The organism is Arthrobacter sp. SPG23, from assembly GCF_000876655.1.
Taxonomy (GTDB): domain Bacteria; phylum Actinomycetota; class Actinomycetes; order Actinomycetales; family Micrococcaceae; genus Arthrobacter.
Genome location: NZ_JYCN01000008.1, coordinates 1 through 57,671, shown reverse-complemented (window position 1 = coordinate 57,671; position 57,671 = coordinate 1). Strand labels below are relative to the sequence as shown.

46 protein-coding genes, 3 tRNA genes and 1 pseudogene (1 of these 50 running past the window's edge) are annotated in these 57,671 nt (G+C 66.6%); 21 read left to right on the top strand and 29 right to left on the bottom strand.

Going from position 1 to position 57,671, the window contains the following annotated elements; all coding sequences use genetic code 11:
• Nucleotides 1-2,369, top strand: partial view of an alpha-glucan family phosphorylase gene (glgP, locus tag TV39_RS03330; protein WP_200890938.1) — the 3' portion only. Its footprint begins 250 nt before the window's first position; 2,369 of the gene's 2,619 nt are visible here — the last part of the coding sequence; the start codon falls outside the window, past its left edge; the stop codon is at nucleotides 2,367-2,369.
• Between the two features lie 74 nt (nucleotides 2,370-2,443).
• On the opposite strand, the gene TV39_RS03325 is transcribed toward glgP, so the two are convergent.
• The 3 genes and pseudogenes from TV39_RS03325 to glgX all read right to left on the bottom strand — a co-directional run bounded on the left by TV39_RS03325 (nucleotide 2,444) and on the right by glgX (nucleotide 5,407).
• Nucleotides 2,444-2,800, bottom strand: coding sequence for a barstar family protein (locus TV39_RS03325; RefSeq protein ID WP_043478356.1), 357 nt, complete (start codon nucleotides 2,798-2,800; stop codon nucleotides 2,444-2,446).
• An 8-nt stretch (nucleotides 2,801-2,808) separates the two neighbouring features.
• A complete protein-coding gene (locus TV39_RS03320; RefSeq protein WP_043478354.1) occupies nucleotides 2,809-3,270 on the bottom strand; it encodes a ribonuclease domain-containing protein in 462 nt (153 codons plus the stop codon).
• A gap of 21 nt (nucleotides 3,271-3,291) precedes the next feature.
• Nucleotides 3,292-5,407 (bottom strand): annotated as a pseudogene (gene glgX / locus TV39_RS03315) (glycogen debranching protein GlgX).
• 128 nt (nucleotides 5,408-5,535) lie between these two features.
• Between glgX and TV39_RS03310 the strand changes: the two are divergent.
• Nucleotides 5,536-6,366: a carbon-nitrogen hydrolase family protein gene (locus TV39_RS03310; RefSeq protein WP_043478351.1), complete on the top strand. Its 831-nt coding sequence runs from the start codon at nucleotides 5,536-5,538 to the stop codon at nucleotides 6,364-6,366.
• 24 nt (nucleotides 6,367-6,390) lie between these two features.
• On the opposite strand, the gene rlmB is transcribed toward TV39_RS03310, so the two are convergent.
• From rlmB to TV39_RS03280, 6 genes are all read right to left on the bottom strand, one after another.
• Entirely contained in the window at nucleotides 6,391-7,377 is a 987-nt protein-coding gene (gene rlmB, locus TV39_RS03305) for a 23S rRNA (guanosine(2251)-2'-O)-methyltransferase RlmB (RefSeq protein WP_011690597.1), read from the bottom strand.
• Between the two features lie 89 nt (nucleotides 7,378-7,466).
• A complete protein-coding gene (cysS, locus tag TV39_RS03300; protein WP_043478348.1) occupies nucleotides 7,467-8,936 on the bottom strand; it encodes a cysteine--tRNA ligase in 1,470 nt (489 codons plus the stop codon).
• Between the two features lie 44 nt (nucleotides 8,937-8,980).
• Nucleotides 8,981-9,307: a hypothetical protein gene (locus tag TV39_RS03295; RefSeq protein ID WP_043478345.1), complete on the bottom strand. Its 327-nt coding sequence runs from the start codon at nucleotides 9,305-9,307 to the stop codon at nucleotides 8,981-8,983.
• Between the two features lie 68 nt (nucleotides 9,308-9,375).
• Nucleotides 9,376-9,870, bottom strand: a complete 495-nt coding sequence (gene ispF / locus TV39_RS03290; RefSeq protein WP_144406295.1) for a 2-C-methyl-D-erythritol 2,4-cyclodiphosphate synthase — start codon at nucleotides 9,868-9,870, stop codon at nucleotides 9,376-9,378.
• Nucleotides 9,871-9,872: 2 nt separating this feature from the next.
• Entirely contained in the window at nucleotides 9,873-10,694 is an 822-nt protein-coding gene (gene ispD, locus TV39_RS03285; RefSeq protein WP_043478338.1) for a 2-C-methyl-D-erythritol 4-phosphate cytidylyltransferase, read from the bottom strand.
• Between the two features lie 112 nt (nucleotides 10,695-10,806).
• A complete protein-coding gene (locus TV39_RS03280) occupies nucleotides 10,807-11,289 on the bottom strand; it encodes a CarD family transcriptional regulator (RefSeq protein ID WP_011690592.1) in 483 nt (160 codons plus the stop codon).
• A gap of 351 nt (nucleotides 11,290-11,640) precedes the next feature.
• Between TV39_RS03280 and TV39_RS03275 the strand changes: the two genes are divergently transcribed.
• Complete coding sequence (locus TV39_RS03275; protein ID WP_043478335.1) at nucleotides 11,641-12,177, top strand: hypothetical protein; 537 nt, start codon at nucleotides 11,641-11,643, stop codon at nucleotides 12,175-12,177.
• Nucleotides 12,178-12,343: 166 nt separating this feature from the next.
• Here the strand turns inward: TV39_RS03275 and TV39_RS03270 are convergent, their stop codons facing one another.
• Nucleotides 12,344-13,024, bottom strand: a complete 681-nt coding sequence (locus TV39_RS03270) for a response regulator transcription factor (RefSeq protein WP_043478332.1) — start codon at nucleotides 13,022-13,024, stop codon at nucleotides 12,344-12,346.
• Complete coding sequence (locus tag TV39_RS03265; protein WP_043478329.1) at nucleotides 13,021-14,241, bottom strand: sensor histidine kinase; 1,221 nt, start codon at nucleotides 14,239-14,241, stop codon at nucleotides 13,021-13,023. The genes TV39_RS03270 and TV39_RS03265 overlap by 4 nt, the downstream gene beginning before the upstream one ends.
• Before the next feature lie 205 nt (nucleotides 14,242-14,446).
• Between TV39_RS03265 and phoU the strand changes: the two genes are divergently transcribed.
• The gene (phoU, locus tag TV39_RS03260; RefSeq protein WP_043478326.1) at nucleotides 14,447-15,109 is read left to right on the top strand and encodes a phosphate signaling complex protein PhoU; all 663 of its coding nucleotides are present in this window, start codon (nucleotides 14,447-14,449) and stop codon (nucleotides 15,107-15,109) included.
• Between the two features lie 76 nt (nucleotides 15,110-15,185).
• On the opposite strand, the gene TV39_RS03255 is transcribed toward phoU, so the two are convergent.
• The gene (locus TV39_RS03255) at nucleotides 15,186-15,932 is read right to left on the bottom strand and encodes a phosphoglyceromutase (protein WP_043478323.1); all 747 of its coding nucleotides are present in this window, start codon (nucleotides 15,930-15,932) and stop codon (nucleotides 15,186-15,188) included.
• 101 nt (nucleotides 15,933-16,033) lie between these two features.
• Between TV39_RS03255 and TV39_RS03250 the strand changes: the two genes are divergently transcribed.
• A complete protein-coding gene (locus TV39_RS03250) occupies nucleotides 16,034-16,891 on the top strand; it encodes a class I SAM-dependent methyltransferase (protein ID WP_200890937.1) in 858 nt (285 codons plus the stop codon).
• 12 nt (nucleotides 16,892-16,903) lie between these two features.
• Here TV39_RS03250 and TV39_RS03245 read toward each other — a convergent pair whose 3' ends face one another.
• Together TV39_RS03245 and TV39_RS03240 are read right to left on the bottom strand one after the other, a co-directional pair.
• Nucleotides 16,904-17,257, bottom strand: coding sequence for a DUF2516 family protein (locus TV39_RS03245; RefSeq protein ID WP_011690585.1), 354 nt, complete (start codon nucleotides 17,255-17,257; stop codon nucleotides 16,904-16,906).
• A 9-nt stretch (nucleotides 17,258-17,266) separates the two neighbouring features.
• On the bottom strand, nucleotides 17,267-18,451 hold the full coding sequence (locus tag TV39_RS03240) for a trans-sulfuration enzyme family protein (RefSeq protein ID WP_043478320.1): 1,185 nt from the start codon (nucleotides 18,449-18,451) through the stop codon (nucleotides 17,267-17,269).
• Nucleotides 18,452-18,540: 89 nt separating this feature from the next.
• On the opposite strand from TV39_RS03240, the gene tmk reads away from it, so the two are divergent.
• The 3 genes from tmk to TV39_RS03225 all read left to right on the top strand — a co-directional run bounded on the left by tmk (nucleotide 18,541) and on the right by TV39_RS03225 (nucleotide 21,997).
• Nucleotides 18,541-19,209, top strand: a complete 669-nt coding sequence (tmk, locus tag TV39_RS03235) for a dTMP kinase (RefSeq protein ID WP_043478316.1) — start codon at nucleotides 18,541-18,543, stop codon at nucleotides 19,207-19,209.
• Complete coding sequence (locus tag TV39_RS03230) at nucleotides 19,206-20,348, top strand: DNA polymerase III subunit delta' (RefSeq protein WP_043478313.1); 1,143 nt, start codon at nucleotides 19,206-19,208, stop codon at nucleotides 20,346-20,348. The genes tmk and TV39_RS03230 overlap by 4 nt, the downstream gene beginning before the upstream one ends.
• Nucleotides 20,349-20,422: 74 nt before the next feature.
• Nucleotides 20,423-21,997, top strand: coding sequence for an alpha/beta hydrolase (locus TV39_RS03225; RefSeq protein WP_043478310.1), 1,575 nt, complete (start codon nucleotides 20,423-20,425; stop codon nucleotides 21,995-21,997).
• Nucleotides 21,998-22,042: 45 nt separating this feature from the next.
• On the opposite strand, the gene TV39_RS03220 is transcribed toward TV39_RS03225, so the two are convergent.
• Nucleotides 22,043-22,819 carry an HAD family hydrolase gene (locus TV39_RS03220; protein ID WP_082049461.1) on the bottom strand — a complete coding sequence of 259 codons (777 nt, stop codon included), beginning with the start codon at nucleotides 22,817-22,819 and terminating at the stop codon, nucleotides 22,043-22,045.
• A gap of 237 nt (nucleotides 22,820-23,056) precedes the next feature.
• Here TV39_RS03220 and TV39_RS03215 point away from each other — a divergent pair.
• Nucleotides 23,057-23,129, top strand: a tRNA-Thr gene (locus TV39_RS03215).
• Nucleotides 23,130-23,344: 215 nt separating this feature from the next.
• Here the strand turns inward: TV39_RS03215 and TV39_RS03210 are convergent.
• Nucleotides 23,345-23,806, bottom strand: a complete 462-nt coding sequence (locus tag TV39_RS03210; protein WP_043478307.1) for a hypothetical protein — start codon at nucleotides 23,804-23,806, stop codon at nucleotides 23,345-23,347.
• A gap of 110 nt (nucleotides 23,807-23,916) precedes the next feature.
• Nucleotides 23,917-24,324, bottom strand: coding sequence for a hypothetical protein (locus TV39_RS03205; RefSeq protein WP_052500473.1), 408 nt, complete (start codon nucleotides 24,322-24,324; stop codon nucleotides 23,917-23,919).
• A gap of 88 nt (nucleotides 24,325-24,412) precedes the next feature.
• Here TV39_RS03205 and TV39_RS03200 point away from each other — a divergent pair, with 88 nt between their 5' ends.
• Nucleotides 24,413-25,741, top strand: coding sequence for an MFS transporter (locus TV39_RS03200; protein ID WP_235347260.1), 1,329 nt, complete (start codon nucleotides 24,413-24,415; stop codon nucleotides 25,739-25,741).
• Here TV39_RS03200 and TV39_RS03195 read toward each other — a convergent pair.
• Together TV39_RS03195 and TV39_RS03190 are read right to left on the bottom strand one after the other, a co-directional pair.
• The gene (locus TV39_RS03195) at nucleotides 25,691-28,534 is read right to left on the bottom strand and encodes a cation-translocating P-type ATPase (protein ID WP_043478367.1); all 2,844 of its coding nucleotides are present in this window, start codon (nucleotides 28,532-28,534) and stop codon (nucleotides 25,691-25,693) included. The two genes, TV39_RS03200 and TV39_RS03195, sit on opposite strands and share 51 nt — an antisense overlap.
• A gap of 82 nt (nucleotides 28,535-28,616) precedes the next feature.
• Complete coding sequence (locus TV39_RS03190; protein ID WP_043478304.1) at nucleotides 28,617-29,111, bottom strand: hypothetical protein; 495 nt, start codon at nucleotides 29,109-29,111, stop codon at nucleotides 28,617-28,619.
• Between the two features lie 87 nt (nucleotides 29,112-29,198).
• On the opposite strand from TV39_RS03190, the gene TV39_RS03185 reads away from it, so the two are divergent.
• Nucleotides 29,199-30,161 (top strand): hypothetical protein, encoded by a 963-nt coding sequence (locus tag TV39_RS03185; protein WP_043478301.1) that lies wholly within the window; start codon nucleotides 29,199-29,201, stop codon nucleotides 30,159-30,161.
• A 353-nt stretch (nucleotides 30,162-30,514) separates the two neighbouring features.
• On the opposite strand, the gene TV39_RS03175 is transcribed toward TV39_RS03185, so the two are convergent.
• The 7 genes from TV39_RS03175 to TV39_RS03145 all read right to left on the bottom strand — a co-directional run bounded on the left by TV39_RS03175 (nucleotide 30,515) and on the right by TV39_RS03145 (nucleotide 37,071).
• Entirely contained in the window at nucleotides 30,515-31,360 is an 846-nt protein-coding gene (locus tag TV39_RS03175) for an aldo/keto reductase (protein ID WP_043478298.1), read from the bottom strand.
• 117 nt (nucleotides 31,361-31,477) lie between these two features.
• Nucleotides 31,478-31,933, bottom strand: a complete 456-nt coding sequence (locus TV39_RS03170; protein ID WP_043478295.1) for a hypothetical protein — start codon at nucleotides 31,931-31,933, stop codon at nucleotides 31,478-31,480.
• Nucleotides 31,934-31,940: 7 nt separating this feature from the next.
• Nucleotides 31,941-32,564, bottom strand: coding sequence for a bacterial proteasome activator family protein (locus tag TV39_RS03165; protein WP_043478292.1), 624 nt, complete (start codon nucleotides 32,562-32,564; stop codon nucleotides 31,941-31,943).
• 191 nt (nucleotides 32,565-32,755) lie between these two features.
• Nucleotides 32,756-32,947 carry a YbdD/YjiX family protein gene (locus TV39_RS03160; RefSeq protein WP_043478289.1) on the bottom strand — a complete coding sequence of 64 codons (192 nt, stop codon included), beginning with the start codon at nucleotides 32,945-32,947 and terminating at the stop codon, nucleotides 32,756-32,758.
• 13 nt (nucleotides 32,948-32,960) lie between these two features.
• The gene (locus TV39_RS03155) at nucleotides 32,961-35,261 is read right to left on the bottom strand and encodes a carbon starvation CstA family protein (protein ID WP_043478286.1); all 2,301 of its coding nucleotides are present in this window, start codon (nucleotides 35,259-35,261) and stop codon (nucleotides 32,961-32,963) included.
• A 151-nt stretch (nucleotides 35,262-35,412) separates the two neighbouring features.
• Nucleotides 35,413-35,952, bottom strand: coding sequence for a PadR family transcriptional regulator (locus TV39_RS03150; protein WP_043478283.1), 540 nt, complete (start codon nucleotides 35,950-35,952; stop codon nucleotides 35,413-35,415).
• A 135-nt stretch (nucleotides 35,953-36,087) separates the two neighbouring features.
• Nucleotides 36,088-37,071 (bottom strand): NAD(P)H-quinone oxidoreductase, encoded by a 984-nt coding sequence (locus tag TV39_RS03145; RefSeq protein WP_043478280.1) that lies wholly within the window; start codon nucleotides 37,069-37,071, stop codon nucleotides 36,088-36,090.
• Nucleotides 37,072-37,193: 122 nt separating this feature from the next.
• Between TV39_RS03145 and TV39_RS03140 the strand changes: the two genes are divergently transcribed.
• From TV39_RS03140 to TV39_RS03130, 3 genes are all read left to right on the top strand, one after another.
• Nucleotides 37,194-37,281, top strand: a tRNA-Ser gene (locus TV39_RS03140).
• Nucleotides 37,282-37,449: 168 nt separating this feature from the next.
• The gene (locus tag TV39_RS03135) at nucleotides 37,450-38,271 is read left to right on the top strand and encodes a VOC family protein (protein ID WP_043478277.1); all 822 of its coding nucleotides are present in this window, start codon (nucleotides 37,450-37,452) and stop codon (nucleotides 38,269-38,271) included.
• Between the two features lie 362 nt (nucleotides 38,272-38,633).
• Nucleotides 38,634-43,208: an ExeM/NucH family extracellular endonuclease gene (locus tag TV39_RS03130; RefSeq protein WP_043478274.1), complete on the top strand. Its 4,575-nt coding sequence runs from the start codon at nucleotides 38,634-38,636 to the stop codon at nucleotides 43,206-43,208.
• Nucleotides 43,209-43,394: 186 nt separating this feature from the next.
• Here TV39_RS03130 and TV39_RS03125 read toward each other — a convergent pair whose 3' ends face one another.
• Nucleotides 43,395-45,383, bottom strand: coding sequence for an FAD/NAD(P)-binding protein (locus TV39_RS03125; protein ID WP_043478271.1), 1,989 nt, complete (start codon nucleotides 45,381-45,383; stop codon nucleotides 43,395-43,397).
• A 60-nt stretch (nucleotides 45,384-45,443) separates the two neighbouring features.
• Between TV39_RS03125 and TV39_RS03120 the strand changes: the two genes are divergently transcribed.
• From TV39_RS03120 to TV39_RS03110, 3 genes are all read left to right on the top strand, one after another.
• Complete coding sequence (locus tag TV39_RS03120; RefSeq protein WP_043478268.1) at nucleotides 45,444-47,777, top strand: prolyl oligopeptidase family serine peptidase; 2,334 nt, start codon at nucleotides 45,444-45,446, stop codon at nucleotides 47,775-47,777.
• Nucleotides 47,778-47,903: 126 nt separating this feature from the next.
• Nucleotides 47,904-47,991: transfer RNA gene (locus TV39_RS03115), tRNA-Ser, on the top strand.
• 92 nt (nucleotides 47,992-48,083) lie between these two features.
• Nucleotides 48,084-49,691: a phytoene desaturase family protein gene (locus TV39_RS03110; RefSeq protein WP_043478265.1), complete on the top strand. Its 1,608-nt coding sequence runs from the start codon at nucleotides 48,084-48,086 to the stop codon at nucleotides 49,689-49,691.
• 30 nt (nucleotides 49,692-49,721) lie between these two features.
• Here the strand turns inward: TV39_RS03110 and TV39_RS03105 are convergent, their stop codons facing one another.
• Complete coding sequence (locus tag TV39_RS03105; protein ID WP_043478261.1) at nucleotides 49,722-51,167, bottom strand: MFS transporter; 1,446 nt, start codon at nucleotides 51,165-51,167, stop codon at nucleotides 49,722-49,724.
• Nucleotides 51,168-51,261: 94 nt separating this feature from the next.
• Complete coding sequence (locus TV39_RS03100; RefSeq protein WP_043478258.1) at nucleotides 51,262-53,451, bottom strand: RecQ family ATP-dependent DNA helicase; 2,190 nt, start codon at nucleotides 53,449-53,451, stop codon at nucleotides 51,262-51,264.
• A gap of 197 nt (nucleotides 53,452-53,648) precedes the next feature.
• Here TV39_RS03100 and TV39_RS03095 point away from each other — a divergent pair, with 197 nt between their 5' ends.
• The 4 genes from TV39_RS03095 to TV39_RS03080 all read left to right on the top strand — a co-directional run bounded on the left by TV39_RS03095 (nucleotide 53,649) and on the right by TV39_RS03080 (nucleotide 57,373).
• Nucleotides 53,649-55,067 carry a phosphomannomutase/phosphoglucomutase gene (locus TV39_RS03095; RefSeq protein WP_043478255.1) on the top strand — a complete coding sequence of 473 codons (1,419 nt, stop codon included), beginning with the start codon at nucleotides 53,649-53,651 and terminating at the stop codon, nucleotides 55,065-55,067.
• 9 nt (nucleotides 55,068-55,076) lie between these two features.
• The gene (locus tag TV39_RS03090; protein WP_043478252.1) at nucleotides 55,077-55,547 is read left to right on the top strand and encodes a hypothetical protein; all 471 of its coding nucleotides are present in this window, start codon (nucleotides 55,077-55,079) and stop codon (nucleotides 55,545-55,547) included.
• 20 nt (nucleotides 55,548-55,567) lie between these two features.
• Complete coding sequence (locus tag TV39_RS03085; RefSeq protein ID WP_043478249.1) at nucleotides 55,568-56,017, top strand: RrF2 family transcriptional regulator; 450 nt, start codon at nucleotides 55,568-55,570, stop codon at nucleotides 56,015-56,017.
• Nucleotides 56,018-56,212: 195 nt separating this feature from the next.
• Nucleotides 56,213-57,373: a globin domain-containing protein gene (locus TV39_RS03080; RefSeq protein WP_043478246.1), complete on the top strand. Its 1,161-nt coding sequence runs from the start codon at nucleotides 56,213-56,215 to the stop codon at nucleotides 57,371-57,373.
• Nucleotides 57,374-57,671: the final 298 nt, after the last annotated feature.

Genomic DNA, 57,671 nt, shown 5'->3' with positions numbered 1-57,671 from the left:
AAGACCTGGACCGGTACCTGGAACAGCCCCGCTGGTACCAGAGCCTCGGCGACGATGCACCGTCCTGCATCGCGTACTTCTCACCGGAATTCGGGATCACCGAAGTTTTGCCGCAGTATTCGGGCGGTTTGGGAATTCTGGCCGGAGACCACCTTAAGGCGGCATCGGACCTGGGCGTACCGCTCATCGGCGTCGGCCTTCTTTACCAGGCCGGCTATTTCAAGCAGTCCCTCTCCAGGGATGCCTGGCAGCAGGAAACCTACCCGGTCCTTGATCCGGACGGGCTCCCGCTGACCCTCCTCCGCGAGGAAACCCCCGACGGCAACGGCAAGCCCATCCAAATTTCTCTGCCGCTCCCCCACGGGCGCCGGTTGCTGGCACACATCTGGCGTGCCGACGTCGGGCGCGTTCCCTTGCTGCTGCTCGATTCAAACGTTCCGGGCAACGACGACGCCGCCCGCGGCATCACGGACCGCCTGTACGGCGGCGGCGGCGACCACCGTCTCCAGCAGGAACTGCTGCTGGGTATGGGCGGAGTCAAGGCCCTGCGCGTTTACCAGCGCCTCACCGGGTGCGCAGCGCCGGAGGTCTTCCACACCAACGAGGGCCATGCTGGCTTCCTCGGCGTGGAGCGCATCCAGGAGCTCATGTCCTCGGACAGCCCGCTCACCTGGGAGGAAGCCCTCGCGGCGGGGCGCGCCTCCACCGTCTTCACCACGCACACCCCGGTCCCGGCGGGCATCGACCGGTTCGAGGTCTCCCAGATCCAGCACTTCTTCGAGGCCGGCCTGGCTCCCGACGTGCCGGTGTCCCGGATCCTGGACCTGGGACGCGAAAACTTTGCCGACGGCAATCCTTCGGTCTTCAACATGGCCGTGATGGGGTTGCGCCTGGCGCAGCGGGCCAACGGCGTGGCCAAGCTCCACGGAGTAGTGTCCCGCGGAATGTTCTCGGCCCTGTGGCCGGGATTCGACCACTCTGAAGTTCCCATCACCTCCGTAACCAACGGAGTCCATGTCCCGACGTGGGTGGACAGCCGCGTTTCCAAGCTGGCCCGTGAGCAGTTCGGCGCCGAGGCGGAAGCCATGGGACGCTGGGACCTTGCCTACAACGTCAGCGACGAGGACGTCTGGGCCCTTCGCCGCGAAATGCGTGTCTCGCTCGTAGAGGACGTCCGTAAGCGGCTGCGTGCGGCCTGGAAGAAGCGCGGGGCGGCAGACGCCGAACTCGGCTGGACTGATTCCGTGCTGGACCCGGACGTCCTCACCATCGGTTTCGCCCGCCGGGTGCCCACGTACAAGCGGCTCACCCTGATGCTCCGGGAACCCGCCCGGCTCAAGGCCCTGCTGCTGCACGAGACACACCCCATCCAACTGGTGATCGCGGGCAAGTCGCACCCGGCGGATGACGCCGGCAAGAAGATGATCCAGGACCTGGTCCGGTTCACCGACGACCCCGAAGTGCGCCACCGGATCGCGTTCCTGCCCAACTACGACATCGCCATGGCGCGCACGCTCTTCCCCGGCTGTGACGTCTGGCTGAACAACCCGCTGCGTCCGCTTGAGGCCTGCGGTACGTCCGGAATGAAGGCAGCCATCAACGGTTCACTGAACCTTTCGGTGCTGGACGGCTGGTGGGATGAAATGTACGACGGCGAAAACGGCTGGGCCATCCCCACGGCCAACAACAACGCCTCGCCCGAGGAACGGGACGACATCGAAGCGGCGGCGCTGTACGAGCTTCTCGAGACGCAGGTGGCGCCCCGGTTCTACGGACTCACCGTGTCCGACGGCGCCGGAGCCGCAGGGCCGTCGGAGTCCGGCCCGCAGAAGGTGCCCACCCACTGGGTATCGATGATCAAGCACACCATGGCGCACCTGGGCCCGGCCGTGTCCGCTGAGAGGATGCTGCAGGACTACGTGAACATCCTCTACCGCCCCGCTGCCATCGCCGGCCGGCGTGCCGTCGCGGATAACTTCGCCCAGTCCAAGTCCCTGGCAGCCTGGACGTCACGGATCCGTGCTGCGTGGCCCCAGATCCAGGTGGAGCACGTCGACTCGGTGGGCGTGTCCGAGGACCCGCAGATCGGCGACACCCTCCAGGTGAACGCCTACATCGCGCTGCACGACCTCGATCCGGACGACGTGGCTGTGGAGGTCGCCTTCGGCCGCGCCGAGGAAAGCGACGAACTGGCCGACATCACTGTCGCCGACCTGGTGCCCAAGGAGGACCTCGGCAAGGGACGCTACCTCTTCAGCGGCTCGCTGCTGATCGACCGGTCCGGGTCCTTCGGCTACACCGTGCGCGTGCTGCCCAAGCATTCAGCCCTCGCCTCACGGGCCGAACTCGGGCTGATCGTCAACGCCTGACCCGCCGTCAAACGCAACGCTCCCTCAGTGAGGGAGCGTTGCGTTTTTGACGGTGAAAGGTAACGAGCGTCCGGTTAGAGGCAGACGGTGATGACGGACAGGCTCTTGCCCGCGTAGCTCTCGGCATCCTGCAGGATCTCGCAGATAATGCCGAAGGACCGGTCCGAACGGAAAACGGCCGGGACCTGCCAGATAAACGTCAGAGGCTCCTTGCCGTCGTCCGTGACCGTGTCCGCGAAGTCGTGCAGCGAGTCGTTGAGGGCATCAAGGTTCACTCCATAGTGCGCCGGGAAATCCAGTACTTCCCCGAATGTCTGGAGCACCTCCTTTTTGGTATCGGCGGCCGGGATCACCAGGACCCGGCGTCCGGCGTCCGACGCCTGCTCGCGAAGCTCTTCTATGGTCCAGGTGTCTGCGGAGTAAATCTTCATTCGTGCCTCTATTTGCCTTCCAGAATTAGCAGAAAAGATTCATAGTGGTCGGGCGTGTAGTACTTTTCGCCGGCCCCGCCCACGACAATCCGGCGGGCTCCCCGGTCCGATTCGCCGGGAGTCCTGACCGTGAATTCCTTGTAATAGCCGCCCGGCTTCCGCGGCAGCAGACGCTCGAAATTGCTGAAGACGGCACCGTCACGCGAATAGGGGTACGGGCCGCCGCGGGCGATCAAGGCCAGGGCCTCCCGGGCCTCGGGCGGAAGGCCGGAGGCAGCGACAGCCTCCAGCCCCGAGGTGTTTTGCCCGTCGGGAACGGCAGGGACGGAACTTCCGACGGCGGGCGCGGACGCCGTCGTCGAACCCGCCGAAGTATCCGGGCTCCCCTGCGTGTTGGACAGCAGCATGCCCAGCCCGGCAACGAGCACCAGGACCGCGGCCAACAGCAGGAGCCTCGCGATACCCCTCATGCGTTCCCCATGTGCCGGGACCTACGTGCGGTAGATGCTGATGGTATTGGACTGCACCACGTCCCGTTCGCCGGCCGCCACCCGGACTCCCTGGCGGCGGTCTTGAAGCTCCGACGTGGTCAACCGGAGTTCGAACAGCCGCTTGCCCGTGCCTTCGTCGTTGCTGACGTCGGGCAGCGTGATCTTGATGTCGTGCGCGCTGCCGTTCACCACCACGAGTCCGTCCACCTGTCCGTCGTCCGAGCCCAGCAGCAGCTGGACCACCCGGTGCTGGGGATCGTTCCAGCGGTCCATGGACATGGGCTTGCCGTGTTCGTCGAACCAGTGCAGGTAGGCCTGTTTGTCCCGCGAAGGGTAGTGGTGCGGCTGGCCGGCCAGGAACTCCTTCCGGAGCCGGATGACGCGCTTGGTGCTCCTGAGCATGGCATGGGATTCGGGCGTGCTGGTCCAGTCGAGCCAGGTGATGTGGTTGTCCTGGCAGTAGGCGTTGTTGTTGCCCTGCTGGGTGCGGCCGATCTCGTCACCGGCGGTGATCATGGGGACGCCCATGGATACCATCAGGGTGGCCATCAGGTTGCGGCTGGTCTGCGCCCGGAGCGCCAGGATCTCTTCGTCTTCGGTGGGCCCCTCGAAGCCGTGGTTGTAGCTGCGGTTGTCCCCGTGGCCGTCCCGGTTCTGCTCGCCGTTGGCCTCGTTGTGCTTGCGGTCGTAGGACACGAGGTCGGCCAGCGTGAAGCCGTCATGCGCGGTGACGAGGTTAAGGGAGGCCATCCGGGACCGTCCCGAGTCCGCGAAAAGGCTTGCGGAGCCGGAGATGGAGTCGGCCAGGCGGGCGACGGAGCCGCCCTGGCCGCCGGCGTCTATCGCGGCCCGGTCTGCGAGCCAGAACGAGCGCAGGGCATCACGGTAGTGGTCGTTCCAGTCCACCCAGCCGGGCGGGAAGCGTCCGGTCTGCCAGCCGCCGTAGCCCACGTCCCAAGGCTCGGCGATCAGCTTGACGGAGGAGAGCACCGGGTCGGCGGCGACAGCCACGAGGAAGGGGTGGTGCGGATCGAAGTCGTTCGCGGCGTTGCGGCACAACGTGACCGCGAGATCGAAACGGAAGCCGTCAATGTGGAACTCGTCCACCCAGTACCTCAGCGAGTCAAGGACCAACTGAACCACGCGGGGGTGGCCGAAGTTCAGGCTGTTGCCGCACCCGGTGGTATCCACGTACCTGCCGTGGCCGTCGTTCCGGTAGTACTGCATCTCGCCGAGGCCGCGGAAGCTGAGCGTCTGGCCGTCCCGGCCGCCCTCGGCCGTGTGGTTATACACGACGTCCAGGATCACTTCCAGGCCGGCTGCGTGCAGGAGCTTGACCATGCCCTTGAATTCGTCCTGCACAGCCTGAGGGCCCGCAGCCTGGGCGGCACGGGTGGCGTAGGCCGGATGGGGCGCAAAAAAACGCCGCCGTGTTGTAGCCCCAGTAATTGGTCATGCCCAGGTTCTGCAGATGCGGCTCGTCCAAGTGGAAGTGGACAGGCAACAACTGGACAGAGGTAATGCCCAGGCCGACGAGATGCTCGATCATTGCCGGGTGGGCCATGCCGGCGTACGTGCCCCGGAGGTCCTCGGGAATGTCCGGATGCAGCATGCTCTGGCCACGGACGTGGGCTTCGTAAATGATGGTGTTGCGCCACGAGACGTGGGGATTGCGGTCCTCGCCCCAGTCGAATCCGCCGGACATGCGCACATTGGTGAGGAATCCGTCGCGCTGATCCACGGCGCGGCCGTACGGGTCCAGCAGCAGCGGCTGCTCGCCGTCGTCGTCGAACGCCACGGTTGGCACCGATACGGGCAAGGCGTCGTCCTCGGGCGAGGAGCGGAAACCGTAGCGGGATCCCGCGGGGAAGCCGTCCACAATGCCGTGGTGGACGTCGTTGGTGATGTTGGGCAGGGTCTTCAGCTGCCATGTGCCGCCGGGCGCGCAGTAGGCGATTTCCAGCGTCGCCACCCCGGGGGCGTAGACCGCGACATTGGCGCAGGCACTCTGAGGATCGTCCGTTGCCGGAGAACCCGTGCGCGGAACGCTGATACCCAGTGGAAACGGCCGGGAGGCGTCCACGGTGGAGGCTGTGTCTAGGAGTGGCATGACCATTGCTTAAATATTAGCTGTGCCACACAAATGTCCGATATTCCGCCCTATGTGTCGGGAAATGGGCTGGCCTTGTTCAGCGCTGCATACTGCGTTGCATACTGAAGTGAGACGCCAAGTTGGAGGTAATTGTGCGAGTTGCACTTGCTCAGGTAGTTACGGGCCGCGATATTTCCGGGAATCTGGACATCGTGGAAAAATTCGCCCGCAAAGCGAAAGAAGGCGGGGCCGAATTGGTGGTCTTCCCGGAGGCCACCATGCGCGCTTTCGGTAATTCGCTCATTGACATTGCCGAACCGCTGGATGGCCCGTGGGCCACCCGGCTGCGCAGCATTGCCCGGAAAAGGGACATCGTGATCGTGGCGGGAATGTTCACCCCCGGGGAGTCCGGCGATGCCGCCGGCAGCGATTCCGGCAACCGTGGCCGGAAAGTTCGTAACACCCTCCTGGCCACCGGTCCCGGTGTTGACGCCAGCTACGACAAGATCCACCTGTTCGACGCATTTGGCTTCGCCGAATCAGACACGGTGGATGCCGGCACTCGCCCTGTCACGTTTGAACTCGGCGGCATCAGCTTCGGACTGGCCACCTGCTACGACATCCGGTTCCCGGCACTGTTCACGGCCAACGCCGACCTGGGCGCCGAGGCCAACATCGTGTGTGCCTCCTGGGGAGCCGGCCCGGGGAAGGTCGATCAGTGGCGCCTGCTGGCTCGCGCCCGCGCCGTGGATACCACCACCTACGTGCTGGCATGCGGCCAGGCCGATCCCGCTACCGAAGGCGTCGAAACGAAGGGATCGGCGCCCACCGGGGTGGGCCACTCCGCCGTCGTCTCCCCGCTGGGTGAGGTCCTGGACGAGCTCGACGCCGGGACCGGGCTGCTGTTCGCCGACCTGGACCCCGCGGTCGTCAAGGAAGCCCGGACCAAACTCCCGGTCCTGGCTAACCGCCGCACGTTCTGAGCCCGTCCCCGGTGAGACGGGATCCTACTTCGCGGCGCGCTGCCTGGAAATTTCGTACAGGGAAATGCCGACGGCCATGGAGGCGTTGAGCGATTCCATCGCCGAGTCGATCGGGATCGAGACGATCTGGTCGCAGTTTTCGCGGACCAGGCGGCTCAGGCCCTTGCCCTCGGAACCGACCACAATGCACACGGGTTCCTTGGCCAGGCTGAGGTCCGGCAGCGAGACGTCGCCGTCGCCGTCGAGGCCCAGCACGTAGATGCCCATGTTCTTGAACGCCTTGAGTGTGTTGTTCAAGTTGGCGGCGCGCGCCACCGGAACGCGGACGGCTGCGCCGGCGCTGGTCTTCCAGGCGGAGGCAGTGACGCCGACCGAGCGGCGCTCCGGCACGATGACGCCGTGGCCGCTGAAGGCCGACACGGACCGGATGATCGCGCCAAGGTTGCGCGGATCGGTGATGCCGTCCAGTGCGACGAAGAGCGGCGCGTTGGCAACGTGGCCCTTCTTCCAGCTCTCCACGGTTTCCTCGGCGAGCTCGTACGCGTCCTGGTATTCGTAGGGCGGGATCTGCAGCACGAGGCCCTGGTGGATGGCGTCGTCCGTCATCCGGTCCAGTTCCGGCTTGCCGGTTTCCAGCAGCGGAATGCCGCGTTCGGCCGCGAGCTTGAGGGACTCCTTGACACGGTCATCCATCTCAATGCGGATGGCAACGTGGAGGGCCTTGGCCGGGATCCCGGCGCGAAGCGCTTCAACCACCGAGTTGCGTCCGGTGACGACTTCCTCCGTGGCACGGCCCTTCGGACCTGAGCGCGCACCGGCGCCGCGGGCTGCGCCCGGACGCTTGGCGGCGGACCGCTCAGCAAGCTGCTTGTTCTTGTGGGCCTTGTGGTACGGGCGGTCCTCCGCCTTGGGAGTGGGGCCCTTGCCCTCGAGGGCCTTGCGGCCGTGGCCACCCGTTCCGATGGTGGGGCCCTTCTTTGCTTTGACCGACCGGCGACCGTTGTTGGCCATGAGTTTCACCCTTGCTTTGTTGAGTAAGTCTGACCTCCAGTCTACTTACTCAGGCTAAATCGCCGGTCCGGCGCCCGGTCCTGCGGAACTCAGCCGCGCTTGAGGCTCCAGCTGGCACCGTCCGGACCATCCTCGACGACGACGCCCGCCGCGGCCAAAGTGTCCCGGATGGCGTCCGACGCCGCCCAGTCCTTGGTGGCCCGCGCCTGTGCCCGGGCGCCCAGCTGGGCTTCGACGAGGACGCCCAGTGCCGTGTCCGCGTGGTCGTCCCGTGCGGGGGCTGCGACATCGTTCAGGCCCAGGACGCGGAGCATGTCGGTTACCGAGTGCAGGGCAGTCCGTGCCGCGGCGTTGTCGCCTGCGGTGAGGGCGGTGTTCCCGGCCCGCACGGTGTCATGCAGGGCGGCCAGCGCCTGCGGAACATTGAGGTCGTCGTCCATGGCCGCGGCGAAGGCGTCCGGAACCTCGCCGGACCTGCCGAACAGCAAGGAGCCTGCACCGGACAAGCCGTCGTCAGACAGCGTCCGCACGGCGCGGGCCACGAAGCCGTCGATCCGTTCCATCGCGGCGGCCGCCTCCTGCAGCGAGGTGGGCTGGTAGTCCAGCACGGAGCGGTACTGTGCCTGGCCAAGGTAGTAACGCACCACCCGCGGCGAAGCGAGTTCCAGCATTTCCGCCGGGCTGACGGTGTTGCCGATGGACTTGGACATCTTTTCGCCCTGGTACGTCACCATGCCGTTGTGCATCCAGAAGTTGGCGAAGGGGTGCCCTGCCGCCTGGGACTGGGCCATTTCGTTTTCATGGTGCGGGAACCGGAGGTCCAGGCCGCCGCCGTGGATGTCGAATTCGGTGCCGAGGTATTTGGTGACCATGGCCGAGCACTCCAGATGCCAGCCCGGACGGCCGGCTCCCCAGGGCGAAACCCAGCTGGCCGTCGTCGGCTCCCCCTCCTTGTGGCCCTTCCACAGCGCAAAGTCCCTCGGATCCTTCTTTCCCCGGGGGTCGGCGTCGGGAGCTCCCTGCATGTCATCGATCTTCTGGCGGGTGAGCGAACCGTAGCGGTTCCAGGAGCGGACATCGAAGTAGACGTCGCCGGAGTCGTCGAGGGCCGGGTAAGCGTGGCCGCGGTCGATCAGCCGCTGGATCAGGGCGTGCATTTCCGGAATGTGGCCGGTGGCGCGCGGCTCGTACGTGGGGCGGGAAACGCCGAGCGTGTCGTAGGCCTTGAGGAACGCCTGTTCGTAGCGGTAGGCCAGCGCCCACCATTCTTCCTCGCGGATGTCGTCCGGGCCTTCCTCGAAGTCCGGTTCAAAGGAGAGTGCGGACTTGGCGAGGATTTTGTCGTCGATGTCGGTGACGTTGCGGACCACTGTCACACGGAAGCCGCGGTACTCCAGCCACCGGGTGAGCTGGTCGAAGGCAATGGCCGACCGGATGTGCCCCACGTGCGGCAGGCCCTGCACCGTCGCGCCGCAGTAATACAGGCTCACCTTGCCCGGTATCAGAGGGACGAAGTCGCGGACTTCGGCGGATGCTGTGTCGTAAAAGCGCAGGGTCACCGCTCCAGATTAGCCGATGGCCTTTAGGGCGGTGCCCACCAGAGCTATTTGCAGACTTCGCCGATCTTGTTGTTCTGTTCGCTCAGCTGCTTTGTCTGTTCGGAGCTCTTGGTGCCCAGCGACGTTTCGGCCACCTTCTTCATGACGTCCGCCATTTTTTGGATGGGTCCGGCAACCTCAGGGGCCATCTTGTCCGCCACTTCCTGGTAATGCTTGGCGATCTGGTCAGCCTGCTGCTGCTGGTTTCCGGTGGGGACGAAAGTGTCCCCGTTGAGGAACTTGCAGCTTTCCTCAACGCTCATCTTCGGAGTGCCGCAGCCGGTCAGCAGCATCCCTGCAACGAGTACGACGGCGGCAAGCGGCTTCTTCACGAGGGGTCTCCTGGAGTGTTCGGCTGGGAAATGACTCCCTTAAGCCTAGGCGAAACGCCGGCCCTGCTTCAGCCCGTCCGGTACACCAACGCGGTAGCGAGGGCCGAGATGCCTTCCCCGCGGCCGGTGAAGCCGAGGCCGTCGCTGGTGGTGGCGCTGACGCTGACGGGGGCGTCCGCCGCAGCACTCAGGACCGTCTGGGATTCCTCCCGGCGCGGACCGAATTTGGGCCTGTTGCCGACAAACTGCACCGCGATGTTCCCTATCTCAAACCCTTCCGCCCGCACAATGCGGGCGGCCTCGGCTAGGAGGGTCACGCCGGAGGCGCCTGCGAATTCAGGGCGGTCCGTGCCGAAATGGGTGCCGAGATCCCCTATTCCGGCGGCCGAAAACAGTGCATCTGCAGCCGCGTGGGCCACGGGATCGCCATCGGAGTGCCCGGCCAGGCCCTGCTCGCCTTCCCACAGAAGTCCGCCCAGCCAGAGCGCCCGCGGGCTGTCCGGGGCGGCAAAAGCATGGACGTCGATGCCGATGCCGGTTCTGGGAATGATGGGAGGTGCCACGTTCAGCCCTCCACCCAGCGTGCGCCGAGCGGCCCTTCCAGCAGGCCCTCGGCAATGATGAGGTCCAAGGGAGTGGTGATCTTCAGTGACTGGCTGGCTCCGCGGACAGCATGGACCGGGACACCCAGCCGTTCCACCAGCATGGCGTCATCCGTTATGGCGGCGGCCTGGGCTTCGTCGAAGCCGGCAGCCTCCCGGTGCGCCTTCAATAGCGTGCCAAGGTCGAATCCCTGCGGGGTCTGCACGGCGCGCAGCTTCTCCCGCGGTGCCGTGCCCACCACCATCTCCGGCGCAATCCGTGCGTCCTCGTCGCTGGTTGCTTCAACGGTCTTGACGGTGTCCACCACGGGTATCACGGGGATGACCGCCAGGGCGCCAGCCGCCAGGGAGTCCACCACGCGATGGAAGACAGACTCCGGCGTCAGGGCGCGGGCGGCGTCGTGGACCAGCACAGCCTGGGTGCCCTCTTCCAGGGCTGCCAAGGCCGAACGGACCGATTCGGTACGCGTGGCACCGCCGTCGACGATCGTCAGCAGCGGCCCGCCGTCGGCGAGTTCGCCTGTGAAGTCATCGCACATCCGCCGGAGTGCTCCGTCGCCCGGCGGAAGCGCGACGCAGACCTGCTGCGCGACGCCTGAGGAAACGATCCCGCGCAGCGCGTGCATCAGGATGGGTTCCCCGCCGAGGGGGACCCTCGCCTTGGGCATACCATAACCGAGCCGCTGCCCGGACCCGGCCGCGACCAACACCACGGCTACCACGGGACGGGGGGCGTGTTCCCCGTCATCCGGCGCGGCTCCGGCGGAAATTTCTGTTGCAGTCATGGGCACAACACTACGTGGCCGGGCCCTTCCGGCGCCGGGCGAAATCCCGGATTTTGTCCAAAAAAGGGCAAAAAGAAACCCCGGCGGCTGGTGAGCCACCGGGGTTCAATTCTTAGGAAGCCAAGACTTCGTCGAGAACGCTTGCAGCCTTCTCTTCATCCGTCTTTTCAGCCAGTGCCAGTTCTGAAATCAGAATCTGGCGGGCCTTGGCCAGCATACGCTTCTCACCTGCGGAAAGGCCGCGGTCGTGATCCCGGCGCCACAGATCGCGAACGACCTCTGCCACCTTGATGACGTCCCCGGAAGCAAGCTTCTCCAGATTTGCCTTGTAACGACGCGACCAGTTGGTAGGCTCTTCAGTGAACTCGGCCCGCAGCACGTCAAAGACATGCTCCAAACCTTCTTTGCCCACTACGTCACGAACACCAACAAGGTCAACGTTCTCTGCTGGAACTTCAATGGTCAGATCACCCTGGGCCACCTTGAGCTTGAGATACATTTTCTCTTCGCCCTTGATGGTGCGCATCTTGATTTCTTCAATTTTTGCTGCACCGTGGTGAGGGTAAACTACTGTCTCGCCGACCTCAAAAACCATGTGGACTTTCCCCTTTCCCGCAGACCAGTTTATCACGATTAAGGCATACAACTGGCACGGATCGGGGCCTCGAACCCAGTAAATACAAGGAAAATGGGGCCAATCAACCCCCTTCAACCCCTTGACGGATGCGGATATTAGTGCATCGGGAGGGGCGTGCCAAGGGCAGACGGAGGCAGCCGGCGGCCAGGGTTGCGGCGCAGCCGACAGGGTACGGAGCGGTCAGGCGGGACGGGTTTCCGGACGTTAATGTGTACCGCCCGAATCCTTGTTTGAGACCGTTTGAGGATAGGCTATGGCTGAATAATGTTTCAAGACTCTCAAGGAGTGCGTGACGTGCGTTTCACTGCGATGAACCGGGGCCAGCGCGGCAAGCTGGCAATGGCAACGGCAGCACTTGCCATCGGCCTGCTGTCCGTGACCGGCTGCGGCTACATCAACCCGCAGCAAACTTCTGAGCAGTACTCGGCGTCTGACGGCACCAGGGAAGATCTGGGCCCCCTCCAGATCCGCAACTTCATGATCGTTTCCACCGGCGAGGACAAGCCGGGCCGCGTGGTCGGCGCTGTTTACAATTCCTCGTCCAGCGACGTCAAGCTGACCATCAACGGTGCGGGAGGCTCACAGACGCAGGTGCCTGTGAAGAAGAACTCCTACACCCTCCTCAACGAATCCGCGGATCCGGCGATCCTCAGCACCACGGGCGCCATCCCGGGCTCCCTGTCCGAGGTCACCATTTCCGAGGACGGCACCAACCAGACCGCCAAGGTCAAGGTGCCCGTGCTGGACGCCACGCTGCCCGAGTACAAGCAGTACCTGCCGGAAGGCAGCGAACCCACCCCGTCCGGGACCGCTACGCCGACTCCCACGAGCAGCGAAAGCCACTAGCTCGCAACACCAGAAAGGAGGGCTCCCGCCGCGCGGGAGCCCTCCTTTTGTGCTGTCCGGTTGTGTTGCGCCGGTTTCGCCCTGCCCGGCGCGCCGGGGGGCCGGTGTGCCGGGGGGGCCGGTGTGCCGGTGTGCCGGGGGGCCGGTGTGCCGGGGGCGGTGTTGCCTAGGGTTCGAACTTGTAGCCCAGGCCGCGGACCGTCACGAGGTACCGCGGTGCCGACGGGTCCGGCTCGATCTTGCTGCGCAGCCTTTTGACGTGGACATCAAGGGTCTTGGTGTCGCCAACGTAATCGGACCCCCAGACCCGGTCGATCAACTGGCCGCGGGTCAGCACCCGGCCTGAATTGCGGAGCAGCATCTCCAGCAGTTCGAATTCCTTCAGCGGCAGCGATACCTGCTCGCCGTCCACGCTCACCACGTGGCGTTCGACGTCCATCCGCACGGGACCGGCCTGGACCGTGTTGGTGATGAGCTCCTCGGGCTCGCCCTGCCGCCGCAGGACCGCCCTGACCCGGGCAACGAGTTCCCGGGATGAATACGGTTTGGTGACGTAGTCGTCAGCCCCGAGTTCCAGCCCCACGACCTTATCGATTTCAGCGTCCTTGGCTGTCAGCATGATGACAGGGACGGTGGAACGCTGGCGAAGCTGCCGGCACACTTCGGTGCCGGACTGGCCGGGCAGCTGGAGGTCCAGGAGCACCAGGTCAGCCCCGTTCCGGTCGAACTCCGTGATGGCGTCCAGGCCGTTATCCACGACCTCCACCTCGAATCCTTCCTTGCCCAGAAGGTAGGACAGCGGGTCGCTGAACGACTCCTCGTCCTCGACTATGAGAATCCTGCTCAAGCGCTGGCTCCTTGCTCATGGACGCCGGAGGCGTCGTTACTGTGTAGTGAGGTGCTGCGGGCGGCCGCTGCCGGCGCCGCGGAGGCGTCGCCGTCGTCCTGCCCCTCCATCTCTGGAAGCCTGATGGTGAAGGTGGACCCCTGGCCGGGCTGCGACCACAGCGTCACTTCCCCGCCGTGGTTGGAAATAACGTGCTTGACGATGCTCAGGCCCAGGCCGGTACCGCCGGTCTGCCGCGACCTGGCGGCGTCCACACGGTAAAAGCGTTCAAAGACGCGTTCCTGGTCCTCCGGGCTGAGGCCGTCCCCCTGGTCGGTGACAGAGATGGAGATCAGCCCTTCCTTGGCGCGAACGCCGACGCCCACCTTGGTGTTCTCCGGAGAATAGCGGATGGCGTTGTCGATCAGGTTCCGCAGCGCCGTCACGAGCAGGTCCTGGTCCCCGTAGACCATGGCGTCCACATGGCCGCCGACCACAATGGAGATGTTCTTGCTTTCGGCGGGAAGCTGCGAACGGTCCACGGCCTCGGTGATGACGGAGTTGATGTCCACCGCGTGCCCCTGCTGGGCAACGTTGGCGCCCTGCAGCCGGGAGAGTTCAATGATGTCCTGCACCAGCGCGGCCAGCCGGGTCGATTCCTTCTGCATCCGCTTGGCGAAGCGGCGGACGGCCTCTTCGTCATCCGCCGAGGACTCAAGCGCTTCCGCCAGCAGGGATATGGCGCCGACCGGGGTCTTGAGCTCGTGGGACACGTTGGCCACGAAGTCGTTGCGGATCTCCTCGGTGCGGGTGATCTCGGTCCGGTCGTCCGCCAGCAGCAGGATGTATTCCTCACCGAGCATGGCTGCCCGGACCTGGACGATGATGGTCCCCTGGCCCAGCGGACCCCGGGGCAGTTCGAACTGCTTCTCGAGGATGACGCCGTCGCGCCTCACCCGCGCCGTCATGTCCAGGAGCTGCTTGTGGACTACCGTGTGGCCGCGGACGAGGCCGAAGGCATACGCCGCCGGGCTTGCCCTCACCACGCCGTCGATCGCGTCGACCACGACGAAGGCACGGCCGACGACGGCGAGCACCTCCGCGGCGCCGGGCGGCAGCGCCGGTTCGTCGAATTCAACATCCACCAGCTTGCGCTGCTGTTCGCTGACCCGGAAGGCGAGCACGCCAAAGATGCCGAAGGACAGGCCGATGAGGCCCGCGATGACACCGATGAGCATAGGATCCACGGTTCCAGCTTATGCTCTGCCCCGGGCGCCCAAAGCGAATCTGATGCGATTCCCGGCCGGGTTCAGCTAACGTTCACCTATAGGTGCGTAACAGTTCACCGGACGCTGACAGAGTTATTAGTTGGACTGCAGAGCGGTGATACGAAATCCGGCTGCCACTTCGGTGGGGGACGGTTTTCCAAGGAAAGGACGCGTAGTGCGTAAGGTTTTTCAGGAGGAGCTCACACAGGTGGGCGAGCAGCTCGTCGAAATTTCAAAGCTGGTGAGCGAGGCCATCGCCAAGGCCACCACTGCTTTCGAGGGGGCGGACGTCGACCTCGCCCAGGATGTCATCGCCGCCGACGCCAGGATCGACTTCCTGCAGAACAGCCTGGACGAGCGGGCCATCGACATCCTGGCCCTCCAGGGGCCCGTGGCCAGCGACCTCCGGATGATCGTGGGTTCCCTGCGGATGAGTGCCTCGCTGGAGCGCATGGGAGACCTCGCCCGGCACATCGCCCAGCTGGCGCGGCTCCGCTACCCGGCCAACGTGATTCCGGCGCAGCTCGCCGAAACCTTCAAGAGCTTCGCCGAGCAGGACCAGCTGATCGCAGACAAGCTCACCGAGCTCCTGGAAACGCGTGACCTGGAAGTTGCCCGTGACATCCTCAAGGCGAATGCGACCGTCAACGACCTCCACCTGAGCGTCTTCAAGGCCATCGCCCGCAGCGACTGGAACGAGTCACCGGCCACCACCGTGGACGTCGCCCTGGCCAGCCGCTACTTTGAACGCTTCGCAGACCACGGCGTGTCCGTCGCCCAGAAAGTCACGTACCTGGTCACCGGCGCGTGGCACCCGCACAGCACCGAAATCAGCTGATCTCTTAGCCGGGATTCCATCCGGCATAACGACGGCGGGCCGGTCACCGAAAGGTGACCGGCCCGCCGTCGTTCGCTTACTTTTTGCCCTGGTTCGCGACTGCCTTGATGGATTCGGCAGCGGCCTCGGGGTCGAGGTAGGTGCCGCCGGGGTTGAGCGGCTTGAAGTCCTCGTCGAGGTCGTAGACCAGCGGGATGCCGGTGGGGATGTTCAGGCCGGCAATGGCTTCGTCGCTGATGCCGTCAAGGTGCTTGACCAAGGCGCGCAGGGAGTTGCCGTGGGCGGTGACCAGGACGGTCTTACCGGCTTTGAGGTCTTCCTTGATGTCCGATTCCCAGTAGGGCATCAGGCGGATGAGGACGTCCTTGAGGCACTCGGTGCGCGGGAGGGCGTCGCCCAGGTCGGCATAGCGGGGATCGTGCGCCTGGGAGAACTCGCTGCTGTCGTCCAGGGGCGGCGGCGGGGTGTCGTACGAACGGCGCCATTCCATGAACTGCTCTTCACCGTACTCGGCAAGCGTCTGTGCCTTGTCCTTGCCCTGCAGTGCACCGTAGTGGCGCTCGTTCAGGCGCCAGTCGCGCTTGACCGGGATCCAGCCGCGGTCGGCCTTGTCCAGGGCGATGTTGGCGGTGTTGATGGCACGCTTCAGGAGGGAGGTGTAGAGCACATCCGGGAGAACATTGTTCTCAACCAGAAGCTCCCCGCCGCGTGCCGCTTCCTCGCGGCCCTGGTCGTTAAGGTCAACATCCACCCAGCCGGTGAACAGGTTCTTGGCGTTCCATTCGCTGTGGCCGTGGCGCAGCAGAATCAGCTTGTAAGTCATGGTTTTCATCCTAGCCGAGCAGGCGGCGGCCCCGCCGAGCGTTACACCGGCCGGCCGTAATCGGGGCAGGACGCCGGGACCAGGACCGTTAAGCTTGTCCGGTGGTGCAGAAAGCTGAACGGGTGGCCGCCGCCCGGACCGGGAGCGGAACCAGGGGCGGGGCCGGCGGCGCCGGCAAAAACAGCCGGCCGGTGGGCAACGTGACCCGCGGCACCACCAACCCCAACCGGATGCGGCGCCTGGACCGGTGGCTCACGGGGACACAGGCCTGGCGGCTGCGCCGGGCAAGCGACCCGCTGGTCATTGACCTGGGCTACGGCGCCTCGCCGGCCACCGCCGTCGAACTGTTCGACCGTTTGTCCGCGGTGCGCACGGATGTCCGGGTGGCCGGGATAGAGATTGAGCCCGAGCGGGTCCGGGCGGCCAAACCCTTGGAGCGGTCCGGGCTGAGCTTCCATGTGGGCGGGTTCGAGATCCCCGTGCCCGGGCAGCCGGTGATAGTACGCGCGTTCAACGTCCTTCGGCAGTACGAGGAAGCGGACGTTGAGGCCATCTGGGCGCTGGTCCGGGGCCGGCTGGGCCCCAACGGGCTGTTCATCGACGGCACCTGCGACGAAATCGGACGCCGCGTGACCTGGGTGGCGCTGGACGCCGGCGGTCCGCTGAGCCTGAGCATCTCCATGCGCTTCGGCGGCTTCGCGCTGCCCTCCGAGATTGCCGAGCGCCTGCCGAAAGCCCTGATCCACCGGAACGTGCCCGGGGAGAGAATCCACGGCTTCCTGCAGGCACTGGACAAGGCCTGGCTGGACGCAGCGCCGCTGGCCGCGTTCGGGAACCGGCAACGGTGGACAGCCATGTGCCGCGCAATGCTCGACGGCGGCTGGCCCGTCCAGGACGGACCGTCACGCTGGCGGCTGGGCGAGTTAACTGTCGGTTGGGACGCTGTGGCGCCCGCCTGAGGTGTTGCCTGGTTACCAGGGCCCGTAGGGACCCATGTTGCGGCTGCCGCCGCGGCCGGCGTCTTTCACTGCGGGTCGCACGTCAGCGAGGTACACCGACGCAGCGGTGACCGCCGCGAGGCCGAACAGGCCGAGGGTGCCGAAACCGCCACCGCCGCCACCGTAAAGGGACAGGCCGCCGATGGCCACAGCGCCGCCGGTCAATGCCAGCCAGAACGTTTTGGTCCGCTTGGAAACAGCCTCAAAGGCGTTCGCCTTGTGGCGCAGGCAATCAAAGAACGCCCATGCTTCAAGACCAAAAGCCACGAGCGCAAGGATGAAATAGACCCAGGTCTCGACGAAGATAATCAACTGTTTTCCGTCCACGTCCCCAGCCTAGCCGCCCAAAGCGTCCAAGGCCTGCTCCAAATCGGCCCAGAGGTCTTCAACGTTTTCAATCCCGACGCTCAGGCGGACCAGGTTGTCCGGTACGCTGACCGGTTCGGCCGCGTGGCGGCGTCGTCGTTCAATCAGGGATTCAACCCCGCCCAGCGAGGTGGCGGGCAGCCACAGGTGCAGGGCACGGACCACCTTGTCCGCAGCCTCGGCCCCGTTGAGGCCGCCGGCCGGGGCGATCTGCACGCACAGGATGGAACCGAAGCCCTTCATCTGCGACTTGGCGCGCTCGTGGCCGGGATCCGTTTCCAGTCCCGGGAACCGGATGCTCTCGATCCGGGGATGGTTGCTCAGCCGCTCGGCAAGGACGGCCGCCGACGCCTGCGAACGCTCGATGCGCAGCGCCAGGGTCCGCAGCCCGCGCAGTGCAAGCCAGGCTTCGAACGGGCCTGCAATACCGCCGTGGATGATGCGGTGGTGCAGCAGCTTTGCGCGGATCGCAGCGTCGGAGGTCACCAGGGCGCCCAAAACGACGTCGGAATGTCCGGCCAGGTATTTGGTCACGGAATGGAGGACGACGTCGGACCCCAGGCTCAGCGGCTGCTGGACGAGTGGCGTGGAAAACGTGTTGTCGGTGACAACGATCGCGCCTGCCTCGTGGGCGGCAGCGGTCAGGGCACGGATGTCAGCGATGCCGAGCATCGGGTTGGTGGGGCTTTCCAGCCACAGCATGCTGGCGGGCTTGCCCTCCGCCGGAGCGAGCAGGGCCTTCACGGCATCGGTGTCCGCGATGTCCACGGTGCGAAGTTCGAACAGGCCCTTCTCCGCGAGTTCCGTTGCCATCACCAATGAACCGGCATAGCTGTGCGACGGCATCACCAGCACTCCCCCGGCCGGGATGAGGGACAGCGCCGAACTGACGGCGGCCAGCCCGGAGGCGTACAGCAGCCCTGGGAGGGACGACCCCTCCAGCTGGCCCAGGGCTTCTTCGAAGGGATCCCACGTGGGATTGGAGTAGCGCCCGTAGCCGCGGTCGCCGTCTGCGAGCGGTCCCGTCCCGAAATAGGTGGAGGACAGGACGATGGGCGGGTTGACGGGCGCATCGCGTTTGCGGGCCGGGCGGCCGGCGGCCACAACCACCGTTTCAGCCGACAGCGCGGCCGCTTGCTGTTCGGAAAGACTCATGGTGAAAGAGTACGTGGGAGGCCCACAGCGCAGGAAAGGCGTTACGGCCCGGCACCTACGGTGTCAGTGATTATCGGTAGGCTGGTCATGTGACTACCCAGAACCCCGGACTGTTCATCGCCTTCGAAGGCGGCGACGGCGCAGGCAAGTCCACGCAGGCCGCAGCACTGGCCGGGGCCCTTGATTCGCGCGGCTTCACGGTGCTGCGCACCCGGGAACCGGGCGGCACGCCGATCGGTGAAAAGCTGCGGTCCCTGGTACTGGACCACGGCCACGGCCACATCGACGCCCGCACCGAAGCCCTGATCTTTGCCGCATCCCGTGCCGCCCACGCGGACCAGGTCATCCTGCCCGCCCTGGAACGCGGCGACATCGTCCTCACGGACCGTTACATCGATTCCTCAGTGGCCTACCAGGGCGCCGGACGGGAACTCGGAACCGATGCCGTGCGCGAACTGAACGAATGGGCCACATCCGGACTGCTCCCGGACCTGACCGTGCTGCTTGACGTCGACCCCGCCGTGGGCCGTCTCCGCCGCACCGCCGGTGACGCCGCCGAAGACCGGATGGAATCCGAAGCGGACGAATTCCACGCCACGATCCGTAACGCTTTCCTTGACCTGGCCGCGGGCCGGCCGGACCGTTACCTGGTGCTGCCGGCCCACCTGCCCGTCGCCGAGCTGGCCGGGCTCATCCTGGCACGGGTGGATGCGCTGATAGGGGCCCGGCAGGTCACCGCAGAAGGCGTTGCCCCGTGACGGTCTGGGACGATCTGCAGGGCCAGCCCGCCGTCGTCGCCCAACTCCGCCAGGCCGCACAGGGCGAAGGCTTGACCCATGCCTGGCTGTTCACCGGGCCGCCCGGATCCGGCCGGTCCAACGCCGCTAAAGCCTTTGCCGCCGCCCTCAACTGCGACCAGGAGGACGTCACCAAGCGCGGCTGCGGCGAATGCGCCGCCTGCCTGACCATCCTGGGGGAAACGCATTCGGATGTGGCCTTCGTCCGCACCGAAAAAGTCACCATCACCATTGATGAAGCCCGGGACCTCGTGTCCACGGCGGGAAACCGACCCTCGTCCGGACGCTGGCGGATCATCGTGGTGGAGGATGCCGACCGCATGGCGGAACGGACCACGAACGTGCTGCTCAAGGCAATCGAGGAGCCCACGCCCCGCACCGTGTGGATGCTGTGCGCGCCGTCGCCGGCGGACGTCCTGGTCACCATCCGTTCCCGCTGCCGGCCGGTGGCGCTGCGGCTCCCCCCTGCTGCCGACGTCGCGGCGCTGCTGGTGAGGCGCGACGGCGTGGATCCGGCTCTTGCTGAACGCGCGGCCCGCGCGGCCCAGAGCCATGTGGGCATTGCCCGCCGGCTCGCCCGGGATGCCGACGCCCGCGAGCGGCGCATGGAAACCGTCCGCTTTCCGCTGGGACTGCGGGGCATCACCGCCGCGGTCCTGATGGCCGAAAAGCTGGTGAAGATCGCCACCGAGGAAGCCAACAGCTCCAACGAAGTGCGCGACGCCGAAGAAAAGGCGGCGCTCCTGGCCACGCTCGGGGCACCGGAAAGCGGCACCCTGCCGCCCGCCATGAGAAGCCAGCTCAAGCAGCTCGAGGATGACCAGAAGCGGCGGGCCAAACGTTCCATTACCGATTCCCTTGACCGGACCCTCACGGACCTGCTCTCGTTTTACCGTGACGTGCTGATCATCCAGATGGGGAACGCGGTGGAGCTGGTGAACGTTGAACTCAGGAGCGAGCTGGCGGAGTTTGCCGCCCGTTCAGGTCCGGAGGCAACACTTGCCCGGATGGATGCCATCAACAAGGCGCGACAACGGATCACCACCACCAACGTGGCGCCCCTGCTGGCCATCGAATCCATGGCGGCGAGCCTGATCTAGTGCAGCCCCGCCTGACCCCCTCCGGCCGCCGTATGTTCGCCCGAGCCCACGCCAAGTCCCTCAAGGAGCCCTGCATGAAGCCTGCCCGACGTCTGCCCCTACGGTCACGGTCCGGATCGGCCGCGGCCAAGGCAGCTGCTGGCACCCTGGCCGTGTTGCTCGCCCTGACAGGCTGCACCCTGCTGGGCCAGTCCGACGGCGGATCGGGCGGCGGGAGCACCGGCAAAGCCGACCCGTCCATCGCCGAAGCGGCTCCCGAAGAGCTCCGGAGCTTCTACTCGCAGGAAGTTTCCTGGACGTCCTGCGAGGACAAGCTCGAGTGCGCCAAAATCAAGGTCCCCGTGGACTATGCGAAGCCCGCCGGCGACAGCATCGAGATTGCGGCCCTCAAAATGAAGGCAACGGGCAAAAAGACCGGCAGCCTGCTGGTGAACCCCGGCGGTCCGGGCGGTTCGGGCTACGACTTCGTCAAGGACGCCGGTGCGACGAACGTTTCCAGTGAAGTGCGTGCCCGCTACGACCTGGTGGGCTTCGACCCGCGCGGCGTGAAGCGGTCCGCCCCCGTCACGTGCCTCACCGACCAGGAACGCGACGAGTCCCGCGCCAAGAACTACGACCTGAGTTCGGACGCCGGCCTCGCAGCCGCCCTCGCCGACAACAAGGCAACGGCGGCCAAGTGCGCCGAAAAGACCGGCCCTGTGCTGGCCCACGTGGACACGGTCAGCGCTGCCAAGGACCTGGACATCCTGCGGGCCGTGGTCAACGACACCAAACTGAACTACTTGGGCTACTCCTACGGCACCTTCCTGGGATCCACCTACGCTTCCCTGTTCCCGGACCACGTGGGCCGCATGGTGCTGGACGGCGCCCTGGACCCTTCCCTCAGCAACGAGGAGCTCACCAGCGGCCAGGCCCGCGCGTTTGAGAAGGCAATCCGCGCCTACGTGGCGAAGTGCCTCGCGGATAGCGGCTGCCCCCTGACCGGTACCGTGGACAGCGGCGTCCAGCAGATCCGGGACCTGGTGGAGTCCGTGGACGCGAGTCCGCGGCGCGCCCAGGACGGCAGGATGGTGACCGGCTCGGCCTTCGTCAGCGGCCTCATTTTGCCCCTGTACAACGACGACAACTGGCCGTTGCTCACCCAGGCGCTGGACGCGGCCCTCAAGGGCGATCCCTCGCCGATGCTGCGGCTGGCCGACTTTGGCGCCGACCGCGACCCGAGCGGCAAATACACGTCCAACAGCGCCTTCGCCTTCAACGCCATCAACTGCCTGGACTACCCCATGGTGACGGACCCTGCCGCCATGCGGGCCGAAGAGCAGAAGCTGCGGCAGGAATCCCCCACTCTGGGCTACTTCTTTGCCTACGGCGGCACCAACTGCCAGGACTGGCCCTACAAGAGCATCCGCACGCCGGCGCCCGTGGAGTACCCGGGCTCGGCCCCCATTCTGGTGGTGGGCACCACAGGTGACCCCGCGACGCCGGTGGAATGGGCGGGGGCCCTGCGCAAGCAGCTGGGCAACGCGTCGCTGGTGACGTGGAAGGGCGAAGGCCACACGGCGTACGGGCGCTCCAACAGCTGCGTCACCGACGCCGTGGACGGCTACCTCCTCACCGGAGAGGCGCCTGCGGATAACACGCAGTGTTAGGCGGGCGCACCGCCGCGTTGCCTCAAGCCGCGTTGCCGTAACCGGCTAAGCGCACCGGGGCTCCAGCAGCACCGGCAGGTCACGGACGGACTGCACGACGGCGGTGGCACCCGCCGCTCGCAGGGCCGGCTCCCCGTGCGCCCCCGTGAGGACTCCGGCCACCGTGGTGGCTCCGGCCCGCAGTCCCGATTCGATGTCTGCGCAGCTGTCACCCACGACGGCAACCTTCCGGACATCGTCCAGGTCCAGCGCCAGGACGGCTGTCAGGATCATGTCCGGATAGGGCCTGCCCCGCCCTGCGTCGGCCGGGCAAAGGCTCAGGTCCGCCAGCCCCATCCAGCCAAGGCTTTCCAGCACCATGTTCTGCGTGTGGCGACCGAACCCGGTGGCTAGGCAGACCATGATGCCGGCCTCCCGCAGCCAGCCAATGGCGTCCTCGGCGCCGGGAACGGCCCGGATGATGCCGTCTGCTATCAGTTCATCGCAGCTGCGCTCGAAGAAAGAGTTCGCCGCGGCCGCCCGTGAACGGTCCTCGAACAGATGGCTGAAGACTTCAAGTTTCGACGTCCCTGCGGTGTCCCGTGCGTACCGGAGCATGCGCTCAAACGGCGCCGACCCTTCCGCCACACCCTGGTCCGCCAGGGTGCGGGTCATGGCGCGCTCCAGCAGGCCGCCGTCGAACACCGTTGTTCCCACCATCGCCACGACGGCCAGCCGGACCTCGTGCCGGACATCTTTGGCGGCACCCGGCTGTGTGCGGGCCGCTGCCGGCGCGGTTTCCCATACTTCCCGTGCGGATGCGTCTGCTGTGTCCGGAGTCATGGCCCAAGCCCCTTCGCTGAGAAACGGCCGCCGACGCGGCCGCATGTGGTCGTTCCACAGTGCAGGCGCTCCCGGACACCCTGCTGAACCCGCCCCGACGGCCGGGTGAACATCCAGACAACGTCGGAGACGGCGACCCGGCGGGCACATGAATGGCTCATTTTGACCCGGGGAAGGGACTCTATTACAGTTGTCTCTTGCATGATCCGCCCGGTTCTTCCGGGAATTTCGTGCGGTGCTTCCTTAGCTCAGTCGGTAGAGCGTTTCACTCGTAATGAAAAGGTCATCAGTTCGATTCTGATAGGAAGCTCGGGAAGAACCCCGTGTTGTCGCTGGTTCGGTGACGATGCGGGGTTTTTTACTGGCATATCTGTGGTCGCCGTTTGAGCTCAAGGCGACCGTACGGCACACATTGAGCACGGGGAATTGACCCGCCTGATGCGCGACGAGACGTCGGCCGGCCACGTGACCGCCCCGGGTGCCCGCTCCGAAAATAGCAGCGCGACGACGCCGGCTGCCGCGTGTTCAGGCCGGGGCCGACCGCATTCTCCGGCGGTACCTGATGTTGTTGACAAGTGAGACGGCGCTGGCCAAGAGAAGAATCCAGCCGGGCAAGGAAATGACGATCACTTGCCGTGTGGCCTTGTCATCGTAAGGAATCTGCAGGGTTCCGCTGATGTCGTCGGGGTGGTACGCGACCTCGATCGGATCGCCGATTTCGTGTGCACAGGGCTCGGCTCCGAGGCCTGGACGAGTCCGGTAGGCAACTCCGTCCACAATCAGCTCGGCGATCGGTGAGCAGATGCCCTTGGAGGCGATCTCTTGGTCGACGACGGTTCCGTTAGTGAACACACTGCCTTCCTGGGGAGGGTGGCTGTTGAAAGTGATCACCCAAAGGATGGCGATGATGATCCCTGTGATGGATACGCGGGGCCCGAAGTGCGGCTCCTTGATGGGTGGCCGCGTTGGTGCTGATTCGGTGTCCATGATGCTCCAGGGGCTTTCCGAGGTCGGTGCTCTCCATAAGGAGACATGCGTAGATCAGTATTCCTCATCGACCGCAGGTGGATGCACTGCCTGCAAAGCAGGCCGGGTCGTCACCGGCGTTTGAAGGTGACCCCTCCGATAAGCCCTGCCAGTGCTGCCGGCAGGGCGAACAGACCAAAGATCTGCGGCATGAACGATGGCGGCGTGGTGATCATCGTGGCCAGGCCCACCAGCGCCACCGGAGCGGCAACGCAGAGCGTTACCCACAGCGGATACTGCCGGATCTGGGACCAGACCGCGGCGGCGATGGACGCTGCCGATCCCGCGAGCATGAACAGCCTGCCCACACGCAGCCGCTCTACAAACTCCGGTACCGGCTCGTAGGCGAACAACATGGTCCGCTCCAAGGAAATGCCTGTCAGGATGATGGAAAGACCGACCAGGCCTGCCCAAGGCAGCGCCCGGCTGCTCCACCACCGGCGCACGACGTAGCGTTCGCCACTCGGTGAGTTCGTCACCCTGTGATCTTATCCGTCGGTCGGTCCACTGCGCCCGGCAAAAGCCGGAGCTCTTGTATTCCCGCAGGCCGTCCGAAACGCTTGAGCTGTGAAACCGTATCCTTCCGACCAGGCTGCTCCAGGCGGCCCGGCGCTGCCGGGTTCGCCCTGGAAGATGGTGCTGGGATTCGGTCTGGTCAGCCTGGCTGTCGACGCCGTGTCCGACGGCGCACGTCCTCTCGCCGGCCCCCTGCTGGCCCAACTGGGCGCCTCCGCCTTGGTGGTTGGGCTGGTCACAGGCGCTGCCGAGGCCGCAGCCCAGGGGCTCCGGCTGATCTTTGGCCCATGGGCGGACCGCACTGGTAAGTACTGGACTTTCACGCTTGCCGGCTATGCACTGACAGTGCTGAGTGTTCCCCTGCTAGCTGTTACACCGTTTGCGGGAGCCGCGGGGCTGGTGCTGGCGTCCGCACTGATCATCGGCGACCGCGTGGGCAAGGCCGTGCGGAGCCCTGCGAAGACTGTCCTGCTCGCCTCTGTTGCCGGGCCAGTCGGACGTGGACGCGGTTTCGCCGTGCACAAGTCCCTGGACCTTGCCGGCGCGTTTGCAGGGCCCCTGATCGCCTCCGCGGTCATCGCGGCCACCGGCGCACTGTGGCCGGCTTTTGCGGTCCTGGCCCTTCCTGGGGCCCTTGCAATGGCCCTCCTGTTCCGGATGCGGCGCCGCGTCCCCGACCCACAGCGAGCGGCTGAACTACTGGAAACGCCGGATGGGCGAGACACCCCGCGCGCCCCTGGCACCCGAGGCGCCCCGGGCGCCCGGGGTGCGCCGGGACTTGCCGCCAAGCCGGGGGGACGCCTTCCTCCTGTGTTCGTCCTCTTCGCCGCCTCCGCGTTCTTCTGGAGTGCTGGCCTGGTGGCCTTCGGCGTCATCGCGTTCCATCTGACGGCCGCGGTTGATACCCCTGTTTCCGCCGTCCCGCTGGTTTATGCTGCCGCCATGGCGGCAGCGGCGCTGGGCGCCCTCGCCAGCGGATACGGCTACGACCGCGCCGGCGGTGCCGTGCTCCTTGTCCTGCCGGTCCTTGTTGCTTTGATCCCGGTCCTGGCGTTCTCCCCCACTATGGGACCTGTGCTGGCCGGGGTCCTCGTATGGGGAGCCGCCACGGGCATCCAGGACTCAACCGTGAAGGCGCTGGTGGCCGATCTGGTGGTGCCGGCCAGGCAGGGGACGGCCTATGGCATCTTTGCCGCCTTCGAAGGGGGCGGCGCACTTGCCGGCGGAGCCTTGTACGGCGCGCTCTACAGCTCCCGTCCGGCGCTCATTGCCGCCGTGGCGGCCCTGCAGTTGGTGGCTATTGTTCTGCTGACAGCCACAGTGGTCCGGTCACGCCGCCGCCGGTTTGCGGAGCCGGAGCCGGGTCCGGAGCCTGAATGACATTTTCCGGAGTTCACCAAAAGCCAGCACCGCGGACGCCAGCAGCACGCACATTCCCCAGTGGTAGGCATCCATGGACGCGGTCCCGAACGCCCGCTGCAGAAACGGCATCTCAACGACGGCCACCTGCAGGGCCACAGCCAGCGTGACGGCGGCCCACAGCCATTTGTTGACGAACAGGCGGTGAAAGGCGCTGGAGGTCTCGGAACGCGAATTGAACGCATTGAACAGCTGGGCGAACACCAGGGTGGTGAACCCGGCGGTACGCGCCACCTGCAGGGAATCGTCGCCCTCCACCAGGCCGCCCGGCAGGAAGATGTCGATGCTGAGCAGGGACGCGAGTCCCATGACAAGTCCCACCGAAAGGATGCCTGACCACATCCGTCTGCCGATGATCCGCTCGGTGGTCGCACGCGGCCTGCGGGCCATGACGTCGTCGATCTCCGGGTCCACCCCCATGGCGAGCGCCGGTCCGGAATCCGTCACCAGGTTGATCCAGAGGATCTGGGTGGCGAGCAAGGGAAGCGCCACGGCTTCACCCGGTGCGTCGGCCAGGCCCAGCGCCCCGGCGAAAACGACGCCGAGGAACACGGTGAACACCTCGCCCATGTTGGAGGAGAGCAGGTAGCGAAGAAACTTTTCGATGTTCTCAAAGATGATGCGGCCCTGGCGTACGGCCGCGACAATGGTGGCGAAGTTGTCATCGGTCAGGATCATTTTGGATGCTTCCTTGGTCACTTCCGTCCCGGCGATGCCCATCGCGATGCCAATATCCGCAGATTTCAGCGCCGGCGCATCGTTGACCCCGTCCCCCGTCATGGCCACCACGTTGCCCTGGGCCTGGAGTGCATCGATGATCTGCAGTTTGTTCTGCGGGGCCACCCGCGCATAGACCGATGTGGCGGCAGCAACGGCGCGCAGCCCTGCCTCGTCCAGGGCGTCGAGTTCCGCCCCGGTGACCGCCCGCTCCCCGGCGCCCGCTATCCCCAGGTCGCGGGCGATGCGTGCAGCACTGAGCGGGTGGTCTCCGGTAATCATCAGCACCCGAATTCCGGCGTGCTGGGCCGCGGCCACCGCGGCGGCGGCCTCCGCCCGGGGAGGGTCGATGATGCCCACCACCCCGAGGTACACGAGCGTGCTTTCATCGGCTTCGTCCAGTACCTCAAGTTCGTGCCTGTCCTCGTCCCCGTACCGGCGGTAGGCGACGCCGAGCGTCCGGAAGGCCTGCGCGGACAAGGCATCCACCGCAGCGAGTGCCTGTTCGCGGCGCCTGTCGTCCAGCGGGACAATGCTTTCACCCACCTGCACCCCGGTGCAGCGTCCAAGCAGCACGTCCGGGGCTCCCTTGGTGATGAGGGACAGTGTGCCCAGCTCCTTATGGTGGGCCACCGCGGACATCAGCTTGCGCTCCGAGGTGAACGGCACTTCACCGTGGCGTTCGTATTCGCCGACGCGCTCGGTAACACCTTCGAGCTTGCGTGCCGCGACAAGGAAAGCAGCTTCGGTGGGGTCCCCCTGGATCTCCCACTCGCCGTCGTGCTCCTTCAGCTGGGCGTTGTTCGCAAAGGTGCCGCCGGCCAGGACCAGCCCCGCTTCGAACAGGACGGCCGGATCAATATCGTCCCGGCCGTCCTGGCGGGCACCGCCCTCGGGCCGGTACCCGCCCCCCGTCAGTTCCACCTCGCCCGAGGCCGTGACAATCCGGCCCACCGTCATCTCGTTCCTGGTCAGTGTCCCCGTTTTGTCCGAGGCGATCACCGTGGCGGAGCCGAGTGTTTCCACCGAGTGCAGTTGCTTGACGACGGCGTTGCGGCGGGCCATGCGCTGCACGCCCAACGCCAGCACGACGGACAGGATGGCGGGCAGTCCCTCGGGGACAGCCGCCACGGCCAGCGATACCCCGAGCAGCAGGACGGTCACAAGATCGCCCAGGGAGGTGACGCCGTTAACCGCAACCACGGTGGCCATCACGACGACGGCGATGACGATCACCGTCGTGCCCAGCAGCCGGCTCACGCCCGCAATTTCCTTTTGCAGCGGAGTCGGCTCCGCTACCGTCCGCTCCAGCATCCCGGCGATGGCGCCAACTTCAGTGTCCATGGCTGTTCCCGTCACCACCGCCCGGCCCACGCCCTGGGCGACGGCCGTGCCTTTGAACACCATGTTCAGCCGGTCCCCCAGCGGAACATTTCCCGCCAGGGTTCCCGGGTCCTTGGAAACCGGTTCACTTTCGCCGGTCAGGGAGGCTTCGCTGACCCGGAGGGAGGTGGCGGTGAGCAGGCGGGCATCCGCGCCAACGGCGTCGCCTTCGCCCAGCGCAAGGATGTCGCCGCGAACGAGTCCCGCTGAAGGCACCGTCTGCAGCTCGCCGTCGCGGAGGACCGTGGAGTTGGCCGCTGTCATGACCTGCAGGGCCGCCACGGCGGTCTCGGCTTTGTTCTCCTGGACGAAGCCCAGCACCGCATTGAACACGACCACGGCACTGATCACCAGGGCATCGACCGGAACGCCGCGGGCACCTTCCACCGACCAGGCCACCACCGAAATGGCGATCGCCGCCATCAGCAGGTAGATCAGCGGGTCCTGGAACTGGGACAGGACCCTTCGCCACCACGGTACCGGCGGCGCGGACTCGAGCTGGTTGGGACCGTCACGCTCGAGCCGGCGGGCAGCTTCGTCCGAGGTGAGACCGGTACCGGGGTCAACGCCGTAGGCGGCCACCGCCTCGGCTGCATGGCGGATGTGCCAGGAGCCGGCGTCATGGAATGCCGCCTGGCGGGGAGCATCCGTCATGCCGCTGTCACCCACATGCCCCTACACTCGCTCACCGGCCGGGGCACCGCAAGGGGCCAAGGGCACCGGTCATGGCCTCGCCTTACCGGCCCGCCCACACCGACGCAGCACCGGAGTGGCCGGTGATGATGCTCTGGTAGATCAGCACCGCACCGGCAACGGCTCCGGCCGTCAGCAGGGCAATCCGCACTCCCCGGCTGCCCCCCAGCCGGCCAATGAAGCCCAGGCTGCCAAGGCGCTCCAGACGACGGGCAAAGGGCTCGTAAGTGACCGCCAGCATCACTGCAGTCACCGCAAAAAAGGCCACGGCAAGATATTTCAGCACGTCGCCCTGTTCAACGTGCTCGTGGAGAAGCTGTGAGGCCGGGCGGGCTTTTTCCAACTGCTCGCCGGCCTGCGCGGTGACCAGTGTCAACGGGACGAGCCCCAGGGCCAGCACACCCAGCGGCCACGCCAGATACTGTTGCGCGGCGCGCCACACGCCGTACACGATGGCCGCCAACCCGGCGAGCGGAGCCAATACGACGACGCCGTGGATGAGCAGGATATGGGCAGGCAGCCCGGCAATTTCGATCATTCGATTTCCTCCAATGCGACGTTGAATACCCCGATGGACTGACGTGCTGACGCTCCGGCCGCTCCACCGGGCCCCTATGATGCTCGCATGGGAGAGCAACAATTGGCGGACATTGCTTCCGCGCTCTATCGGCTGCCGCTCGAGGGATTCGTGCCGGCCCGGGCAGCGGCGGCAAAGACTGCTGCCGCGGAGAACGGGCGGGAACTTGCAGAGGCTGTCCGTGCCCTGCCCAAACCCTCGGCCGCTGCCTGGGCGGTGAACATGCTTGCTGTGCATCGACCGGGCTCACTCCGCGAGCTCGGTGAGCTTGGAGCCGCCATGCGGCGCGCCCAGAAAGACCTCGACGCCGGCGCCCTCCGCACGCTCTCCCAGGAGCGCCGCCAGCTCCTCACCCGCGTGATGGGAACGGTGCGTGAAGTGGCCGATCAGCAGGGCCGCAAGGTGAGTGCCGCCGTGGCAGCGGAGGTGGAATCCACGTTGCGGGCCGCCACTGTTGACGAGGGTGCGGAGGACGCCGTGCGGAGCGGCCGGCTGCTCCGGGTGCTTTCGGCGGACGGTGTGGACAGGGTGGACCTCCGGGATGCAATGGCCGTCCCCGGCGCGCTCGCACTGCCGGCAGAGCCGCCGTCGGACGCTGGCCCGTCCGTGGAGACCGCCCCGCCGGACAGCACCGCGCCTGCAGCCTCTGCCAGCCGGCCGCGGTTGAAGGCGGTGGGGACGAAGCGGCCTGCGCCCACGCCGTCGGCGGTCGTCCGGGCAGAGGCCCGCCTGGCCGAAGCGGAAGAGGCCGCCCGGTCAGCCGCGGACGAAGCCATGCACCGCGCAGCGGAATTCGAGGAAGCCGTCCAGGCAATGACCCGGCTGGACGGAGAAGCCCGCAGCCTTCGCGCACGCCTCAAACAGGTCGAGGAGGAGTTCGAGCTGGCAAGGAGACGGCGCGAGGCCGCCGCTGCACAGATGCAGCTGGCCGCCCGCGCCGCGGAAAGGGGCCACCGGGCGGAGGTCCTCGCCAGGGAGAGGGTGCTCCGGCTTCGCAACACGCCGGACTGAGTGGCCTTTACTGTCAGAGGCCGGTTGCACACTGGATTCATGGACAAGAACCTCAGCACCAGCCAGGCACCCACCCCGGTAACCCTTGGCGACGCCACGGAGCACCGGGAATTCCACGTCACTTTTTTTTGATACCGGCTGCGGCCTGATCCGCACGGAAGCCTTCGACACGTTGCCGGAAGCAGAGCGGTTCGCCAGCCGGAACGTTTCCGATGAGGAGGGCTGGGCCGTTATCGACGCCGTGCCCGTAGAGCAGGGGCGGCTGGCGGCCTGAGGATACGCAGGAGGCCCCGCACTGCGTGAGTGCGGGGCCTCCTGACCGGGACTAATTCACCGGGCTTTGCCGACGACGTTTAGGCGAAGTCGGAAACGGACGGGTCCGCGCCGATGCGGCCGGTACCTTCAGCTGTCCGGTCCAGCCCGTTGATGGCCTGGATGTCGGCCTCGTCCAACGTGACGTCGAGGGCCGCATAATTTTCGCGGATCCGGGACTCCGTAACGGATTTCGGGATCACCACGTTGCCGATGGCCAGGTGCCAGGCAATGACCACCTGGGCCGGCGTGGCATTGTGCTTGGCCGCGATTTCCGCGATGGCGGGGTGCTCCAGGAGCTCGCCGCCCTGGCCCAGCGGCGACCACGCCTGCGTGAGGATGCCCTTGGATGCATTGAATTCGCGCAACTCGGCCTGGTTGAAGAACGGGTGCAGCTCAATCTGGTTGATGGCCGGGACAACGCCGGTCTCATCAATGATCCGGTGGAGCCCCTCGGTGGTGAAGTTGGAAACACCGATGGACTTGACCCGGCCGCGCTTCTGCAGCTCGATCAGCGCCTTCCAGGTATCCACGTACTTGTCCTGCTTCGGCTGCTGCCAGTGGATCAGGTACAGGTCCAGGGTTTCGAGGCCGAGGCGCTCCATGGATGCCTCAAAGGCCGCGAGGGTGGACTCGTACCCCTGGTCGGCATTCCACAGCTTGGTGGTGATGAAGATGTCCTCAGGCTTCAGCCCGGAGCGTTCGATGGCGCGGCCCACGCCTGCTTCGTTGCCGTAGATCTTGGCGGTGTCGATGTGGCGGAATCCGGCTTCGAAGGCCTGGACCACTACCTTTTCCGCTACGTCGTCCTCAACCTGCCACACTCCGTAGCCAAGCTGGGGAATGGTGTTGCCGTCGTTGAAAGTCAGTTCAGGAGAAAGAGTCATTACTTCATAGTGCCAACCGCGGCACCGCCCGGCCAGTGAAAACGGCCCGCTAAGCTAGGCGCTTAACCGGGAATAGCCGCCCCGCCCGCCGTCTGGCCGGGCCGGTCCCATTGGCCCCTAAGTGTCCTGGGGCTGGTCCGCAAGGCGCCGTTCGGCGTCGGCAATCTGTTCAAAAACCGACTCCGCCCGCCGGCGGACCGAGGCGGCACCCACCGGGACGGGGCCGACGGCGAGGCGCAGCATCGCTGCCGCCTCCGCTGTGGTGGCGAGCGAGTTGCCTGCCTTGGACAGGGATCGGTGCACGCCCGCCAATGCTCCCGGGATGTCCAGTCCTTCGCTGGGGGAACGACGCTGGGCTTCGACGCACACCTGCCGGACCCGGACGGCGAGGCCGGCGAGGTCGTTGGCGATCTCCACGAGCTCGCCATACAGCTCGTCGTCCTCCACGCCTTCGAGGACCTGATGGAAACGGTCAAGTCCGCGAAGGAAACGGTCATGGGCGCGGCGCCACAGCCCCTTGCCGAGCTCGGCGTCGTCCTTGCGCCCCTGGCGGGCGGCTGCGAAAAATGCCACGCGGAACCTAAAGGTATTGGCCGGGACCGTGGTCCGGGTCCTCCGGCTCGCCTGCCCGTTCCCCGCCGGGATGCGGCGCCCGGGCGCGCTGCGGCTCCCCGTCTTCGCCGATTACGACGCCGGGCGCGATCACGGTGCCGGGCGGCAGCTGGCGCAGCTGCCGCTGCGCCACGGCGTGTTCGCGGGCGGCGTGCTGGGCTGCGATGGCGGTCTGGATGCCGTGGAACAGCCCTTCCAGCCAGCCGACCAGCTGGGCCTGGGCAATGCGCAGTTCCGCGTCGGACGGCGTGGCCTGTGCCGGAAACGGCAGGCTGATCCGTTCCAACTCTGCGACGAGTTCCGGCGCCAGCCCGTCCTCGAGTTCCTTGATGGAGCGTTCATGGATCGCTGCGAGGCGCCCGCGTGCGGCTTCATCCAGGGGCGCCGACTTCACTTCATCCAGCAACTGCTTGATCATGGTGCCGATCCGCATCACCTTGGCGGGCTCGTCCACCAGGTCCTGGAGGTTGCTTCCCTTCGGCCGGGTTCCGTCCCCAGGGTTCGACGCCGCACCGGAAGGGGCCGCGTTGTCGAGAGTGGTGCCCTCTACCGGGTCCTCAACAGCAGGCTGAGTGTCGTTCGGATCGCTCATGGGTTCATACTCTCACGAGCCGCCCGCGCAGGCGCCAGTCGATGAACCCAGTTGACCCTGACGGACCCGGCGGACCCGGGACGGACCCGGCGGACCCCGCAAAAGCCGAGGGCCGCGGAAAGGCCAAGGGCGCCGTCGGACCTTAACGATCCGGCGGCGCCCTCGGCGCAGGTGTGCCTAGCGGCAGCCGTTCAACAACAGCGGCCCTGGGGATTGCTGTCCTGCCGGTCCGTGTGGTCCCGCCAGAACTCGCGCTCGGTCATGGGCGCTTCCTCATGTCCCGAGGCCGCATGGTGCTCCAGGTATTTTGCATAGGCGTCCGCACCCATCACTCCGCCGAAGTACCGGGCGAAGCCACGGAACCCTTCGAGTATCGCGTTCATGACCAGCTCCGCATCAGTGGTGTGCGGCCTTTTCAAGGCGCAGGTCGGCAGGAAGTTTGTTCCACTCCGCCACCAGTTCCCGCTCAGCAGGAGTGGGAATGAATCCCGCTGGGGCGTAGGCGCGGGAGGGCACAGCCGGGTCCTCGTGGTCGGCGTGGGCAACGCCGTTTCGTGCATCGCGGAACGCCTTTGCTGTGGCCACTATCGCCGTGATGATGACGATGATGCTCAGCACCACGAAGATGACCGACAGCCAGCCCTGGATCATGGTGTTGCGGACCACGGCCTCCATGGCCGCGACGCTCTTGGCCGTGCCAAATTCCGTCTTTCCGTCGGCCAGGGCCTTGGCGAAGGCTGCGTTGTTGGCGAAGTACCCCACGGCCGGAACCGGCGAGAAGATCTTCTGGAAGCTGGCGGTAATGGTGACGACCGCTGCGAAGGCAAGCGGAAGGGCCACGATCCAGAGGTACTTGAACGAGGCCCGCCTGGCGGCGATGGCCAGGCAGACGGACAGTGCGATGGCTGCGAGCAGCTGGTTGGCGATTCCAAACAGCGGGAACAGCGTGTTGATGCCGCCCAGCGGGTCAGTGACGCCCATCAGCAGCACAGCACCCCAGGCGCCCACCATGATGGCCGTGCAGAGCCAGGCTCCCGGACGCCATGAGTGTTCCTTGAACTTGGGGATGAGGTTACCGATGGAATCCTGCAGCATAAAGCGGGCCACGCGGGTGCCGGCGTCCACGGCGGTCAGGATGAACAGCGCCTCGAACATGATGGCGAAGTGGTACCAGAACGCCATCATCGCGGTGCCGCCGATGAACTGCTGCATGATGTGGGCGAGGCCCACAGCGAGCGTGGGTGCGCCGCCGGTGCGCGACACGATGCTTTCCTCGCCGACGTTCCTGGCGGTTTCCGTCAGGAGATCCGGAGTGATGTTCACCCCGGCAAGACCCAGGCTGTTGACCCAAGTGGCGGCAGTTTGCACGGTGCCGCCGGTCAGGGCTGCCGGGGAGTTCATGGCGAAGTACAGGCCGCGGTCGATGGAGATGGCTGCGACGAGGGCCATGATGGCCACGAAGGACTCCATCAGCATGCCGCCGTAGCCGATCAGGCGGGCCTGGCGTTCCTTTTCGATCAGCTTCGGGGTGGTGCCGGAGGAGATCAGCGCGTGGAAGCCGGATAGCGCCCCGCAGGCAATGGTGACGAACAGGAACGGGAAGAGCGCCCCGGGGAACACCGGCCCGTTCTCCCGGCTCGCAAATTCGCTGAAGGCCGGGACAGTGATTTCGGGGCGGACCACGATGATGGCCAGCGCCAGCATAACGATCACACCGATCTTCATGAACGTGGAGAGGTAGTCTCGCGGTGCCAGCAGAAGCCAGACCGGAAGGATGGCGGCGATGAAGCCGTACACGATCAGGCCCCAGGCGATGGTGACCTTGTCCAGGTGGAAGAACGCCGCGCCCCACTCGGTGCCGGCGACGGCGCCGCCGCCGATGATGGCGGCCATGAGCAGCACGAAGCCGATCAGGGACACTTCAAGGACCTTGCCGGGGCGGAGGTAGCGCAGGTACACGCCCATGAACAGGGCGATGGGGATGGTCATCCCCACGGAGAAGACACCCCAGGGGCTTTCGCCCAGCGCGTTCACGACGACGAGGGCCAGGATGGCCACGATGATCACCATGATGAGCAGGGTGGCAACCAGGGCGGCGGTTCCGCCGATCACACCGAGTTCCTCACGGGCCATCTGGCCAAGCGAGCGGCCGCCCCGGCGCATGGAGAAGAACAGGACGAGATAGTCCTGCACCGCTCCGGCCAATACGACGCCGATGATGATCCAGATAGTGCCGGGAAGGTACCCCATCTGGGCCGCAATGACGGGGCCCACCAGGGGACCGGCGCCTGCAATGGCCGCAAAGTGGTGCCCGAACAGGACGTTCCGGTCAGTCCGGACGTAGTCCTTGCCGTCAGCCTTGTACTCGGCAGGAGTGGCACGGCGGTCGTTCGGCCTGGTGATGTACCGTTCGATCACCTTGGAGTAGAAGCGGTAGCCGATCAGGTACGTGCAGACAGAGGCGAACACAAACCATATTGCGTTGACTGTTTCGCCGCGGACGATGGCCAGCATGAACCAGGCAACGCCGCCAAGCAGGGCGATGGCCGCCCAGATGGCAATTTTCGCAGGTGTCCATTTGCGCTCTTCGGCCTCCAGGACCGCCTCGTCCACCGATGTTGGCGGAAGCTTTGGATCCGGCACCAGCGCGTCCTCCGATAATGCTGTCCGCGCCTTGCCATCCGGCATTTTGCCCATGTCTCCTCCTCGAGAACCCCAGCTGAAATTGATCTCCCCTTCGCACCATACCAACGCCGGCGACGCACGGATACTGCTTTGGGATGGAGGGCCCTGTATGCCTCGCCGAACGGTCGGACGGCAGCGTTGAGTGGCAGGAAACGGGGGTCGGCTAGGGGTTGACCCGGGAATTCAGCTGCGCCATCCGCGCTTCGCAGAGGTCCAGCCACCGGACTTCGGCTTCGGTCTGGAAGATCAGCGAATCCAGCACAAGCAGCCAGGCGACGTCCGCCCCGCGCTGGCTGGCAGAGGCGTCCCGACGGGACTTGGTGTAGTCCTGCAGCGCCTTCATGGACGCGACGCGCTGGGCCTGGATGACGGCTGCAACATCGACGCCGGGAATGGTCACGGCGAGGGCGAGCTTGATGGCGAGTTCGTTCCGGGGAGGGTTGCCGCGGCCCACCGGGGCCTGGAACCAGCCCGTGACTTCGCTCCGGCCAGCGTCGGTGATGCTGTAGATGACGTGTCCCTCGCCGTCGCCGCCGTCTTTCCTAACGAGCCCATCCCGTTCCAGCCGGTCCAGCGTGGTGTAGACCTGCCCGATGTTCAGCGGCCAGGCCGAGCCGGTGCGGTCCTCGAACTCAACCCTCAACTGGTAGCCGTAACGGGGCTTGTCCTGGAGCAGGGCGAGGAGACTATGGCGAATGGACATGCTGCCCCCTGATGTCGCAAAGACGACGGCATACACGCGCCCCCAAGACGCGTGCATACCGCGTATGGAATTACAGTAGCGTGATTTACCCGCGGGGGCAATACCGGGTATTCATTCGCGGCTCCGGGTGGCCGGCTACATCACCAGCAGGACCTTACCCACGTGGTCGCCGGAGTCGAAGTATTCGTGGGCCGCGCGCACCTGGTCCAGCGGGAAGGTCTTGGCCACCAGCGGCCGGATGCGCCCGTCGGACAGGAGCGGCCACACCGCCTCCCGGACGGCATTCATAATTACGCCCTTCTCTGCCACCGGACGCGGACGCAACGCCGTGCCAATGATGGCGGCCCGCTTGCTGAGGAGCTTGCCCAGGTCCAGTTCGGCCTTGGTGCCGCCCTGGAGGCCGATCACAATCAGACGGCCGTAGTCCGCCAGGGCGTCAACATTCTGCTGGAGATATTTGGCACCCACCACGTCGAGGATGACGTCGGCACCGTGCCCGCTGTTTTGGGCCCGGAGGGCTTCGGGAAAATCCTCTTCGGTGTAATTGATGGCGATGTCCGCACCGAGGAAGGCCTTGGCCGTACCAACCTTCTCCGCCGTTCCGGCTGTAGTGGCCACTGTGGCACCGAAGGCCTTGGCGAGCTGGATGGCCATGGTGCCGATGCCGCCGGTGGCGCCATGGATCAGCACCGTCTCACCCGGCTGGAGCTGCGCCGTCATGATCAAATTCGAGTAGACGGTGGCCGCCACTTCAGGGAGGGAGGCCGCGGTAACCAGGTCCACGCCGTCGGGAATTCTCAGTACCTGTTCGGCCGGGACGGCCACCTGCTGGGCGTAGCCGCCGCCCGCAAGCAGTGCCACCACCCTGTCCCCAACGGAAAACGGCTTGGACACGTCGGGCCCGAAGCCCGCTATCCGGCCGGAAACTTCCAGGCCAAGGATCTCCGACGCTCCGGGCGGCGGAGGGTAGAAGCCCCGGCGCTGCTGGACATCGGCGCGGTTGAGGCCTGCGGCGACGACGTCGATCAGCACCTCGCCGGGCCCGGGAACCGGCGCCGGGACCTCGCGCACCTCGAGCACCTCTGGCCCGCCGGCCTTGCTCACGTAGACGGCCTTCATGGTGAACTCCCGATTCCTAGCTACTTCCTGCCACAAAAATAGTGCGCAGCGGCAGCGCCTGCCCGCAAACGCTCCGGTCGGTTTTTGTCGCAGCCAACTGCCTATGAAACACTACTCGGTAAGGAAGGTTGTCCGAGCGGCCGAAGGAGCTGGTCTTGAAAACCAGTGTGCGGTAACCCCGTACCAAGAGTTCGAATCTCTTACCTTCCGCGAAGAAAGCCCCGGGTCTGAAGCATCAGGACCCGGGGCTTTTCCGTTAAGGGGACGTTTGGACCGGGACCATTGAAAGTGTCGGCGCTCCGAAATAGTGTCTGGTTTGTCTGCACCGACCAAGCCACCCCGCGGTCCCGTCTGCCGCGGATACCGACAGGAGCCACCATGCCCAGCCCTGACATCACTCCCGGCGCACCCTGCTGGATCGACCTCATGACCTCTGACACCGACAAGGCACGGCAGTTCTACGGCGAACTGTTCGGCTGGGAATTCCAGGCGGGCGACCAGGAGAAGTACGGCGGCTACATCACCGCCACGAAGAACGGCCAGTCGGTGGCCGGCCTCATGCAGAAGGACGACAGCCAGGCCGGGATGCCTGACGCCTGGTCCACCTACCTGCGTTCCGATGACGCCGCCGCCACGGCGGCCGCCGTCACCGAGCATGGCGGCCAGGTCTACATGCCCCCGATGGACGTACCGGAACAGGGGGTCATGGCCATCTTCGGCGATGCCACCGGCGCGGCCATCGGCGTCTGGCAGCCGCGTGAAATGACCGGTTACCAGCTCGTGGCCGAGCCCGGCGCACCGGCGTGGCACGAGCTTCACACCAAGGACTACCCTGCCGCTGTCAAGTTCTACGAGGACGTCTTCGGCTGGGACACCGCCGTCATGAGCGACACTCCCGAGTTCCGCTACACCACCCTGGGGGCCGGGGACGCGGCGAAGGCGGGCATCATGGATGCCTCGGCCTACCTGCCGGCCGACGTTCCGTCCAACTGGCAGGTCTACTTCGCCGTGGAGGACGCCGACGCCTCCATAGAAAAGGCCGTCAGCCTGGGCGGGCAGGTGATCGACGGACCGGACGACACCCCGTTCGGCCGGCTGGCAACCCTTGCCGACCCCACCGGAGCGTTGTTCAAGGTTGTGGCCGACACCGGGCAGGGAGCCGCAGATCCGGCACATTCAGGAGATACCACCGGGGCCTGAAACGCCCCCGCGTTTCATTTAAGTAAATTGATATAAGAAATACCGGCCAGCTGCTCCCATCGGAGCTACTGGCCGGTATTCTTTTGGCATGTCCGGCGCATGGGGTGGGCCGGCATACGCAAAAAAACAAAAACACTGTTGCCGGGACTGGGCCGATGCCGCCCCGTGGCTGGCCGTAAACGTTTCGCTGGGGGACGTCTCGCAGAATGCACGCTGAATCAACCGCACGTTCATTCGACTCTGTTTTGCTGTGCCGGAAACTACTTGACCAGGAGTAAAGTCCGGGCCCTTTGTCCGTGCCACAAAGCCGGACACATTCCACTGAGCCCTTACCCGGGGCACCCTCATGAGAGTTAGAGCGGATGAAACGCACACCATGGAAGATTGCGCTGGGAACGGCGGTGTCAGCGGTGCTCATTGCGGCTCCGCTGGCCGCCGTTCCCGCGTTTGCAGTGGAGGTCTCACCGGCCACTGCGGGCACGTCACCGGTCGTCATCAACGAGGCTTACCTCAGTGGCGGCAGCTCCGGAGCGGCCTATAAGAACAAATTCGTAGAGCTGTACAACGCGTCTGATGCGCCGGTGGCCCTGGACGGCTGGTCCCTGCAGTACCGCTCCGCCACGGGCACGACCGCGCCGAGCAGCACGGCTCCGCTCGCCGGTACGATCCCGGCCAAGGGGTATTACCTGCTCAAGGGCGGCAGCAACGGCACCGTCGGCCTGGATCTTCCCGCCGCCGATGTGACCGCCACCGGATTCAACCCGGGGGGCGCGGGCGGCACGATCGTCCTGGCCAAGCAGACCGCGGCCCTAAACACGCTGGCCACCGGCTCGGTAATCGAGCCTGCCAACGTTGCGGACCTGCTGGGCTACGGCACCTCCAACACGTTCGAGACCAAGGCCGCCACCGCCCCGGGAAGCAACACCGACGTCAGGAGCCTGAACCGCAGCGGCGGCGTGGACAGCAACAACAACTCTGCCGACTTCACGCTCAACGCCGCCATCACGCCCAAGGCCGCCAACGGCGCAGCCGAGCCCGCACCGGTTGACCCGGTGCCCGTCACCCCCTCGGAGCTGAAGAGCATTGCCGAGATCCAGGGCGCCGGCGCGGCCAGCCCGTTCGCCGGCACCGCCGTCACCACCCGCGGCAAGGTGACCGCGGCCTTCCCGACCGGCGGCTTTAGCGGCTTCTACCTCCAGACCCCGGGAACCGGCGGTGACCTGACGCCGGCCAACCACACGGCGTCGGACGCCATCTTCGTCTACTCCCCCGCAACGGTGGGCTCCGTCTCGATTGGCGACTACGTCGAAATCACCGGAACCGTGGCCGAGTTCTATGGGATGACCCAGGTGAACGTGGCTGATGCTGCCGGCCTGAAGAAGCTTGATGAGGCCGCCCCGGAAGTGAAGTCCACCGGCTTCACCCTCCCGGCGGACGAAGCCTTCCGCGAATCCCTCGAAGGCATGCTGCTGACGCCGCAGGGACCGGTGACGGTCACCGACAACTACTCCCTAAACCAGTACGGCGAAATCGGCCTGGCAGGCGGCACCACTACGCTGGAGCAGCCCACCGCCGTCGCCCCGTACGGCTCCGCCGAATACACGGCAACCGTGGCGGCCAATGCCGCCCGCGGCATTAAGCTCGACGACGGCGCCACCACCAACTTCCTCAAGGACGCCACCACCAAGGCGCAGGTACTGCCGTACCTGACCACCGCGGATCCCGTCCGCGTGGGCGCCCCCGTGGCGTTCCAGACCGACGTGGTGCTCAGCTACGCCAACAACTCCTGGAAGTTCCAGCCGCTGACCCACCTGACTCCTGAAAACGCCGGCATCATCCAGCCGGCAATCTTCGGCGCCACCCGCGCCGAGGCCCCCGCCGCCGTCGGAGGCACCCTGAAGATTGCCTCCTTCAACGTGCTGAACTACTTCCCCACCACGGGTGACATGCTGGCGGGCTGCACCTTCTACACCGACCGCGACGGCAACCCCGTCACCGTCCGCGGCGGCTGCGACGCCCGCGGTGCAGCCAACGCCGAAAACCTGAAGCGCCAGCAGGACAAGATCGTGGCGGCCATCGGCAAGTCCGGTGCCGACGTCGTGTCCCTGATGGAAGTTGAGAATTCGGCGCAGTTCGGCAAGGACCGCGACGACGCCCTGGCCAAGCTGGTAGAGGCCCTGAACATTCCCACGCCGGGGATCTGGGACTACGTCCGCACACCCGCCAACGCTCCCCCGCCGGCAGACGAGGACATGATCCGCACCGCGTTCATCTACAAGAAGGCTGCTGCGGAGCCGGTGGGCGAATCCATCATCCACAACGACACGGTGGCCTTCGCCAGCGCCCGCAAGCCGCTGGCCCAGGTGTTCAAGCCGGTTGGCGCGTCCGATGACAAGAAGTTCATCGCCATCGCCAACCACTTCAAGTCCAAGGGCTCGGCTGCAACTCCTGAAGACACCGACAAGGGCCAGGGTGCCTCGAACCTCGCCCGCACCGAGCAGGCCAAGTCGCTGCTCGCATTTTCGAGCGACCTGCAGGCATCCAAGGGCACCGACAAGGTCTTCCTGATGGGCGACTTCAACGCCTACGCCAAGGAAGACCCCATCAACGTCCTCACGGCCGCCGGCTACATCAACCAGGACGAGAAGGCCCGGAACGCGGACGGATCAGCCAAGCACTCCTACCTGTTCGGCGGCCTGACGGGTTCCCTGGACCACGTCCTCGCCTCGCCGGGTGCGGACTCGGTGGTCACCGGCGCCGACATCTGGAACATCAACTCCGTGGAGTCCGTGGCGCTGGAGTACAGCCGGTATAACAACAATGTGACCAACTACTATGCGCCGGACCAGTTCCGGGCCAGCGACCACGACCCCGTGGTGGTGGGCCTCGACTTGCCGGCCGCACCGGTCCTGCCGCCGAGCGTTGACCTGAACTTCCTGGGCATCAACGACTTCCACGGACGCATCGACTCCAACTCGGTCCTGTTCGCCGCCACCATCGAAAAGCTCCGCGAGGCTGCTGCCCCCGGCGCCACCGCCTTCCTGTCCGCAGGCGACAACATCGGAGCCTCGCTGTTCGCGTCCGCCGTCGCCAAGGACCAGCCCACCATCGACGTGCTGAACGCCCTGGAGCTGCGCACGTCCGCCGTGGGCAACCACGAGTTCGACGGCGGCTGGGCGGACCTGCGCGACCGCGTCATCGCCGGCGGCAGCAATGCCACGTTCCCGTACCTCGGGGCCAACGTCTACAAGAAAGGCACCACGGAACCGGCCCTGCCTGAATACACGGTGCTGGATTTGAACGGCGTCAAGGTGGCCGTGATCGGCACGGTCACCCAGGAAGTGCCGTCACTGGTCACCCCGGCAGGCATCACCGAGCTTGAGTTCGGCGATCCGGTTGACGCGATCAACCGCGTCGCCGCGAAGATCACCGCGGACAAGCTCGCCGACGTCATCATCGTGGAAGACCACGACGGCGCCGGTTCCGGTACGCCCGAGGGCGCCACTCTGGAACAGGAAGTCACTGCCGGCGGCCCCTTCGCCAAACTGGTCAACGAAACCTCCCCCGAGGTGGACGCCATCTTCACCGGGCACACCCACAAGCAGTATGCCTGGGATGCTCCGGTGCTGGATGCCAGCGGCCAGCCGACCGGCAAGACACGCCCCATCGTCCAGACCGGCAGCTACGGCGAGTTCATCGGCCAGATTCAGCTGACCGTCGACACCGCGACCATGCAGGTCACGGGCTACAAGGCCGGCAACGTCAAGCGCACCGTGCCCACCACCACGGAAACGGCCGCTGACCTCGTGGCCAAGTACCCGCGTGTGGCAGCAGTCAAGACGATTGTGGACGAGGCGTTGGCAGAGGCCGCGGTGGTCGGGAACCAGCCGGTCGGAAAGGTCACTGCCGATATCACCACCGCCTTCACACCCGCCACGGCAACCAGCCCGGCATCCCGTGACGACCGCGCGAACGAATCCACCCTGGGCAACCTCGTGGCGGATTCACTCGTGGACACCCTCGGGGCACCGGACCTCGGCGCCGCCGAAATCGGCGTCGTAAACCCCGGCGGATTGCGCAACGAGCTGTACTACGCGCCGGACGGAACCATCACCTACGCGGAGGCTAACGCCGTGCTTCCGTTCGTGAACAACCTCTGGACCACGTCCCTGACTGGGGCCCAGTTCAAAACACTCCTGGAACAGCAGTGGCAGACCAACCCGGACGGCACGGTCCCGAGCCGCGCCTACCAGCAGCTGGGGTTGTCCAAGAACGTCAACTACACCTACGACGCCGCCCGCGCCGCAGGTGACCGCATCACGTCCATCCGGGTCAACGGCTCACTCATCGACCCGGCCAAGTCCTACCGGATCGGCACCTTCAGCTTCCTGGCAACCGGCGGCGACAACTTCCGGATCTTCACGGAAGGAACCGGCACCAAGGACTCTGGCCTCGTGGACCGGGACGCCTGGATCAAGTACCTGCAGGGGCACAACCCGGTATCGCCGGACTTTGCCCGCCGCACCGTGGCTGTCGTGAACACCACGGCCGCCGAGGTCAAGGCCGGGGACTCCATCAGGCTGGCGGTCTCCAAGCTGGACCTCACATCCCTGGGCAGCCCGGTCAACACCTCGCTGGCCGCTTCCTTCACCGATGCAGCGGGTACCGTGACGCAGCTCGGCAGCATCCCGGCGTCCGGCGGAGCAGCGGCAGTGGACGTGAAGGTCCCGGCCGGCGCAGCTGCCGGCGCCGGCACCCTGGTGCTCACCGCTGCCGAGTCCGGGACCGTGGTCAAGACCGCAGTCCAGGTTGCCGACAGCGGCCCGGTACCGCCGGTCTGCACAGCACCGGTGAAGCCGGAGCGGCCTGCGGACCTCGTGGGCCAGGCCAACTACGGAACCGCAATGGCCGCCTACCGCAAGTGCCTGAAGGGCTAGTTTCCCCGCCTGACAGCAAATGAACGTGCCCCGCCCCGGGGCCGGGACCCCTCGGACTCCCGGCCCCGGACGCGGGGCACGTTTCGTTTGGCTGAGACGCCCTCTCACTACCGGCCGGTCTCCCTGCAACGCTCTATCACTGCGTCGAAGAAAGTGAGAGAGCGTCCGGGGCGGTCCGGGCCGGGGTCAGAGGCCGAGGATGTGGCGGGCTATCTCGTCGGCGTCGCGGAGGGTCCGCTGGCCGCTGCTGTACACCGGCCCGTTCAGGGGACGCGCCTCGGCGGCGATGGCCGTGCCCCACTGCGCTGCGGATAGCTGCAGGCCCAGCACATACAGCCCCTCGGTGACGGATCCGTTGGCGCCCACCGGCCGGTACGGGTGCGGGCTGACATCCAGCCCTGACGTCTCCACCGGGGCGCCCTCCACCGTCATCATCATCCGGGGCCGCACCATGCCGTCGGCCAGGAGCTGCTCCAGCACCGGCGACACGTTGACGGAAACCCTGTTGGCGGGCGCAAGGGCCTCGATCATGGCGCGGGCGCGGACCACACCGTCCCGCACCCACGGGGATGTCGCCGTAAACGTCCCGGCGGAGCGGTCGAGCGAAAACTTCGGATCCGGTCCCACAAAACCCACCACCCCGGCCCGGGCGAGCGCCGCGAGCTGCTCCGCCCGGATTGCCGGCGGGCCGCTGGCCAGCCCCTCGACGAACGATTCAAACCAGCCTCGCAGGCCGGCGACCCAGGACTCGTCGGTGATGCCGCCGTCGGCCACCGCCGTCTTCAGTACCGCCCTGCCGTGGTGCAGGGCCCCGATGGTCATCTTCACGGGATCGTCCTCCCCCAGCGCCGAGCGCCGGGCGTCATCAAGCAGGTATTCGACGACGGCGGCGTCCACTTCCGCCTGTGAGGCGAAGCTGCGGCCGGCCAGGGGTGCCGCCAGGCCCGGCAGGTTCAGGCGCTGGTCCGGCTCAACATGCCGCGCAACCAGGGCGTCCGCTTCGGCTTCCCAGTGGGACACGCTGTGGGCGTGCGGCCGCATCGCCTCCTGCAGCAGCGCCAGGAACGCTTCGGGCTCGGTGACGGCGTCCGGGCGGGTACGGGCGAGGGTGGAGTAGTAGGCCCAGAGCGCGTCGCGCTGCAGGAGGGGCCAGAGGTCGTGATCGAAGCCGGGTGTGATTCCGGCAGCGGCGAACCGTCCGACGGCGGCTTCGGTGCAGTACCGCAGCGTCACCCCGGACGGGTAATACCCCGCCAGGTTGGCCTTGGCACGGTAAGGGGTCCCGCGCCGGGAGGCCGCAACAATCAGCGGCTCGTCACCGGACGGGATGTACTCCAGTCCGGCCCTGCCCTGCCCTGGAACCGCACCCGCAGTGCCATCGTCCTCCGTTGCCACGAACTTTCCGCCGCGGCCTTCGGTCAGCTGGCCCATGACGTCGAAAAAATTCAGGCCCATGCCGCGGACCAGCACCGGCTGGCCGGCCGGCACCATTGACCAGTCGACGTCGGCCGGTACCGCGGGGGGCAGGTACAGCAGCCCCAACTGGCCGGCGCCCGACTGCAGGTCGCGCTGCTCGGCGTTGAGCCGGGAGTCCAGGTGCCCCAGGGCAAGCACCACGGCACCTGCGGTGAGCGGTCCGCCCTCCTCAAGTTCGACGTCGAACGTTCCGTTCCCTGCCGGCCGGACGGCGGTGGCGGCGGTGCGGTGGAACTGCACGGTGACGCCCTCAGGAAGGTGCGCGAGCAGCTGGTCCAGGGTGGAACTGAGGTAACGGCCGTACAGGGCGCGGCTGGGAAAATCCCGGGATCCAAGGACGGAAAGTTCCGCCTGCTCGTCCTCCGTCAGCGAAGAGTCCGGACTGTCCTGCTGCGCTCCGCGCCACTGGTCGAAGGTGCCACCGGCCACCGGTTCGGCCAGTTCAGGGTCTTCGGGAATGACCGTGGGATAGAACGACTGCGTGTTCATCAGGTACAGCCGGGACTGGCCGGGCTGCCACACGTGGCCCGGTCCGGCCGGGTAGGGATCCACCACGTCGACATGGAGCGTGGCGGCGTCTCCGGGCCCGGAAGCGGAGGGGTTTTTGAGCCGCCAGTTGGCGAGGAGCCGCTCCAGGACACTGGTGCCGCGGGGTCCGGCCCCTAGTAGTACCGTCCGGATGCTTTGCGATGTGCCCACACCCTCCAGAGTATCTGCATGTGACTTGCTAGCTGCGCGCCGATGCTGTTTCGTAGGGCCATGACCACCACAGCAGCTGATCAACCGCCCGTCTCGGGCGCCCCTTCCCCCGCCGGGAAAGCGCCCGAACCGACCGACGAGAATATCTGGCTTGAGGAGATCTACGGCGAGGAGCCGCTGGCCTGGGTCCGCGAACAGAACGCCCGAACCGAGGACCTGCTCGAAGACGCCGACTACGAGAGGCTCGAAAGCCGCATCCTGGAGGTGCTGGATTCAACGGACAAGATCGCCATGGTGGGCAAGCACGGCGACTGGTACTACAACTTCTGGCGGGACGGGCAGAACCCCAAGGGGCTGTGGCGCAGGACGTCGTGGGAGAGCTACCGGAGCGGGGAGCCCGAGTGGGATGTCGTCCTCGACGTCGACGCGCTGGCCGCTGCCGAAGGCGAAGAGTGGGTCTTCCACGGCGCCAATTTCCTCCGCCCCGCTCCCGGCGAACCGCACCGGCTGGCGCTGCTTGCCCTCTCCCCCGACGGCGGCGACGCCAACCGCTACCGGGAGTTCGACGTCGAGACCCGGACGTTCGTGGACCCGGCGTCGGGCGGGTTCGACCTGCCCACGGCCAAGGGCAATGCGTCCTGGCTGGACCGTGACACGCTGCTGGTGTCCACCACCGCCGACGGCATGCCCAAGACCTCTTCGTCCTACGCGCGCACGGCCGTCAAGCTGGCCCGCGGAGGGTCGCTTCCGGAGGCTGAACGGATCTTCGAAATCCCCGAAGACCACATGATGGCGCTGGTGGCCCATGACTCCACTCCGGGGTACGAGCGGACCTTCGCGATGGACTGGATCAGCTTCTTCAACAAGAGCACGTCCGTGCTGCGTGACGGGCAGTGGGTGGCCATCGACGCCCCCACCGACGTGAACCTGAGCGTGCACCGTGAGTGGCTGCTGTTCCGGCCGCAGGGCGACTGGGCCGTCGACGGCACGACGTACCCCGCCGGCTCGCTGCTCGCCGCGAAGTTCGAGGACTACCTTGCCGGCAGCCGCGAACTCGCCGTCCTGTTCACCCCGGATGCGCACACGTCGCTGCAGTCCTGGAGCTGGACCCGGAACTTCCTCCTTTTGAACCTCCTGCGGGATGTGTCCTCGGAGATCCGCGTCCTTGATCCGGAGCGGACGGGGAGCGGGAGCGGGCGTGAGTCAGCCTGGGCATCCAGCCTCCTGGACGCGTGCCCGCCGCTGCACGACGTCAACGCCTTCGCCGTTGACGACGAGGACGACAGCGTCGAGGTTGACGAGGAGCACGACGACGACGGTAGTGGCGGCAACGTGCCCGTCCCGGAAGGCGAGGCGCCCGGCGCGGGAAACGACTTTTGGCTTGTTGCCACCGGCTTCACCACGCCGAGCACCCTCACCCGGGGTACGCTGCGCCGCAGCGGCGACGGCGATGTGGTGAGCACCCACGAGGTGGTCCGCACCTCGCCGTCCTACTTTGACGAGGCGGCGTACGAGGTCCAGCAGCACTTCGCGGTGTCGGACGACGGTACCCGGGTCCCGTACTTCCAGGTGGCAGCCAAGGACCTGGTGCTCGACGGACAGAACCCCACGCAGCTGTCCGGCTACGGCGGCTTTGAAGTTTCCCGCACTCCCGCTTACAGCGGTGCGATCGGCCGCGCCTGGCTGGAGCGCAGGACGGACGCGCCGGCCGCAGGCGCAGCCACCGCAGGCCAGGGCGCCGCCGGTGAGAGCGGAGACGCCCCGGCCCATAGCCGCGGCGGCGTGTACGTGGTGGCAAACATCCGCGGTGGCGGCGAATACGGCCCCTCGTGGCACCGGGCCGCGCTGCAGGAAAAACGGCACCGCGCGTTTGAGGACTTCGCCGCGGTGGCCAGGGACCTCATCTCGCGGGGAGTCACGTCCAGGGAACGCCTCGGCTGCGTGGGAGGCTCCAACGGAGGCCTCCTGGTGGGCAACATGCTGACCCGCTATCCGGAACTCTTCGGTGCCGTGTCCTGCGGAGTGCCGCTGCTGGACATGCGCCGCTACACCAAGCTGTCCGCAGGTTACTCCTGGATCGCCGAATACGGGGACCCGGACGTGGCCGAGGACTGGGAGTTTATCCGGACGTTCTCGCCCTACCATCTGCTCCGCGACGGCGTTGACTACCCCGAAACGTTCATCTGGACAGCGACCTCAGATGACCGGGTGGGTCCCGTGCAGGCACGCAAGATGGCTGCGCGCATGCAGGCCATGGGCATCCCCAATGTCTGGTTCCACGAGGCCCTGGAGGGCGGACACGCCGGCGCTTCCGACAACCGGCAGGCGGCAGCACTCCAGAGCCGCAGCCAGCATTTCCTGTGGCGTTCCCTGGCTGGCCGCTCCGGCAGCTAGCTCGGCCGTATTCGCCTGCGGCGGCCCCCTGCCAGGCCTGTTCGGGGCGGCATTCCTCACGGTGTGGGGCCGTTTTGCACTGTATGGCCCGTTCTGCGTATCCTTGGTGGGCTAGGAATAGCAATTGGAGACGTGCCAGAGCGGCCGAATGGGCTTCACTGCTAATGAAGTGTGGGGCACAACTCCACCGGGGGTTCAAATCCCCCCGTCTCCGCGTTTGGCCCCGGTCCTCGGACCGGGGCCTTTTGCGTTTCTTCGGCAGCTTGGTGTCCGGCTGCGCGCCGACCCGGGTGGCAGGATGGGCCCATGGCGGGCAGCAGCAATCATGACGTAGTAATTGTCGGTGGCGGACACAACGGTCTGGCGGCTGCGGCCTATCTGGCCAAGGCAGGCCGGGACGTGCTGCTGCTGGAAAAGCTTGACCACGCCGGCGGCGCGGCCGTATCCGCCCAGGCGTTCAACGGCGTGGACGCCCGGCTGTCGCGATACTCCTATCTGGTGAGCCTGCTGCCGCAGGAAATCATTGACGACCTGGGGCTGCGCATCCGGCTGGCCCGCCGCCGCTACTCCTCGTACACGCCGGACCCGGCCAGCCCCGGCCGCGGCCTCCTGATCGACAACGGGGACGCGGCGGCCACGGCGGCGTCCTTTGCTTCAGTAGGTGCACCGCCCACCGAGGCCGCGGCCTTTGAACGGTTCTATGCAGAGTGCCGAAAGCTCACCGGTGCGCTGTGGCCCACCATGACGTTGCCGCTGCCCACCCGTTCCGAGGCCAGGCAACTCGCTGAGGCTGCCGGCGCTGGCGAAGTGTGGGAATCGGTGACCGAACGGCCCGTCGGCGAAGCCATCACCCGCGGGCTGCACAGCGACCTGGTGCGCGGCGTGGTGCTGACGGATGCCCTGATCGGCACGTTTGCCCGGGCGGGCAGCGCGGACCTGCAGCAGAACATCTGCTTCCTGTACCACCTCCTGGGCGGCGGAACCGGCGACTGGGACGTACCCATCGGCGGTATGGGTGCCGTCTCCGGTGAACTGGAGCGGGCCGCCCGTGAGGCCGGCGCCACCATCCTGACGTCCGCCGAGGTCACGGGCATCCGGCCCGGCTGCTCGGTGGGCTACCGCCACGAGGGCCTGGAACGTTCCGCATCCGCTGACTGGGTGCTGTCCAACGTCGCGCCCGCAGTCCTGGACAGGCTGCGGGTTCTGGACAGGCTGCGCGGCGCCGGGGCGGGCGAGGCCTGGAACCCCAACCACCGGCGCGAGGGCTCCCAGGTCAAGGTGAACCTCCTGCTGAAACGCCTTCCGCGGTTACTGGACCGCAGCGTCAGCCCGGAGGCGGCTTTCGGCGGCACCTTCCACATCAACGAGACCTGGACCCAGCTGGACGACGCCTACCTGGCAGCCGAACAGGGAACGGTTCCGGACCCGCTGCCCTGCGAAATCTACTGCCATTCGCTGACCGATCCCAGCATCCTCTCACCGGAACTGCAGGCTTCCGGCGCCCACACCCTGACCGTCTTCGGACTGCATGTGCCGGACAGGCTCATCACTGCGGAGAACAACGAGGCCATGCGGGCGCGGCTGCAGGCCGCCGTCGTGAAGTCCCTCAACTCGGTGCTGGGGGAGCCCATCGAGGACCTGCTGCTGACCGGTGCCGGCGGGACCCCGTGCATTGAAACGAAAACCACGCTGGATATCCAGCGCGCCGTGGGCATGCCGCGCGGCAACATCTTCCACGGCGGACTCGACTGGCCTTTTGCGGAGGACGATGACCCGCTGGACACACCCGCCCGGCGCTGGGGCGTGGCCACCGACGATCCCCGGATCCTGCTGTGCGGCTCCGGAGCGCGGCGCGGCGGGGCGGTGAGCGCCATAGGCGGCCACAATGCTGCCATGGCGGTGCTGGAGTCCTAGGTGCCACGGGGGCCCGGACGGCCCGGCGCGCTAGGGGTTTGCGGCCTTCGGCGCCGCCGAACGCCCGCGGCTGACCTCGGCGCCCGCCTGCCGGTGCAGGGCCAGGCTGTCAGCGGCGCTGAGCAGCATCAGCACTGTGATGGCCAGGAATGCCCCGCGGTAGGGCGCAACGGGGTCGGCGCCGAAAGCACCGGGGGCGGCGAAGAGCCGGAGGAACAGGGCGCCGATGGCTATGCCCGCACCGGCCGCCAGCTGGACGAGGGTGGCCGAAATCGCGTTGGCGGACGGCAACTGCGCCGGCACGATGTCGGCGTACTGGATCGAGGCGTAGGCCGAAAAACCAATGGAGCGGAAGGCGCCGCTGCAGACCAGCAGTGCGAAGATCAGCGGTTCCGGGGTTCCGGCGTCCAGCAGGGCGCACAAGGCAAAAGTGGCAGCCGAGGCAAGCGAGGCGAACACGAGGACGGGCTTGAAGCCGAACCTGCGGATGAGCGGCGTGGTTGCCGGTTTGATGCCGATGTTGCCGATGAAGACCGCCGCCACCATGGCGCCGGCGTGCAGCGGATCCCAGCCAAAACCGTCCTGGAACATCAGTGGCAGCAGGAAGGGAACCGCGCTGATGGTCAGGCGGTACACGAACCCGCCGGTGGATGTTGCCCGGAACGTCCGGGTGCCAAAGACATTCAACTGGAAGAGCGGGTTGCTGGTGCGCCGCAGCCACAGAACCGCACCGGCGATGGATACGAAACCGGCGGTCACGCTGATCGCCCCGAAGGGCCCGGAGGGGTGCGCCGTGGCCAGTTCGAGCCCCACCACAAGCGCGCCCACGCCGGCCGTTGTCAGCACCAGCCCCACCCAGTCAAGGCGCCGGGAATGGTCCCCGGCACCCTGGGGAACAAGGCGAAGCGCTGCTATGAACGCGGCCAGGCCCAACGGAACGTTGATCAGGAAGATCCAGTGCCACGACAGGAACGTGGTCAGCGCTCCGCCCACCAGCGGCGCAAGGACCGGAGCCAGCAGTCCGGGCCACACAAGGTAGGCCGTGGCCCGGAGCAGGTCCTCCTTCGGTGTCCTGCGCAGCACCACCAGCGTCCCGACCGGCACCATCATCGCGCCGCCCGCGCCCTGCAGGACGCGGCTGACCGTGAGCATCGTGAGGTCCTGGCTCAGCGCGCACAGCAGGGAGGCAATCGTGAAAACGGCGATGGCGGCGCAGAAGACGCGGCGGGCACCCACGCGCTCCGCGAGCCACCCGCTGACCGGAATGCCCATGGCCACCGTCATGAGGTACGCCGTCATGGTGATGTTGACGTCCGCCGGAGCCACGGCGAAATCTCCCGCGATGCTGGGGATGGCCGTGGTCAGCACCGTGCCGTCCAGGAATTCCATAAAGAAGGTGGCAGCCACCAGCAGGGCCAGACGGGGCTGCCATTCCTGCCGGACCGTCGAAGCGGCGCTGCTCTGGGATTCGCTCATGGCTCCTGGCCTGGACTCATTCGCCGATCCTATAGGCGTGCCAGGCGCGGTGCCAGAATAAGTCCGCCCCTTACGCGGAGGCGCCGCAGGGTCCTTATCCCGCCTGTCCCAGTACGAGGGGAAGCACGGCTCCGGCCCCGGCGCGGCGCAGCGCCCGGCCGGCCACTGTCATCGTCCAGCGGCTGTCCGTGAGATCGTCCACGAGCATGATGCTCTGCCCCTGGATGCCGGCCATGGCAGCTTCCAGCTCCGGCCCCACCACCAGCCGGTCCCACACTCCGGCCAGCCGGTAGGCACTGTTGCCTCCACGCCCGCCGGTGGGTCCGCCGTGCTCCAGCTGCAGCTGGCCCAGGTACGGTATGCGGCCAATGCCGGAAATGCCTCGCGCCAGGGAATCGACCAGGGCGGGCTTGCTGCGAGACGGGATGCTGACAATAGCTGCAGGCCGCCCGGCCCCGCTCCAGCCGGGTGTTCGCCCGTTTCCGGTGCCCCATTCGCGGAGCACCTGCACGCAGGCCTGGAGCATGGCGGGATCCACCTCGCGGTCGGCGCCACCGGAAGCGAAGATTTCCCGCAGCGCGCCGCCCCAGCCAAGGTCGGTCAGGCGGGCCAGCACCCGTCCTTCGGCGAGGCTTTCATCCGGCTTGATCTTGCCCTTGACGGGCACGCCGAGCCGGTCCATGCCGCTGGGCCACTGCAGCCGCGGTTCCAGTGCCACGCCGGCGCGGCTGAGCGTCTGCCCGGCTGCCTCCGTGGCCGAAGAAGAGATGTCCGCCGGAAACCATCGTCCGGCGCAGTTGTCGCAGCGGCCGCAGGCACGGGCTGTTTCATCGTCGAGGACCGAGGTAATATACTCCATCCGGCAGCCTGCCGTGTCCTGGTAGATGACCATGGAATCCTGCTCGTCCACTCGGGCCTCGGCAATGCGGGTGTACCGCTCGGCGTCGTAGGTCCAGGGCTGGCCGGTGGAGCGCCAGCCGCCGCCCACCCGTTCTACCGCGCCGTCCACCGACAGGACCTTGAGCAGCAGTTCCAGCGGTGTGCGGCGCAGGTCCACGCGGGCCTCGAGGGCCACAGTGGACACGGCGGTGCCGGCCTCGGCCAGCGCGGTCAGGACTGCGGCTGCCTTTTCCTCCGACGGCATGGAGGCCGTGGCAAAGTACTGCCAGATGTCACGGTCCTCGGAACCGGGCAGCAGCAGGACGTCCGCGTTGGCCGCGCCACGCCCGGCACGTCCCACCTGCTGGTAGTACGCCACGGGCGATGACGGGGCCCCGAGGTGCACCACGAAGCCCAGGTCGGGTTTATCGAAGCCCATGCCCAGCGCCGAGGTGGCCACCAGCGCCTTGACCTGGTTGTCCTTGAGCAGCTGTTCCGCGCGCTCCCGGTCCGCGGGGTCCGTCCTGCCGGTGTAGGCGAGGACCTCATGGCCGGCCTCGGCGAGCAGCCGCGCGGTGTCCTCGGCGGCGGACACTGTCAGGGTGTAGATGATGCCGCTGCCGGGCAGGTCCGCCAGATGGGTCAGCAGCCAGCCCAGCCGGTCGCGGGAGTCCTGCAGGCGCAGCACGCCGAGCCGGAGCGATTCACGGCCCAGGGCCCCGCGGATGGTCAGCACGCCGTCGCCCAACTGTTCCTCGATGTCGTGGACCACGCGGGAGTTGGCGGTGGCGGTGGTGGCCAGCACCGGCACGGTGTCCGGCAGCTGGGTGATGAGGTCCGCGATGCGCCGGTAGTCGGGACGGAAGTCATGGCCCCAGTCGGAGATGCAGTGTGCCTCGTCAATCACCAGGAGACCGGTGCGGCGGATCAGCTCCGGAAGCTGGTTCTCCCGGAAGGACGGGTTGGTGAGCCGTTCCGGGGATACGAGCAGCACGTCCACCTCGTCCGCGGCCAGCTGCTCGCGGACCGTGTCCCACTCGAGCTGGTTGGCGGAGTTGATGGCAACGGCGCGCACGCCCGCCCTGGCGGCTGCCGCCACCTGATCCCGCATCAGCGCCAGCAGCGGCGAGACGATCAGTGTGGGGCCGGCACCGCGGCGCCGGAGGAGCAGCGATGCCACAAAGTAGACGGCGGACTTTCCCCAGCCGGTCCGCTGGACCACCAGGGCGCGGCGGCCGCCGTCGACCAGTGCCTCAATGGCCTCGAACTGGCCGTCATGGAAACTGGCCTCCCGATGCCCCACCAGCTCCCGCAGCACCTCCAAAGCCTGGTGGTGGGTCCCCTTTTCACCCGCGGGGAGGTCAGCGGTAGCGGAAAGGACAGCAGCATTCTGGTTATTGACCATTGATTCAGTATCCCAGCCCCCTCTGACAGCCGCGAAGCCTTGAGCCCGGCCATGTGGATGACCGCCCGGACAGCCGGGCTCCCCGCGCCCGGGCTCCCCGCGCCCGGGCTCCCTGCCGCCGCAGCCCTGCCCGGCGCGCCCACGTAACGCAACCACTCCTCCACAGCCGTTTGGCGCTTCCACGTAAGATGGAACGCGTGACTAGCGACCAGACAAAGACTTTTGACCTTTCGGCATCGTTCAAGGCCTACGACGTTCGTGGCATTGTGGGCGAGTCCATTACCGCCGAAATCGTCGAAGCCGTAGGCGCCGCATTCGTGGACGTCCTGAAGCTCGAGGGCCAGACCGTCCTGGTGGGCGGTGACATGCGCCCTTCCTCCCCCGAGTTCAGCAAGGCATTCGCCAACGGCGCCGCCACCCGCGGAGCCAACGTCCAGCTGCTGGACCTCATTTCCACGGACGAGCTCTACTACGCCTGCGGTGCGCTCAACGCGGCCGGCGCAACGTTCACTGCCAGCCACAATCCCGCCGAGTACAACGGCATCAAGATGTCCAAGGCCGGCGCCCAGCCCATCTCGTCGGAATCGGGCCTGAAGGAAATCCAGGCCCGCGCGGAGGACTACCTCCACGCCGGATCCATCCCGGCCGCCGGCACGCGCGGCCTCATCGGAGTCCACGATGTCCTGAAGGACTATGCCGAATACCTCCGCACGCTGGTGGACCTCGGGGGCTCACGCCCGCTGAAGGTGGTTGTCGACGCCGGCAACGGCATGGCCGGCCTGACCACCCCCGCAGTTCTCGGCGATGCCCTCCTGCCCAAGCTGCCGCTGGACATCGTCCCCCTCTACTTCGAGCTGGACGGTTCTTTCCCGAACCACCCGGCCAACCCCCTCGAGCCGGAAAACCTGCTGGACCTGCAGGCCGCCGTCGTCGAACACGGTGCGGACATCGGGCTGGCGTTCGACGGCGACGCCGACCGCTGCTTCGTCGTCGACGAGAAGGGCAACCCGGTGTCGCCGTCGGCTATCACCGCTATGGTGGCCCGCCGCGAGATCGCCCGCGCCAAAGCGCAGGGCGAGGAAACACCCACCATCATCCACAACCTGCTGACCTCCAAGGCCGTCCCGGAACTTGTGGCGCACGACGGCGGCCGCGCGGTACGCACGCGCGTCGGCCACTCGTTCATCAAGGCCGAGATGGCCGAAGAGGGCGCCGTCTTCGGCGGCGAGCACTCAGCGCACTTCTACTTCCGCGATTTCTGGAATGCAGACACCGGCATGCTGGCCGCAATGCATGTCCTGGCCGCCCTTGGCGAACAGGACCGCCCGTTGTCCGAACTCGGCCACGAGTACGAGCCGTACGTCTCTTCCGGGGAAATCAACTCCGAAATTGAAGACAAGGCGGGCGCGGTGGAGCGGGTCCGCGCAGATTTTGCCGGCGAAGACGTGGATATCGACCTGCTGGACGGCAGCACCTTCACGGCCCGCGACGGCAGCTGGTGGTTCAACCTGCGTCCTTCCAACACCGAGCCGTTCCTCCGCCTGAACGCCGAAGCCACGGACCGGGCCACCATGGAACGCATCCGCGACCGCGTGCTGGCCCTGGTCAACGGCTAGGCTGCCCGCATGACTGAACTCTCCGGAACGTCCTGGCGGGACTCGGTGCCGGAAGCAACGGCTACGGACCTCGAGAACCTGCTGGGCACCGGCGTCGGCGCTGCCCAGGAGCAGCTCGGGCGCAACGGCGGCTTCCTGCCCTTCGCCCTGGTGGTGGAGAACGACGGCGAGGTGCGCCTCGTCGCCGTCACCCCGGCTGACGCTGAAGACGGCTCGGAGGGCGGCTTCGATGCCGACGCGATGATCAGGGACCTCACCGAGCTGCTCCGGCAGAACCGGGACGACTTCCGTGCCGCCGCCGTGGTCTGCGACATCACCCTGCTGGAAGAGGACACGGACGCCATACATGTCGCGGCCGAGCACCGTGACGGATCCGTTTTCGCAGCCGTGCTGCCGTACGAACCCAATGCCGAGTCCCATGAATGGGAGTTCGGGCAGCTGGCAGCTGATTCCAACGAGCCCTCCATCTGGGTGGACTAGACCTCCAGTGGGTTGCTGACATGAAGATCAATGCCTTCGCTGATGTGAGCCTGCGCGCCATGATGGTGCTGGCGGCCGCACCCGACGGCAACCTCCTCACCACGCAGAGCATCGCCGACGCCGTCGGCACCCCCTACAACCATGTCAGCAAGGCGATGGCCAGGCTCCGCGAACTCGGCGTGATCGACGTCGAACGGGGCCGCAACGGCGGATCCCGGCTCAACGAGGCCGGCCGCCGGGCCACCGTGGGCCAGCTCCTGCGGCAGCTGAACACCCGCACCGATCCGGCCGACTGCCATTCCCCGAATGGCGACTGCCCGCTCATCAACGAGTGCCGGCTCCGCGGCGCCCTTGCGCGGGCGCGGGAAGCCTTTTACCGGGAGCTCGACGACATCGTGGTGTCCACCCTTCCGGGTTCCCGCCAGATGGAGCCGGTCTTCCAGGCGATCGGACTCCGGCCCGGGCTCTAAGTCCGCGCGCCCGGATTCCCCGGGCGTCCCGGCCGCGGATTCCCTGCGAAATTCCGCCACCACCGGAGGCCTGGCACCCCGATTTGGAAATCTTTTCTACGACGTGTAGAACTTAGGTACAAATACTCGTATTTCAAATACACGTATTGATCGCGGTCCGGCCGAAGACCCCGGGCCCTTACCTCAGGAGTACACATGCTCTCGGACAAATCCCGCCCCGTCATCGAGGCCACCCTCCCGCTGGTCGGTTCCCGGATCGGCGAAATCACCCCCAAGTTCTACGCCCGCCTCTTTGGCGCCCACCCGGAACTGCTGGACGGACTGTTCAGCCGCTCCAACCAGCGGTCGGGCAACCAGCAGCAGGCCCTGGCCGGAAGCATCGCGGCTTTCGCCACCCACCTGGTGAACAACCCCGGCACCCTGCCGGAGACCGTGCTCTCCCGGATCGCCCACAAGCACGCTTCCCTGGGGATCACCGAACCCCAGTACCAGGTTGTCTATGAGCACCTCTTCGCAGCCATTGCAGAGGATCTGGCCGAGGTCATCACGCCGGAGATCGCGGAAGCGTGGACCGAGGTCTACTGGCTCATGGCCGACGCTCTCATCAAGATCGAAAAGGGTCTCTACGCCGTCCAGGCCAACGACAAGATGTGGACCCCGTGGCGCGTTGCCGCCAAGACACCGGCCGGCACCGGCGCCATGACCTTCACCCTGGAGCCCGCCGACGACACTCCCATCACCCCCGCCCTCCCGGGCCAGTACGTCAGCGTCAAGGTCCAGCTCCCGGACGGCCTGCGCCAGGTGCGCCAGTACTCCCTCTCCGACGACGCCGGCACCAGCCGCACCTTCACCACCAAGCTGGACGACGGCGGAGAGGTGTCCCCGGTGCTGCACAACGGCGTCGAAGTGGGCGACATCCTGGAGATCTCCAACCCATACGGCGAAATCACGCTCAAGGAGGGCGACGGTCCCGTGGTCCTGGCCTCCGCCGGCATCGGCTGCACCCCCACCGCCTCCATCCTCCGGTCCCTCGCCGAGGCCGGATCCGATCGCAGGGTTCTGGTGCTCCACGCGGAAAGCACGCTGGACAGCTGGGCGCTGCGCGGGCAGATGACGGACGACGTCGAACGCCTCGAGGGTGCCGACCTCCAGCTCTGGCTGGAAGAACCGCAGGCCGGTGCCAACGCCGGCTTCATGTCACTGCGCGAGGTGGACCTGCCCGCCAACGCGTCGCTGTACCTCTGCGGGCCGCTTCCGTTCATGAAGCACATCCGCAACGAAGCCATCAACGCCGGCATCCCCGCCACCAAGATCCACTACGAAGTCTTCGGCCCGGATATCTGGCTCGCCAGCTGACCTCCAGCCGACCGCAGAAGCGCGAACGGACACTTAAGCCCCGGGGCTCAAGTGTCCGTTCGCGCTTCGGGCGGCTCAAGTGTCCGTTCGCGTCTCGGAGGGCTTTAAGTGTCCGTTCGCGCAACGTACGACGGCGGCGCCGCACCTTTTCGAAAAGTGCGGCGCCGCCGTCGTTAATGCCTGTTACCAGCTCGTCTGCTAGTGCTCAGCCATGCGTTCCTTCTAAGCTCTGAAGCCCATCCGGTCACTCGAAGACACGGCGGACCTTGCCTGGGTGATGGAGCCGCGGGGTGCGGCA

What these genes read in the sequence shown, in the direction of transcription:
- TV39_RS03275 (WP_043478335.1), top strand. Translation starts at nt 11,641, where the DNA reads ATGAACCGGGGCCAGCGCGGCAAGCTGGCAATGGCAACGGCAGCACTT.
- TV39_RS03090 (WP_043478252.1), top strand. Translation starts at nt 55,077, where the DNA reads ATGACTGAACTCTCCGGAACGTCCTGGCGGGACTCGGTGCCGGAAGCA.
- rlmB (WP_011690597.1), bottom strand. Translation starts at nt 7,377, where the DNA reads ATGGCCAACAACGGTCGCCGGTCGGTCAAAGCAAAGAAGGGCCCCACC.
- TV39_RS03320 (WP_043478354.1), bottom strand. Translation starts at nt 3,270, where the DNA reads ATGAGGGGTATCGCGAGGCTCCTGCTGTTGGCCGCGGTCCTGGTGCTC.
- TV39_RS03195 (WP_043478367.1), bottom strand. Translation starts at nt 28,534, where the DNA reads ATGACGGATGCTCCCCGCCAGGCGGCATTCCATGACGCCGGCTCCTGG.
- TV39_RS03185 (WP_043478301.1), top strand. Translation starts at nt 29,199, where the DNA reads ATGGGAGAGCAACAATTGGCGGACATTGCTTCCGCGCTCTATCGGCTG.
- TV39_RS03150 (WP_043478283.1), bottom strand. Translation starts at nt 35,952, where the DNA reads ATGTCCATTCGCCATAGTCTCCTCGCCCTGCTCCAGGACAAGCCCCGT.
- TV39_RS03120 (WP_043478268.1), top strand. Translation starts at nt 45,444, where the DNA reads ATGACCACCACAGCAGCTGATCAACCGCCCGTCTCGGGCGCCCCTTCC.
- TV39_RS03135 (WP_043478277.1), top strand. Translation starts at nt 37,450, where the DNA reads ATGCCCAGCCCTGACATCACTCCCGGCGCACCCTGCTGGATCGACCTC.
- TV39_RS03155 (WP_043478286.1), bottom strand. Translation starts at nt 35,261, where the DNA reads ATGGGCAAAATGCCGGATGGCAAGGCGCGGACAGCATTATCGGAGGAC.
- TV39_RS03165 (WP_043478292.1), bottom strand. Translation starts at nt 32,564, where the DNA reads ATGAGCGATCCGAACGACACTCAGCCTGCTGTTGAGGACCCGGTAGAG.
- TV39_RS03325 (WP_043478356.1), bottom strand. Translation starts at nt 2,800, where the DNA reads ATGAAGATTTACTCCGCAGACACCTGGACCATAGAAGAGCTTCGCGAG.
- TV39_RS03080 (WP_043478246.1), top strand. Translation starts at nt 56,213, where the DNA reads ATGCTCTCGGACAAATCCCGCCCCGTCATCGAGGCCACCCTCCCGCTG.
- TV39_RS03130 (WP_043478274.1), top strand. Translation starts at nt 38,634, where the DNA reads ATGAAACGCACACCATGGAAGATTGCGCTGGGAACGGCGGTGTCAGCG.
- TV39_RS03100 (WP_043478258.1), bottom strand. Translation starts at nt 53,451, where the DNA reads ATGGTCAATAACCAGAATGCTGCTGTCCTTTCCGCTACCGCTGACCTC.
- TV39_RS03210 (WP_043478307.1), bottom strand. Translation starts at nt 23,806, where the DNA reads ATGGACACCGAATCAGCACCAACGCGGCCACCCATCAAGGAGCCGCAC.
- TV39_RS03110 (WP_043478265.1), top strand. Translation starts at nt 48,084, where the DNA reads ATGGCGGGCAGCAGCAATCATGACGTAGTAATTGTCGGTGGCGGACAC.
- TV39_RS03265 (WP_043478329.1), bottom strand. Translation starts at nt 14,241, where the DNA reads ATGCTCATCGGTGTCATCGCGGGCCTCATCGGCCTGTCCTTCGGCATC.
- ispD (WP_043478338.1), bottom strand. Translation starts at nt 10,694, where the DNA reads ATGACTGCAACAGAAATTTCCGCCGGAGCCGCGCCGGATGACGGGGAA.
- TV39_RS03175 (WP_043478298.1), bottom strand. Translation starts at nt 31,360, where the DNA reads ATGACTCTTTCTCCTGAACTGACTTTCAACGACGGCAACACCATTCCC.
- TV39_RS03190 (WP_043478304.1), bottom strand. Translation starts at nt 29,111, where the DNA reads ATGATCGAAATTGCCGGGCTGCCTGCCCATATCCTGCTCATCCACGGC.
- TV39_RS03145 (WP_043478280.1), bottom strand. Translation starts at nt 37,071, where the DNA reads ATGAAGGCCGTCTACGTGAGCAAGGCCGGCGGGCCAGAGGTGCTCGAG.
- TV39_RS03255 (WP_043478323.1), bottom strand. Translation starts at nt 15,932, where the DNA reads ATGACTTACAAGCTGATTCTGCTGCGCCACGGCCACAGCGAATGGAAC.
- TV39_RS03280 (WP_011690592.1), bottom strand. Translation starts at nt 11,289, where the DNA reads ATGGTTTTTGAGGTCGGCGAGACAGTAGTTTACCCTCACCACGGTGCA.
- TV39_RS03220 (WP_082049461.1), bottom strand. Translation starts at nt 22,819, where the DNA reads ATGACTCCGGACACAGCAGACGCATCCGCACGGGAAGTATGGGAAACC.
- TV39_RS03225 (WP_043478310.1), top strand. Translation starts at nt 20,423, where the DNA reads ATGAAGCCTGCCCGACGTCTGCCCCTACGGTCACGGTCCGGATCGGCC.
- TV39_RS03240 (WP_043478320.1), bottom strand. Translation starts at nt 18,451, where the DNA reads ATGAGTCTTTCCGAACAGCAAGCGGCCGCGCTGTCGGCTGAAACGGTG.
- TV39_RS03085 (WP_043478249.1), top strand. Translation starts at nt 55,568, where the DNA reads ATGAAGATCAATGCCTTCGCTGATGTGAGCCTGCGCGCCATGATGGTG.
- TV39_RS03105 (WP_043478261.1), bottom strand. Translation starts at nt 51,167, where the DNA reads ATGAGCGAATCCCAGAGCAGCGCCGCTTCGACGGTCCGGCAGGAATGG.
- TV39_RS03160 (WP_043478289.1), bottom strand. Translation starts at nt 32,947, where the DNA reads ATGAACGCGATACTCGAAGGGTTCCGTGGCTTCGCCCGGTACTTCGGC.